Source organism: Onishia taeanensis (assembly GCF_003268885.1).
GTDB classification, from domain to species: Bacteria; Pseudomonadota; Gammaproteobacteria; order Pseudomonadales; family Halomonadaceae; genus Onishia; species Onishia taeanensis_A.
Window position 1 is genome coordinate 384961 of the sequence record NZ_QLSX01000002.1, and the last position, 57671, is coordinate 442631.

Here is a 57671-nt window from a genome sequence, read left to right on the forward strand (position 1 = left end):
CATCGCCTCGAAGAACTCGAGGTTAGTCTTGGTATCCTTTAGACGATCGATCAGGAACTCGGTGGCCGCCACATCATCCATCGGATTGAGCAGCTTGCGCAGGATCCACATGCGCTGCATTTCATCCTCGGAGGCGATCAGATCTTCGCGGCGGGTGCCCGAGCGACGAATGTTCATCGCCGGATAGACCCGTTTCTCGGCCAGCTTGCGATCAAGATGGGCCTCCATGTTACCGGTACCCTTGAACTCCTCGAAGATCACTTCGTCCATCTTGGAGCCCGTGTCGACCAGCGCCGTGGCGAGAATGGTCAGGCTGCCGCCTTCCTCGATGTTGCGCGCCGCACCGAAGAAGCGCTTGGGCTTTTCGAGAGCATGGGCGTCGACACCACCGGTCAGCACCTTGCCGGAGGACGGCACCACGGTGTTGTAGGCACGGGCCAGACGGGTGATGGAGTCGAGCAGGATCACCACGTCCTTCTTGTGCTCGACCAGGCGCTTGGCCTTCTCGATCACCATCTCGGCGACCTGTACGTGGCGGGCCGGCGGCTCGTCGAAGGTCGAGGCCACGACTTCGCCACGCACGGTGCGTGACATTTCGGTCACCTCTTCCGGACGCTCGTCGATCAGCAGCACGATCAGGTGACACTCGGGATTGTTGCGAGTGATCGAGGTCGCGATGTTCTGCAGCATCAGCGTCTTGCCCGCCTTGGGAGGCGAGACGATCAGGCCGCGCTGGCCCTTGCCGATGGGCGCCGTCAGGTCGATGATGCGCGACGTCAGATCCTCGGTCGAACCGTTGCCGATCTCCATCACCATGCGTTCCTGAGGGAACAGCGGGGTCAGGTTCTCGAACAGGATCTTGTGCTTGGCGTTTTCCGGCCGGTCGAAGTTGATCTCGTTGACCTTCAACAGGGCGAAATAACGCTCACCTTCCTTGGGTGGACGAATCTTGCCGGCAATCGAGTCGCCCTTGCGCAGGTTGAAGCGACGGATCTGGGACGGCGAGACGTAGATGTCATCGGGACCGGCGAGATAGGAAGAGTCGGCGCTGCGCAGAAAGCCGAAGCCATCCTGGAGAATCTCCAGTACACCATCGCCGTAGATGTCCTCGCCGCTCTTGGCGTGCTTCTTGAGGATGGCGAAAATGATGTCCTGCTTGCGCGAGCGGGCCAGATTATCGATGCCCATTTCTTGGGCGATATCCAGCAGTTCCGGCACGGTCTTTTGCTTGAGTTCGGTAAGATTCATCGGTTTGATCAGAAATAGCTCGTGTCAGCGTGGCAACGAAGCCGGAAAACGACAGGAGGCGGTGACGATGCGCCGCGTGGTGCGTTCAGAGCCCTGGGACATCCACTCTCGAGATATGATCAGCCGACCGCTGCTTGCGGGGAAGCCATGGACGATATCGAACTAAGAGGGAAGCGCTGTTCATGTAGCCGTATTCGTATCGCCTGAATAGCTAGTCATGATGGCGAAGCGTCATCGTAAGGAATCAGCGGGCTGACTGACGACTTGGAGTCTGACCGCGGCGTGAGATGCCGTTTAGCGGTCACCGTGAAGCAGTCGGGAAGTATTCGGAACAGGCGAACGACTCGATGGTAGTCAAGCGAATCGGCAAACGCAAGCCCCAGTAGCGCTTCGCCGCGATGGCGGCGATTGACAACCCCCAGGGCGGGCCGCAACCTTGGGGCCAAGTGACATCAGGGGATCTTTCATGATCAACCATCCGGGCTTCAGCGACACGCCTGACGACGCACCAGCGCCGCAGCGCCTGGCAGCCATCGATCTGGGCTCCAACAGCTTCCATCTCCTGGTCGCCAATAACGTCAGCGGCCAGCTGCAGGTCGTGGCCAAGCTCGGTGAGAAGGTCCAACTGGGCGCCGGCCTCGATGACGAAGGCGCCCTGACCGAAGACGCCATGCAGCGCGCGCTGGACTGCCTGGCCCGCTTCGCCCCTTTTCTCGAAGAAACGCCCAACGCTCAGCTCAGAGTGGTAGGCACTAACGCGCTTCGCGCGGCGACCAACAGCCAGGTGCTGATCGAGCGCGCCGAGGCACTGCTCGGCCATGAGATCGAGATCATCGCCGGACGCGAGGAAGCCCGCCTGATTTATCTGGGCGCGGCCCATGCCCTGGCCGAAGTTCACGGCAGGCGCCTGATCGTCGACATCGGCGGCGGCTCCACGGAGCTCATCATCGGTGAGAACTTCGAACCCCTGGCGCTCGAAAGCCTGGAAATGGGCTGCGTGACCTTCACCAAGCGCTTCTTCGCCGATGGCGATATCTCCGAAAAACGCTTTCGCAAGGCAGAACTCGCCGCCCTTTCGGAGCTGGCCAACATCCGCCGCCCCTTCGAGGAGCTCGGCTGGGCCGACCCGGTGGGCTCCAGCGGCACCATCAAGGCCGCTGCGTCGGTGCTGGCCGCCAGTGGCCAGGCGCCCGATGGCATCATCGACCGCAAGGGCCTGGCCACCCTACGCAAGCGTCTGATCAAGATGAAGCGGCTCGACAAGGTCGCCATGGACGGCCTCAAGGAAGACCGCGCCAGCGTCTTCCCCGCAGGCATCGCGGTATTGTCGGCGGTCTTCGAGGCCTTCGGCCTCGAACAGATGCGCTATTCCGACGGCGCCCTGCGCGAGGGCGTGCTCTACGACATGATCGGACGCAACACCGCCGAGGACTCTCGCCTGCAAACCCTAGAAGGATTGCGTCGCCGCTACCAGATTGATCCGCGCCAAGCCGATCAGGTTGCCGCCAGCGCCCGGCAGTGCCTGACACAGGTGGGGACTGCTTGGCAGCTTAGCGCTAGCAACGCCCAGTTCCTCGACTGGGCGGCCCAACTGCACGAGATCGGCCTTGTCATCTCGCACAGCCAGTTCCATCGCCACGGCGCCTACCTGCTGGCCAACTCCGACCTCGCCGGGCTGTCACGCCCCGAGCAGCAGGCCCTGGCCTTCCTGGTGCGCGCCCACCGGCGCAAGTTTCCGCTCAAGGAACTCGATGCTCTGCCCGCCGCGGTGCGACCGACGCTTGGGCGCCTGGCCCGACTGCTGCGGCTAGCGGTGATCCTCAACCACTCCCGCCCAGAGCACCCGCCGACGGCCTTCCGCCTCGACGCCGATGGCGAACAGCTATCGCTGTCGCTGAGTGATGAACTCGCCGAGCAGGCGCTGCTGGTCAATGACCTAGAACAGGAAAAGGAATATCAGCGCGCCGCCGGTTTTACGCTGGCGATCGAAACGCTGGACACCGCCACCGTTTCGGCGCGCTAGTCGATGCCGGCACCGTCTTCGGCACAAGAGCCCTCAGCGCCCTCTTCGGCACAAGAGCCCTCAGCGCCCTCTTCGGCATAAGGGCCCTCAGCGCCACAAACCCGATCTTCGGCCCAGTAGCCCGCTGAACAGGCCAGCACGGCCTCCTCTAGCGGATCGAAGACCGCCGCCACCACCTCGCCGTCCCACACCACCAGCAGGGCCTGTCGCCGCCAGGGCGGCAGGCCCGCTTCCTGCAAGAGCCGCTTGAGGTCCCGCCGGCCGCGTCCGGCCAGCCGCAATACCTCGCCGCCCTGACGCGCACGCACCCGGTAGCCACCCCTCTTTCCAGAACGACCGCCCTCAAGGCGCCTCTCAAGCTGCATCGAACGCCACCCTAGCGGCGTTTCAAGTACCGCCCGGCCATCCCAGGCGACCTGCCAGTCTGCCGGCAGGTCGGCCAAAGGGCGCTGCAGATAGAGCCCCTCACGCCAGCACCGCGCCTCTGCGCCTGGCCAGGCTACCTGGACCTGGGCATCGCTTCGGGCATGGAGCTGCTCATCGAGAGCCGACAGGCGCGCTGTCGGGGGTGTAGGCAACCCAAGACACTGGCAGGCGTAGCGGATCAGCAGGCGCCGACGCGGTGCACTCAAGGCCTTGAGGGCCGGTAGCGCCAGCCGGCCGGGGTCGCCGCCGCAGGCGGTCAGATCAAGCGCCGCCAGCTCACCCAGGAGCCCGTCCGCCTCACCGGCAAGCGCCGCACTGCGGGCCAAGCTCGCCTCGGCGCGGGGCCAGCGAGACTCGAGCAGCGGCAGCACACGGTGACGCAGAAAGTTACGATCAAGCATCTCGTCGACGTTGCTTGGATCCTCGACCCAGCCAAGCCCAATCGCCTCGGCTTCACGCTCTATGCGCGTCCGGGGCAACTCCCGCAGGGGGCGGACGACACGACTGCCTGCCCAGTCACGCTCCCTCGGCATGCCAGCCAGCCCGCGCATCCCACTGCCGCGCAGGGCGGCCAGCAGCCAGGTCTCGGCCTGATCGCGACGATGCTGGGCAAGCCACAGGGTGTCACCCGCGCTCAGCCGGGCGGCGAAGGCGGCGTAGCGAGCCTCCCGGGCGGCGCCCTCGAGCCCGCGACCGGCCGTGACGTCGACACTCACCCGCTCGATGAACAGCGGCACGCCAAGACGGTCGCAGAGCCGGTGACAGTGGCGAATAAACTCAGCTGATGCCGCCTGCAGGCCGTGGTCGACGTGCAAGGCATACAGCGGGCGGGGATGACGGTGAGCCGCCCGGGCGGCGAGCGTCAGCAGCAGGCTCGAGTCGAGCCCGCCGGAGAGCGCCACCCAAACGCGACGCCCCGGCGGGGTCTCCGCCAGGGCGTCGTCGATCAACCTTTGCACATCCTCGATCATAAGGATTCCACCGCGCTGACGGGGCCGATTCTAGCGCAGCTAGACACCTGGCCGGGATAGAGGCGCCGCGAGCGCAGCAGCCTCTGACCGATCAGGCCGGGGCGCCGTAGCTCATCAGGCGCTGATAGCGGCGCTCGAGCAGGGCGTCGGTACCCAGGCCCTGCAAGCGATCGAGGCTCTCGAGCAGCGAGGTCTTGATACGCTCAGAGGTCACCGTCGGATGGCGGTGGGCACCGCCCAGCGGCTCATTGATCAGGGTATCGACGAAACCAAGCTCCTGCAGACGCTCGGCGGTGATGCCCATGGCGTGGGCCGCTTCCGAGGCACGCTCGGCACTCTTCCACAGGATCGAGGCGCAGCCTTCAGGCGAGATGACCGAGTAGGTAGAGTACTGCAGCATCTGCAGCTCGTCGCAGACGCCGATGGCGAGAGCGCCACCGGAGCCGCCCTCGCCCACCACGGTAGAGATGATCGGGGTCTTGAGCCGCGACATCACCGCGAGGTTGTAGGCGATGGCCTCGGACTGGCCGCGTTCCTCGGCATCGATGCCCGGGTAGGCGCCGGGGGTGTCGATGAAGGTCAGCACCGGCATCTTGAAGCGCTCGGCCATCTCCATCAGGCGGCATGCCTTGCGGTAGCCCTCGGGGCGCGGCATGCCGAAGTTGCGGCGCACCTTCTCCTTGACGTCGCGACCCTTCTGATGGCCGATGACCATCACCGGCTTGTCGTCGAGGCGCGCCACGCCGCCGACCAGTGCCGCATCATCGGCGAAATGACGATCGCCGTGGAGCTCGTCGAAGTCGGTAAAGACGTGCTCGAGATAGTCGAGAGTGTAGGGGCGCTGCGGATGACGCGAGAGCTGGGATACCTGCCAGGCGGTGAGATCCTTGAAGATCGACTCGGTGAGCTTCTTGCTCTTCTCCTGGAGCTTGGCCACTTCTTCGTTGATGTTGATCTTGCTGTCATTGCCGACCAGCCGCAGTTCCTCGATCTTCGCCTGCAACTCGGCAATGGGCTGTTCGAAATCCAGATAATTGGGGTTCATAGGCTTCAGCTTGTTAGCAATCGGGGCAGCCTGGAGGCCACGGCTGTCGCGGGAACGTTCAAAAGGAACTATTGAAATATAGCTGCTCATTATCGCAGCTTGTCAGCCCGGCGCAAGGCACCTCCTCGCCTTGCGCCGACGGCGGCGCCTGCCAGGCGAGTCAGCGTCGGTACTTGAGGCGCACGCCGTCCTGGCCCTGCACGTCGCGCAGGGCGATCATCAGCTCGTCGGAGGGGGCCACCTTCCAGTCCTCGGCCAGCTCCAGCCAGCCGGAGGCCTCGGCATTGCGGTACTTGAGGCGCACCGGCAGGCCATTGGCATCGCGGTAAGGCATCAGGCTGTCCCGCAGGCTATCGACCAGCCGCCCGTTGACCTGGGCGCCATCGACGGCGAGCTCAACGGCCTGCCCGAAGCGGGCGCGGGCCTCGACCATCGGCGTGACGTCCTTGCCGCGCAGGCGCAGGCCGCCGGAATAATCATCGCTCGAGACTTCGCCCTCGACGATCATCACCTGATCGGCCTCCAGTCGGCCCCGCAGGCGCTCGTAGAGCTCGCCAAACAGAGAGGCCTCGATACGCCCGGTGCGGTCATCCAGGGTCACGAAGGCCATGGTGTCGCCGCGCTTGGACTTCATGGTGCGCATCGCCACCACCAGGCCGGCCACGCGCTGGGGCTCACGGGACGGCCGGAGTTCGCTGATACGGGTCGAGACGAAGCGCGCAAGCTCCTGCTCGTACTCATCGATCGGGTGCCCGGTAAGGTAGAGCCCCAGCGTGTCCTTCTCGCCGGCCAGCCGTTCCTTGTCGCTCCAGTCGCGCACGGCGCTGTAATCGGCATAGACGTCGCCCGCTTCCGGTTCGCTGAAGGCTTCGCCGAACATGTCCATCATGCCCTGGTTCTGGTTGGCCAGGTTCTGGGAGGCGGCCTTCAAGGCCGCTTCCATGGAGGCGGTGAGCACCGCACGAGCCGCGCCCAGGTTATCCAGCGCCCCGGAGCGGATCAGCGCCTCGAGGGTGCGCTTGTTCATGCGTTTGGGGTCGACCCGACGGCAGAAGTCGAATAGATCGCTGAAGGCGCCGCCCTCGTTGCGGGCCTCGACGATGGCACCGATCGGGCCCTCGCCGACGCCGCGGATGGCGCCGAGGCCGTAGACGACCCGGCCTTCGGCATCGACGGTGAACTTGTAGCCGCCGACATTGACGTCCGGCGGAGTCACGGTCAGCCCCTGGTGGCGACACTCCTCGATCAGCGGTACCACCTTGTCGAGGTTGTCCATTTCGGTGGACATCACCGCGGCCATGAAGGGCCCCGGATAGTGCGCCTTGAGCCAGGCGGTCTGATAGGAGACCAGGGCGTAGGCCGCGGAGTGCGACTTGTTGAAGCCGTAACCGGCGAACTTCTCCACCAGGTCGAAGATGTTGCCGGCGAGATCCTTGTCGATGCCGTTGTCCGCACAGCCTTCCATGAAGCCCGCGCGCTGCTTGGCCATCTCCTCGGGCTTCTTCTTGCCCATGGCACGGCGCAGCATGTCGGCCTGGCCCAGGGAATAGCCGGCCATCACCTGGGCAATCTGCATCACCTGTTCCTGGTAGAGGATGATGCCATAGGTGGGCCCGAGTACCGGCTTGAGCAGCTCGTGCTGATAGTCCGGGTGCGGATAGGATATCTCGGCCCGGCCATGCTTGCGGTTGATGAAGTCATCCACCATCCCCGACTGCAGCGGGCCGGGGCGGAACAGCGCCACCAGGGCGATCATGTCCTCGAGGGAGTCCGGCAGCAGGCGCTTGATCAGTTCCTTCATGCCCCGGGATTCGAGCTGGAAGACCGCCGTGGTCTCGGCCTTCTTAAGCATGTCGAAGGTCGGCACGTCGTCCAGCGGAATGGTGTCGATGTTCAGCGGGCCCTGCCCTTCCACGGCTCGCACCTTGTCGACCATCTCCAACGCCCAGTCGATGATGGTCAGGGTACGCAGGCCCAGGAAGTCGAACTTGACCAGCCCGGCTTCCTCGATGTCGTTCTTGTCGAACTGCACCACCAGGCCGTTGCCATCCTCATCGCATAGCAGCGGCGAGAAGTCGGTGAGTTTGGTCGGGGCGATCACCACACCGCCGGCGTGCTTGCCGGTACCGCGGGTGATGCCTTCGAGCCGCTGGGCCATCTCCCAGATCTCGGCGGCCTCCTCGTCGGCCTCGAGGTACTCGCGCAGCGGCTCCTCCTGCTCATGCGCCTTCTCGAGGGTCATGCCGACCTCGAAGGGAATCAGCTTGGAGAGCTTGTCGCCCAGCGAGTAGGGCTTGCCCTGGGCGCGGGCCACGTCGCGCACCACCGCCTTGGCGGCCATGGTGCCGAAGGTGACGATCTGCGAAACGGCATCGCGGCCGTAGCGTTCGGCCACGTACTCGATCACCCGGTCGCGCTTCTCCATGCAGAAATCGACGTCAAAGTCGGGCATCGAGACACGCTCAGGGTTCAGGAAGCGCTCGAACAGCAGGTCGTACTGAATGGGATCGAGATCGGTGATCTTCTGGGCATAGGCCACCAGCGAGCCGGCACCGGAACCACGGCCTGGCCCCACCGGCACGTTGTTGTCCTTGGCCCACTGAATGAAGTCCATGACGATCAGGAAGTAGCCGGGGAAGCCCATCTGCAGAATGATGTTGAGCTCGAAATCGAGCCGCTCCCGGTAGCGCTGATCGATGGGCGCCCAGTCGGCGCCGTCGCGAGGATAGCGGTCCCGCGGATAGAGCGACTCCAGCCGTTCGGTAAGGCCATCATGGGAGACCTTGCGGAAGAAATCTTCCTGGGTCATGCCCTCGGGAATTTCGAACTCGGGCAGGAAGATCTCGCCCAGGCGCACATCGACATTGCAGCGCGCAGCGATCATCACGCTGTTCTCGAGCGCCTCGGGGATGTCCGCGAACAGCTCGGCCATCTCCTTAGGCGTCTTAAGGTACTGCTCCTCGCTGTAGCGACGCTCGCGGCGCGGGTCATCCAGCGCCTTGCCCTCACCGATGGCAACCCGCGTCTCATGAGCCCAGAAGTCCTCGCGGGCCAGGAAGCGCACGTCGTTGGTGGCGACCACCGGGGTGTTGGTCTCGCCGGCCAGCGCAACCGAGAGGTGCAGGCACTCTTCCTCGAAGGGCCGCGAAGTGCGATTGAGCTCGAGGTAGAAGCGTCCCGGAAAGTGTTGATTCCACTCCTCGAGCAGCGAGCGGGCCGTATCGCCGTGTTCGCTGAGCAGATGGCGACCAATCTCGCCGTCGCGACCGCCGGAAAGCGCGATCAGCCCTTCGCTCTGCGCAAATATCCAGGCCTTGTCGAGAATCGCCTTACCCTGACGCTGACCTTCCATCCACCCTTTCGAGATCAATTCCGTGAGGTTGCGATAGCCGTCGCTGTCCATGGCCAGCAGGGTCAGCCGGTAGGGGTGCGCCTCGTCATGAGGATTATGAAGCCATAGGTCGGCGCCGATGATTGGCTTGAGCCCGGCGCCCTGAGCCGCCCGATAGCCCTTCACCAGGCCGAACAGGTTGGCCTCGTCGGTCATCGCCAGGGCTGGCATGCCCGCCTGAGACGTCTGCTTGACCAGCGGCTTGAGGCGCACCAGGCCGTCGACGAGGGAATACTCGGTATGCACGCGAAGGTGAACGAAAGAAGGGGTCATGGCGAACTCGTGGCTTGGCTAGTTCAAGGGCGGTGTCGAGGACGGTATCAAGAGCGGTGTCGAGGGTAGCGTCGACGGGCGATATAGGGACACCGGACCGACGCGCAATGGCTGAAACAGCAGCGGCCGTCGGCTAGAGAAGGTCGAGCTGCTTCTTGACCGGCGCGAAGGAGCGGCGGTGCTCGGGCAACGGCCCCAGGCGTTCCAGTGCTGCCAGGTGCTCCTTGGTCGGGTAGCCCTTGTGGCGGGCGAAGCCGTAGTCAGGATGCCGGGCATCCAGGGCCACCATCTGGGCATCCCGAGCCACCTTGGCCAGTATCGAGGCGGCGGCGATGGCCGGATGGCGGGCATCGCCCTTGACCACGGGCTGGCCGGGAAGATGATGCCCCGGCAGGCGGTTGCCGTCTACCAGCAGGTATTCGGCTTCTGGCGCCAGGCCATCGATGGCGCGGCGCATCGCCAGGTGGGTGGCATGGTAGATGTTGAGTCGATCGACTTCCAGCGGCGAGGCTTCGGCCACGCAGAAGGCCAGGGCCCTGTCGCGAATCTCGGTGTCCAGAGCCTCTCGACGCCGCGCGGTCAGCGTCTTGGAATCGTTCAGGCCCTCGATGGGTCGGGCCGGATCGAGGATCACCGCCGCCGCGACGACCGCGCCGACCAGCGGACCGCGACCGACCTCATCGACACCGGCCAGCCGCTCGCCCTGATAGTCGATATGCGGCGGGGGCAGGAATTTGGCACTCATGACGTCTTTCCCGAACCGGAGCCCGAACCGACTCCCGAACCAGTGCCCGAACCGGATGACGCATCATCCTGATCCTGGCCCTGCTCCAGGTGAATGACGGCCGCCTCGGGTGCCACACTCGCCGGTAGCGCCCGCCCCGCGATCAATGCCTCGACGGCTGCGGCAGCCCGTTCGCTGGCGCCGCGCTGCAATCCCGCGTGCATCGCCGCGAAGCGAGTCTCCAGCGCCTGACGCATGGAAGCGTCGTCCAGCATGTCCGTCAGCTGTTCGGCTATCACCTCAGGGCTGGCGGCCTCCTGGATCAACTCCGGCACCAGCGCCTCGCGGGCGATCAGGTTGGGAAGCGAGATCCACTCGGTCTTGACCAGGCGCTTGGCGAGCCAGTGGGTGGCCGGCGCCATCTTGTAGGCCACCAGCATCGGGCGATGGCAGAGCATGGCTTCAAGCGCCGCGGTGCCCGAGGCCAGCAGCACGACATCTGCCGCAACCATCGCCTCCCGGGCCTGGCCGTCGAGCAGCGTGACGCGCCCCGCCAGGGTCGGGTAGCCGGCCAACAGCGCTTCGAGCTCTTCCCGCCGGGCCGGGGTCGCCGCGGGAATCACCACCTGAAGATCGGGGCGCGCCTGACACATCCGCTCCGCGGCCATGATAAAGGTCGCGCCCAGAAAACGGATCTCGTTGGCCCGGGAGCCGGGCAGCAGGGCCAACACCTCGGCGCCGTTGGCCAGCCCCAGGGACTGCCGAGTGCCGGCGCGGTCGTTGTGAAGCGGCAGCTCGTCGGCCAGCGGATGGCCAACGAAGGCCACCGGCACTCCGTGACGCTCGTAGAAGGCGGCCTCGAAAGGCAGGAAGGTGAGAATGGCATCCACCGACTTGGCGATCCCCTTCACCCGCCCCTGGCGCCAGGCCCACACGGAAGGGCTGACATAGTGGGCGGTGGTCAGACCTGACTCACGGAGCTGACGCTCGAGGCCCAGGGTGAAGTCAGGGGCATCGATGCCGATCATGATATCCGGGGCCCAGGCCAGGGCGTCGCGCTTCAGCGCCCGGCGCACCTTGATCAGCTCGGGCAGATGCTTCACCACCTCGACCAGCCCCATCACCGACAGGGTTTCCAGCGGGTAGCGGCTGTCGATGCCCTGAGCAAGCATACGCGGGCCGCCGATTCCACGGAACTCGACCTCGCCCAGGCGGGCGCGCAGCGCCTGCATCAGGCCCGAGCCGAGTATGTCGCCTGACAGCTCACCGGCGACCAGATAGACCCGCACCGGGCGCTGCTCCTGAGGGGCGTCTGACATGATCTAGCGCAGGATGCCGCGAGTGGAAATGCGGATAGAATCGGCGAAGACCTTGGTTTCGGGCAGCGCGTATTCGGCATCGATTTCGGCGAGCGCCTGCTCGACGGTCAGCCCCTTGCGATAGACCATCTTGTAGGACTCGGTAAGCGCCCTGATCGCCTCTCGGGAGACGCCGCGACGCTTGAGACCCACCAGGTTGAGACCATGCGGCTGAGCCGGGTTGCCATTGATCATCACATAGGCCGGCGTGTCCTTAGTGATGATCGAGCCGCCGCCTGCCATGGCTTGAGTGCCGAAATGGCAGAACTGGTGAATCGCCGACAGCCCGCCGATGATCGCGGAATCGCCCAGCGTGACGTGACCGGCCAGGGTCACCTGATTGGCCAGGATGCAGTCGTTGCCGACCACGCAGTCGTGGCCGACATGCACATAGGCCATGAACAGGTTACGGCTGCCGATGGTGGTCTCGCCGCGGTCCTGAACGGTACCGCGATGCAGGGTCACGCCCTCGCGAATGACGTTGTCGTCACCCATTACCAGGCGCGTGGGCTCGCCGGCGTACTTCTTGTCCTGGCAGTCCTCGCCGACCGATGCGAACTGGAAGATCCGCGTACGCTCACCGAGCACCGTCGGCCCTTTGACCACCACGTGCGGGCCAATCACGCTGCCGGCGCCGATGTCGACGTCGGGGCCAATCACGCTGAACGGGCCTACTTCGACGTCCTCGGCGAGGCGCGCCTTTGGATCAACGATAGCAGTGGGATGTATCAAGCGACCTTCCTCTCGGCACAGATGATCTCGGCCTCGCAGGCCACCTCGCCGTCAACGCTGGCGGTACATTGAAACTTCCAGATACCGCGCTTCGTGCGAATCACGTTGGCTTCGAGGCGCAGCTGGTCGCCGGGCATGACCGGGCGCTTGAAGCGCACGTTATCGCTGCCCACCAGATAGTAGACATAGCCGTCGGCGGGCAGCTTGTTGACGGTCTTGAAACCCAGGATCCCGCAGGCCTGAGCCAGCGCCTCGATGACCAGCACGCCCGGCATGATCGGGTGATGGGGGAAGTGACCATTGAAGAACGGCTCGTTGATGCTGACGTTCTTGTTGGCCACGATGCGCGCACCGTGCTCGAGCTCCATGACCCGGTCGACCAGCAGGAAGGGATAGCGGTGGGGGAGATACTCACGGATCTCGTTGATGTCCATTACCATCGATGCGACCTCTGAAATGACAAAATGCTCGACCGGAGGCGAGCATGCTGGGGCGGCAGGGCCGCCGCCATGATTAGGGTGGGCGGAGTATAGCGCTCGCCGAGGGCGACTCAACGCCTGGTTACTGCTTTTCCAGGCGGGTCACCCGCTTGGCGAGCTCATCCAGCTGCTTGAAGCGCACCGCATTCTTGCGCCACTGGGCGTTGCGCATCGAACCGGTACCGGAAGAGTAGACCCCGGGCTCTTGAATCGAATTGGTGACAAGGCTCATGCCGGTGACCTGCACCCCATCACAGAGGGTCAGGTGACCGGAAAGCCCGACGCCGCCACCGAGCATGCAGTGGCGGCCCACCTTGGTGGAACCGGCGATGCCCACGCAGCCGGCCAGGGCGCTATGATCGCCGATCTGCACATTATGAGCGATCTGCACCTGACTATCGATCTTGACGTCGTTGCCGATCACGGTGTCGCCGAGCGCGCCACGATCGATGCTGGAACAGCTGCCGACCTCGACATCGTCGCCCAGCACCACGCCGCCCAACTGGGCGATCTTGTGCCAGCGGCTGCCGTCGTGGGCGAAGCCGAAGCCATCACCACCGATCACGCAGTGACTATTGAGCACCACCCGCTCGCCGATCACCACGCCATGACAAACGCTGACATGCGCATGCAGACGCGAGCCGGCACCAATCACGCTGTCGGCCCCGACCACGCTGCCCGGGCCGATGACCACGTCATCGCCGATCACCGCGCCGTCCTCGATCACCACCTGCGGGCCGACCTCGACGTTGGCACCAAGCTTGGCGCTCTCGGCGACGACCGCCGAGGCGTGCACCCCCGGGCGATATCTCGCGGCCAGCGGATCGAACAGCCGTGATAGCTCGGCATACCCCAGATAGGGGTTCTCCAGGGCGAGGCAGGCCGTGGGGCTCTCCTCGGCATGATCCGGGTGCAGAAGCACCGCCGCCGCCCTCGTCTCAGGCAGATACTTCAGATAGGCCCGATTGGCGAGGAAGGTCAACTCGTGAGGACCGGCTTCGCTCAGCGTCGCCAACCCGCTCACGGTGCGCTGGCCATCGCCGATCACACGAGCTTTGAGGCGCTCGGCGAGCTCATCGAGGGTATAAGTGGGGTATTGGGCGATTGTCATGGACGCGGGTCATCGCGGACGGCACGCCAGGGCGCGCCGCCGGCCTCAGTTGGACGAATTGAGAATCTCGGTGACCTCGTCGGTCACGTCGAGGAGGTCGCCTTTGGCCTGGATGACCCCGTTGCGGTCCACCAGCACCTCGATGTCATGACGCTCGATGATCTGGTCCACGGCACGCTCGAGCCTGGGCTGAGCCTGCTGCATGAACTGCTGTTCGGACTGCTTGCGCGCCTGAACCACCTGGCGGCGAAGCTGCTGGAAGCGGCCGCCCTTTTCCTGAAGCTCCTGCACGGCCGCCTGGCGCTGCGACTCGGACATGGTCGCCCCATCGCGCTGCAGGCGCTGCTGAAGCTGCTGGACTTCCTGACCCAGGGCCTCGGCCTCTTGCTGCTGGCTGCCGATCTGATTTTGCAGCTCGCTCATCGACTGCTGGGCGTCATCGCTTTCCAGCAGGGCCTGACGCCAATCCAGCACGGCGATATCGGCGGCCAGGGCAGGTGTACTCATGGCCGCGAACAGGCCGAGGCACAGGGCTCCGGTCAACTTGCGCATCTTGTTAAACTCCTCGAGATCGGTGGTCTGGCATCCGTCCGCGAACCTAGAACGTCTGGCCCAGCGAGAACTGGAAGAACTGGGTGTCGTCGCCTTGCTCGTCGTTGAGCGGCTCGGCCACGCTGAAGGTCAGCGGCCCTACCGGCGTCAACCAGGAAAGGCCCAGGCCCACACTGTAACGTAGATCGGCCAGATCGACACCCGAGCTGCAACTCGAAGGCCTATCAGCGGGCTGTACGGCATAGCACTCGGTAAGGAAGGTGTTGCCGCCATCGAGGAACAGCGACGACTGCACGCTGCGCTGATCCTCAACGAAGGGCATCGGGAACAGCAGTTCCGCTGAACCGCTGACCAGCACGTTACCGCCCAGGGTCTGGTCGTCGCCATTGCCACGGGCCGTGGTGGCCGGACCAAGCGTGCTGCCAGTGAAGCCTCGCACCGAGCCCAAGCCGCCGGTCAGGAAGTTCTCGTAGAACGGATAGGGATCGTTACCCGGGGTATCGGCGTAGCCCAGGTTGGTGCCGAACTTCAATGACCAGGCATCGTTGAGGGCAAACAGCTGCTGACCCTTGTAGCGCACCTTGTAGTAGATGGCATCGCTGCCCGGTGCCGCCGTCTCGAGCGACACCCGCTGATAGTTGCCCGCCGTGGGCATGACGCCGCGGTTGAGCTTGTTGCGGGTCCAGCTGGCCGTCAGCTTGAGGCTCTGAGCATCTTCGCCCTGATCATCGACGTACTGGACGATCTCCGACGGCGTGTCGGTATAGGTCTGCACTTGCAGCTCTTCGATGCCGACCCCGAAGTTGAGGCGCGTGACCTCGTCGATCGGGTAGCCGAAGTTGATGCTGCCGCCTACCGAGTCGGTGGAGTAGGTCGAGATGTCGGAGTCTTCGTAGTCCGTCTCGCGGTAGAAGAGATTATACCCACGCGAGATGCCGTCCAGTGTCCAGTAGGGATCGGTAAAGCCAAAGTTGAGGCTGGTATAGGTATCGCCCTTCTGGGCACCGATATTGACCCGGTTGCCGGTACCCAGGAAGTTGTTCTGGGACAGCGAGGCGCCGTAGATGACGCCATCGCTCTGGGAGAAACCGATGCTCGCCGAGATCGAGCCGGAGGGCTGCTCCTCGACGTTGTAGGTCACATCCAGCTGGTCGGGCTCGCCGGCTACCGGGCGTGTCTCGACGTCGACCTGCTTGAAGAAGCCCAGACGTTCGAGGCGCTGACGCGACTGGCTGATCTGCTCGGTGGAGGCGGGCGCGCCCTCCATCTGAATCATCTCGCGCCGCAGCACCTCATCCATGGTGGTGGTGTTGCCGACGAAATCGACGCGGCGGACATAGGCGCGGCGACCGGGATCGACTTGGAAGGTGACGTCGACCCGTTCACCGTCGGCGGTGACCTCAGGCACACCTTCGACGCTGGCAAAAGCGTAGCCTTCGGCGCCGAGACGCGAACGCAGCGCCTCGGAGGAGGCAGTGATATCGCTGCGCGAGAAAATCTCGCCGGGCGTGGCCTCGACCAGGTTGCGAGCCTCGGAGGGAGGAATCTTCAGGTCACCGGCGAAGCTGATGTCGCCCAGGCGATACTGCTTGCCTTCCTCGACGTTGACGGTAACGAAGATGCGCGACTTGTCGGGGCTGATCGACACCTGGGTCGAGGTGATCGCGAAGTTGACGTAACCGCGGTCCAGGTACCATGAGCGCAGCCGCTCCAGATCACCGGAGAGCTGCTGGCGGGAATACTCATCGCTCGAGAACCAGCCGAAGAACCAGCTCGGGCGATCCTCGAGTTCGAAGACGTCGCGCAGGGTGTCATCATCGAAGGCCTGATTGCCGACCACGTTGATCTGGCGAATCTTGGCCACCGCGCCCTCGTCGATATCGACCTTGACGCGGACCCGGCTCGAGTCGATTTCCTCGACCTCGGCATCGATACGGGCGCTATAGCGGCCCTGGCCGTGATAGAGCTGCTCGAGCTCGCGCTGCATCTCGTCGAGCGTCGAGCGCTGCAGGGCCTGCCCCTCAGCCAGACCCGCATCGCGCAGGCCCTGACGCAGCTCCTCTTCGGAGATCTGGGAGTTGCCGGTAATCTCGAGGTCGGTGATGAAGGGCCGCTCGTCGACCTGCACCACCAGTACGTCGCCCTCGCGAGCCAGGCGCACGTCCTCGAAGAGGCCGGTAGCAAACAGTGTCTTGGCTGCCTCGGCCAGCTCGCGCTCGTCGACGGCGTCGCGGGCACTGACCGGGAAGGCATTGAAGACAGACGCCGCGGAGACCCGCTTGAGGCCCTCCACACGGATGTCGGAAACGGTAAACGCATCGGCCAGCGCCACCGGGGCGCCAGACAGCAACAGCGCCGCAACGCCTAGAATCTTGAGTTTCATGCAGTCGGTTCGCTCGCGTTGGTCTGCCCGCTTGTCAAACGAGCACCTTATACATTTGTTCGGTCCACTGGCAAGGCCAGACCCCGGCCGGCGTGGACCGCTCCCGGGCGGCTACCAGAGCCGCATCAGGTCGAAGTACATCGCCATCATCATCATGCTGCCCACTAGCGCCAGGCCGATCTTAAAGCCCACCGCCTGAACCTGCTCGGAAACGGGGCGTCCACGCACCGCCTCGATGAAGTAATAGACCAGATGCCCGCCGTCGAGCACCGGGATCGGCAACAGGTTGAGAATTCCCAGGCTGATCGACAGATAGGCAAGGAAACCTATGAAACTCTCGACGCCGGTACGCGCCGTTTCACCGGCGATGCGGGCGATGGTGATCGGCCCCGAGAGATTCGATGGCGAAATCAGCCCCACCAGCATCTTGCGCATCGCGTCCAGGGTCAACACTGACATCTCGGCGGTCTTGTTGAGCGACTGCCCGACCGCATCCAGAGGGCCGTAATGAATCTCGCGCTGGTATTTGGCCGGCCATTCGGCACTGGCCACGCCGGCACCGATATAGCCGATGGACTGGCCACCCTCGGGGGTGCTCGGACGCGGTGTCAGCGCCAGGGTCTGGCGTTCGCCGCCCCGTTCGATTTCAAGCGTCAACGGCTCGCCAGGGCTCGCGCGGACCCGGTCGACGAAGGCCATCCAATCATCGATCGGCGTGCCATCGACGCCGAGGATGCGATCGCCCGCCTGCAGGCCAGCGCTGGCCGCAGCCTCGCCATCCAGCACCTGGCCCAGCACCGCGGGCAGCGCCGGCCGCCAGGGCGTGAGGCCGAGGGTTGCCAGCGGCCGGGGCGGATCCTGGCCGACCAGCCAGTTCTCGACGGGCAGACGATGTTCGCGCGCCGCCGTGGCGCCTTCGGGGCGCGAGGTCATGCTGATCGCGCCGGTCTCGCCGATCGCCGCGACCAGCTTCAGGTTGATGTCGTCCCAGGAACGCACCGGCTCGCCCTGCACGGCGACGATTTCCTGCCCGGTAGACAGCCCGCCGCGGGCGGCCGCCGAGTCCGGCGCCACGTCGCCGACCACCGGTGCAACGGTGGTGATGCCGATCACGAACAGCAGCCAGTAGGCGATGATCGCCAGCAAGAAGTTGGCCAGCGGGCCGGCGGCAACGATCGCGATACGCGACCACACTCCCTGGCGGTTGAAGGCCAGGTGCGCCTCATCAGGATCAACCGGCGCCTCGCGCTCGTCGAGCATCTTGACGTAGCCGCCCAATGGAATAGCCGCCACGGCGAATTCGGTACCGTGGCGATCGACCCGCGACCATAGCGGTTTGCCGAAGCCCACCGAGAAGCGCAGCACCTTGACTCCGCAACGCCTGGCCACCCAGAAGTGGCCAAACTCATGAAAGGTGACCAGCAGTCCGAGAACCACGATCACCGCCAGCACGTCCTGTATCACGCTCATCGCAGTTTACTCCCGCCCATAGCGTTCCAGGTGATGACGGGCCGCCCGACGGCCCCGGTCATCCTCGGCGAGGATGCCTTCGAGTTCGTCGGCCGCCGACGGCGAACAGGCCGACAGCACAGCCTCGTTGAGCTCGGCAATGCCCGGGAAGGATAGCCGGCCTTCGAGAAAGGCGTCCACGGCCACCTCGTTGGCGGCATTGAGCAGCGCAGGCGCGCTCCCGCCGGCGGCCATCGCCTCACGGGCCAGCCGCAGGCAGGGAAAGGCCGCCTCATCGGGTGCCTCGAAGTCGAGCCTGGCGACCTGAAACAGGTCGAGCGGCGCGACGCCTGCCTCGATGCGCTCCGGCCAGGACAGGCCATAGGCGATCGGCGTGCGCATATCCGGATTGCCGAGCTGGGCGAGCACCGAGCCGTCTCGATAGGCCGCCATCGAATGGATCACGCTCTGTGGATGCACGACCACCTGAATCTGCTCGGGGCCGGCATCGAAGAGCCAGCAGGCCTCGATTAGCTCAAGCCCTTTGTTCATCAGGGTCGCACTGTCCACCGAAATCTTGCGCCCCATCGACCAGTTGGGATGGGCACAGGCCTGGTCGGGGGTGACCCGGGTCAGGGCATCCCCCGACCAGCCGAGGAAGGGCCCACCCGAAGCCGTCAGCAGCAGCTGGCTGACGCCGATGCGCTCCAGGCCGCCACGATGCTCGGGAGGTAGACACTGATAAATGGCATTATGTTCGGAATCGATCGGCAACAACACGGCGCCATGCCTGGCCACGGCATCCATGAACAGGCCACCGCTCATCACCAGGGCTTCCTTGTTGGCAAGCAACACCCGCTTGCCAGCGCGCACAGCGGCAAGCGTCGGCACAAGCCCTGCAGCACCGACGATGGCCGCCATCACCACATCGACCTCAGAAGCCTTAGCGACCTCAACCAGCGCTTCTTCACCGGCGCGCACTTCCGTAGGCAGCTGGGCCGCCGCCAGCCGCTCGCGCAGCCAGGCGGCATCGGCCTCGCTGCCAATCACTGCCTGGGCAGGGCGATGCGTCTGACACAGCGCCAGCAGGGCTTCCTTCGAGCGATGAGCGGTCAGCGCATGCACCTGATAGCGTTCCGGATGGCGGGCGACCACATCCAGAGTGCTGGTGCCGATGGAGCCGGTTGCGCCCAGCACGGTGACGCGCTGAGGGCGAGTGATGTTGGATACAGAAAGACTCATAGCCACACCCGCAGCAGGGCAAAGATGGGAATCGCCGCGGTCAGGCTATCGATGCGATCCAGCACGCCACCGTGACCGGGCAGCAGCACCCCGGAATCCTTGATGCCCCGGGTGCGCTTCAACATGCTCTCGAACAGATCACCAAGCACTGAGACCAGGGTCACCAGCACGGTGGCAAGCATCAGGCCCAGGGTCTCGCCAAGGCCAAGCGACAGCCAGACGGCATAGCCAAGGGCCAACGCCAAGGTGGCGACCACACCGCCCGCCACGCCTTCCCAGGTCTTGCCGGGACTGACGGCAGGCGCCAGCTTGCGCCGCCCGAAGGCTCGGCCTGCGAAGTAGGCCCCGGTGTCGGCAAGCCACACCAGCAGCAGCACGAAGAGCAGCCACTCGACGCCGCTGGCACGCAGACTGTTGAAGCCTACCCAGCAGGGCAGCAGGACCACCAGGCCCATGACCAGGCGACGACCGGGCGTCGCCCATTGTGCCCGACGCTCGGGGTAGTGAGTGATCCAGTAGAGGTTGGCAAGCCAGGCAGCCGCGCCGAGCCAAAGCAGGCCGTTGGCCTGACCACTGCCGCCCGCCCAAAGCAGCAACATGGCAAGCCCCAGGCCTGCAGTGGTCGCGAGACGGGCCGTCAGGCGCGACAGGCCGGCGAGATTGGTCCACTCCCAGGCGGCCAACAGCATGACCAGACCAATGAAGAGAGCGAAGGCGCCACCCTCGAACAGGAAGAGTCCGGCCAGTGCCAGCGGCACCAGGATAACGGCGGTCAGAATTCGTTGCTTAAGCACCCTGGGCCTCGACTTGCTCGTGCGTCATGCCGAAGCGACGCTGGCGACGCGCGAAGTCGGCGAAGGCCTCATCGAGCGCCTCGGCGCCGAAATCCGGCCACAGCAGAGGGGAAAAATGCAGCTCGGCATAGGCCAACTGCCACAGCAGGAAGTTGGACAGGCGCTGCTCACCGCTGGTACGGATGCATAGATCCACCTCCGGCGCATCGGCCAAGCAGACCTCGCGGCCCAGCGACTGCTCATCGACCTGTCCGGCCTCAAGCTCGCCTGCCGCCACACGGGCGGCGAGGCGCTGCGCGGCCTGGGCGATGTCCCAACGGCCGCCGTAGTTGGCGGCGATCACCAGATGCATGCCGCGGTTGTCGGCGGTCAGCGTCTCGGCACGGGCGATGTGCTTCTGGATAGACGCCGAGAAACCCTCGCGCTCACCGATGATGGTCAGCCGAATATCATGCTCGTGCAGCTTCTTGACCTCCCGCTTGAGGGCGATCAGGAACAGCTCCATCAAGGCGTTGACCTCGGCCGGCGGACGCTTCCAGTTCTCGCTGGAGAAGGCGAACAGGGTCAGCACCTCGACCCCGCGCTCCGCGGCGCGGCGGATCACCGCCCGCACCGACTCGACGCCCGCACGATGACCGCGCACCCCGGACAGGCCATGGGCCTTGGCCCAGCGGTTGTTGCCATCCATGATGATCGCCAGATGACGCGGGGTCGTCCGGCGATGCGATTCAGGGGACTGCGGTGATGTCATGGGGGCTCGCATAGCAGTAGAACGATAGGCGGGCGATGCGATGTCGCCCGCCAGGCCTCAGACCGTCATCAGGTCCTTTTCCTTGGCTTCCAACAGCTTGTCGATCTCAGCAATGTGCTTGTCGGTCAGCTTCTGGATGGCGTCCGTGCCGCCGTGCTCTTCATCTTCGGAGATTTCTTTCTCCTTGAGCAGCGCCTTGATGTCACCGTTGGCATCGCGACGCACGTTGCGCACCGCCACACGGGCGTTCTCGGCCTCGGAACGGGCCTGCTTGATGTAGCCCTTGCGGGTTTCCTCGGTCAACATCGGCATCGGCACGCGAATCACGCTGCCCGCCGTTGCCGGGTTGAGGCCCAGGTCCGCGGTCATGATGGCTTTCTCGACCTTGGGCACCATGGACTTTTCCCAGGGCACGACCGCCAGGGTACGCGCGTCCTCGACGTTGACGCTGGCGACCTGGTTAAGCGGCATCTGGGCGCCGTAATAATCCACGGTCACCGCATCAAGGATGCTGGGATGGGCACGGCCGGTGCGGATCTTGTTGAAGTTCGCATGCAGTGACTCGATGGTCTTGTCCATGCGGGCTTCAGCGTCTTTCTGGATATCGTTGATCACGGTTTCAACCTCTGTCTATCAGCGTGCCTTCCTTGCCGCCCATCACCAGATTGAGCAGGGCACCGGGCTTGTTCATGTTGAATACGCGGACCGGCATGTCATGGTCACGCACCAGGCAGATGGCGGTCAAATCCATCACCCCGAGCTTCTGATCCAGGCATTCATCGTAGGTCAGGCGCTCGTACTTCTGGGCGTCGGCATGCTTGACCGGGTCACGGTCGTAGACGCCGTCGACCTTGGTGGCCTTGATCACCACGTCGGCATCGATCTCGATGCCGCGCAGGCACGCCGCGGAATCGGTGGTGAAGAAGGGGTTACCGGTACCGGCGGAAAACAATACCACATCGCCCGATGTCAGGTAGCGGATGCCGGTGCGGCGATCGTAGTGCTCGACCACGCCGCTCATCGGAATCGCTGACATCACCCGCGAACGGATATTGGAGCGCTCCAGGGCATCCCGCATGGCCAGGGCGTTCATCACCGTTGCCAGCATGCCCATGTGATCGCCGGTCACCCGCTCCATGCCTGCCTCGTGCAGCGCGGCCCCGCGGAACAGGTTGCCGCCGCCGACCACGATGCCGACCTGAACGCCGATGCCGACCAACTGACCGATCTCCAGCGCCATGCGATCGAGCACCTGGGGATCGATGCCGAACTCGGCATCACCGGTCAGGGCCTCGCCGGACAGCTTAAGCAGAATACGCTTGTACTTGCTTTTCGCCGCGCGCTCAGGCTTGGCAGGGCGTTCGGGCGTAGCGGTGGAATCGGACATGAGGCGTCTCCTGATGACAGCGACAGGGGGAGGAAATCTTGGCGGCATTTCTATCCGCCGGATACGCGAAGGCGTGCGCTTGCGCGCACGCCATCACGAACTCACAGTACCAAGCCTTAGCTGCGGCCGGCCTGCTCCATTACTTCCTTGGCGAAGTCGACTTCTTCTTTCTCGATGCCTTCACCTACTTCGAAGCGAGTGAAGCTGACCACTTCACCACCGGCTGCCTTGACGAACTCGGCCACGGTCTGGTCCGGATTCTTGACGAAGGCTTGCTCGGTCAGGCTGTTCTCAGCCAGGTACTTCTTCAGACGGCCCTGGACCATCTTCTCGGCGATGTTTTCCGGCTTACCGGCCATATCCGGCTGTGCCAGGATGATCGCCTTTTCCTTGTCCAGCTGCTCCTGCGGCATGTTCTCCGGCAGGGCCACGACCGGGTTGATGGCCGCCACGTGCATGGACACGTCCTTGGCTGCCTCGGCAGTGCCGCCGGTCAGCACGGTCAGCGCGGCGATGCGACCACCGTGGACGTAGCCACCCACGGTGCCGCCAGCCGGCGCTTCGACCAGCTCGGCACGACGCACGCTGATGTTCTCGCCGATCTTCTGGACCAGCTGCTCGCGAGCGTTTTCCAGCTCACCTTCCATCAGGGCTGCGATGTCGGTGATCTTGCTGGCGAACGCCTGCTCGGCGACCTTGTCGGCGAAGGCGATGAAGTTGTCGTCACGAGCCACGAAATCGGTCTCGGAGTTGACTTCAAGCATCAGGCCGTAGCTGGCGTCATCGGCCAGCTTGATCACGATGGCGCCTTCGGCAGCGGTACGGCCTGCCTTCTTGGCGGCCTTGAGACCGGAGTTCTTGCGCAGGTTCTCGATGGCGGTTTCGATGTCGCCACCGGCTTCGGTGAGCGCCTTCTTGCACTCCATCATGCCGAGCCCGGTGCGCTCGCGCAGTTCTTTTACCTGAGACGCGCTGATAGCTGCCATGGTAATAACCTCTGAAATGATTCGACGTCGATAATCAAAGCGTTTCCGTCACCCGGGCGGGGGACGGAAAGAAGGGGGCCAAGCCCCCTCCTCTGTCTACCCTTGTGTTCGGCGAGCCAAGCCCACCGACCGGGCCGCCATCAGTATGGCAGCCCCGGATGACACCCTGGGGTAGACCAGCGTCATCACTCGGCGACTTGTTCGCCTTCGGTGACTTCAACGAACTCGTCGGGACGACCTTCCTTCGCCTTGGCGCAGGCGTTGGCGATGGCCTGGACGTAGATCTGGATGGCGCGGATGGAATCATCGTTGCCCGGGATCACGTAGTCGACGCCGTCCGGATTGGAGTTGGTATCGACCACCCCGATGACCGGAATGCCAAGCTTGTTGGCTTCGTTGATGGCGATACGCTCATGATCGACATCAACCACGAACAGCGCGTCCGGCAGGCCGCCCATTTCCTTGATACCGCCCACGCTGCGCTCGAGCTTGTCCTGCTCGCGGGTAGCCATCAGGACTTCTTTCTTGGTCAGCTTCTCGAAGGTGCCGTCTTCGTGCATCGACTCGAGTTCGCGCAGACGCTTGATGGACACGCGAATGGTCTTGTAGTTGGTCAGCATGCCGCCCAACCAGCGATGGTTGACGAAAGGCATGCCAACACGGTTGGCCTCTTCCTTGATCACCTTGGCCGCCGCACGTTTGGTGCCAACAAACAGGATCTTGTTGTTGGTCTCCGCCATCTTCTCGACCACGCTGATCGCTTCATTCAGCGCCGGCAGGGTGTGCTCGAGGTTGATGATGTGGATCTTGTTGCGAGCGCCGAAGATGAACTTGGACATCTTCGGGTTCCAGTACTTGGTCTGGTGACCGAAGTGAGCGCCTGCCTTGAGCAGGTCACGCATATTGACTTGTGTCATGGATGACTCCTGGACTATCGGGTTGGGCCTCCACGCACCCCATGGATCCGACCCTCGGACTGGCCGACGGCACCCGGGACCATGTGTCGGTGCATGTGTGTTTTTCAGGCTATTTAGCGCCTTACCGCTGGCCATGCGAATAACGCAACGTCACCATCGCGGGACAGGCTGTGTCGCCGGACGAATAGAGGAAGCGATGCACTCGGCACAACGCATTGCAGGAAAGCGCGCAGCTTTATACCATAGATCAATATCAAGATGAAGTCGCAAGCGCCTTGCCCGCCTCTATGTCCAGTGTATTACGCGGCCGCTCGCGAGCGCCCTCCCCCTTACGACCCGAGATTCCATGAACGTATCCATCAAGACCGCCGACGAAATCGTCAAGATGCGCGAAGCCGGTAAGCAGGCTGCACGCGTACTGGAAATGATCACGCCCCACGTCCAGGCCGGCGTCAGTACCGGTGAACTCGACCGCCTCTGCCATGACTTCATCGTCAACGAACTGGGCTCCGTGCCGGCACCGCTGAACTACCACGGTTTCCCCAAGTCGATCTGCACCTCGATCAACCACGTGGTCTGCCACGGCATCCCCGACGACGCCAAGAAGCTCAAGAAGGGTGATGTGATGAACATCGACATCACCGTCAAGACCGCCGACGGCTACCACGGCGACACCAGCAAGATGTTCATCGTCGGCGAAAGCATCCAGGGCGAGCGGCTGGCCCGCATCACCCAGGAATGCCTCTATCGCAGCATCGCCGAGGTCAAGCCCGGCGTCCGCCTGTCGCACCTGGCGCGCGTCATCCAGCAGCACGCCGAAGCCAACGGCTACAGCGTAGTACGTGACTTCTGCGGCCACGGCATCGGCGCGGTCTTCCACGAGGAGCCCCAGGTATTGCACTACGATGGCTATGCCCCCGAGGCTGACATCGCCCTCGAGGAAGGCATGTGCTTCACCATAGAACCGATGATCAACGTCGGCGATCACCGCACCAAGGTGCTGCGCGACAACTGGACCGCCGTGACCAAGGACAAGGGCCTGTCTGCCCAGTGGGAACATACCCTGCTGGTGACCGCCACTGGCGTCGAGGTGCTGACCGTCCGCGGCGAGGAAGACCTGAGCTTCCTTTCGAGCTGACATGCTGCTGCATCATTACCGCTTCCAGCCCGACGAGAGCCTCTTCGATGTCGCAGCCTTCTGCACGGAGCTAGAGGGCGAGCGGTCGCCGATTGCGCCCTTCAAGCAGGCGCTGCGCGAAATCCAGGAACGTCTGGACGAGCGCTTTCGCGCCGGCGCCGACATCCGCGACCTGGTGCATGGCCGCGCCTGGTGCCTCGACCGCCTGCTCGAGATCGCCTGGTCGCGCCATGCCTGGCCGGACAGCGGCGTCGCCCTGCTGGCCGTCGGCGGCTACGGCCGCGGCGAGCTGCATCCCTATTCGGATGTCGACCTGCTGCTGCTGCTCGAAGAGGACGACGATGCCCCCTACCGAGAGCCGCTGACCGACTTCATCACCTTCCTGTGGGACATCGGGCTGGAAATCGGTCACAGCGTGCGCTCGCTCAATGACTGCGAGCGCGAGGCCCGCGCCGACGTCACGGTGATCACCAACCTGCTCGAGACCCGCACCCTGGCAGGCGGTGAGCACCTTCGCGACGCGATGCGCGAGCGGCTCAGGACCGACCGGCTGTGGCCGGCAGACGCCTTCTTCGAGGCCAAGTGGCAGGAGCAGATCGCCCGCCACTACCGCTACAACAACTCCGAGTATCACCTCGAGCCAAACATCAAGAGCTCCCCCGGCGGACTGCGAGACATTCAGATGATCGGCTGGGTCGCCAAGCGCCAGTTCGGCGAGCTGCGCTACGAGGAGGTGGTCGACAACGGCTTCATGAACGATGCCGAGCTTCGCATCTTAAGCCAGGGCCAGGCCTTCCTGTGGCAGGTCCGCTATGCCTTGCACATGCTCACCGGGCGCGCCGAGGATCGCCTGCTGTTCGATCACCAGCGCACCATCGCCACCCTGTTCGGCTACCGCGACATCCCCGGCCGGCTGGCCGTCGAGCAGTTCATGAAGCGCTACTATCGCCACGTCACCGCCCTGGCGGGCCTCAACGACATGCTGCTGCAGCACTTCGACGAGGTCATCCTGCGCGCCGACGAGGTGCTCGAGACCCGCCCCCTCAATGACCGATTCGAGGTCAAGGGCGGCTACATCCAGGCCCGCGACGAGCGGATCTTCCGCTACCGCCCCGCGGCCATGCTCGAGCTGTTCCTGCTGATGGCTCAGCATCCGGAGATCGAAGGCGTGCGCGCCTCGACCATCCGCCTGATTCGCGACCATCGCCACCTGATGGACGACCTGTACCGCGACGACGTGCGCCACCAGAGCCTTTTCATGGAGCTGTTGCGCTCCAGCGGCAACGTCGCCCGCCAGCTAAGGCGCATGAACCGCTACGGGGTGCTCGGCAAGTACCTGCCGGAATTCGGCCAGGCCGTGGGCCTGATGCAGCACGACCTGTTCCACAGCTACACGGTCGACGCCCACACCCTGGGCCTGCTGAAGTTCGTGCAGCGCTTCCGCGAGCCGCGCTGCCGCGAGGAGTTCCCGGTCGCCGCAGCACTGGTGCACCAGTTACCCAAGCTCGAGCTTTTGTGGATCGCCGGGCTCTATCACGACATCGGCAAGGGGCGCGGCGGCGATCACTCCCTGCTCGGCGCCCGCGATGCCGAAGAATTCTGCGAGCGCCACGGCCTCTCGCCCCGGGATACCCGGCTGGTCAGCTGGCTGGTCAAGCATCACCTGCTGATGTCGAAGACGTCTCAGAAGCGCGACATCACCGACCCTGACGTGATCCGCGAGTTCGCCACTCAGATGCGCGACGAGGTCCACCTCGACTATCTGTACGTGCTGACTGTGGCCGACATCAATGCCACCAACCCGACCCTGTGGAACGGTTGGCGGGCCTCGCTGCTGCGTCAGCTGCACGCCGAGACCAAGCGCGCCCTGCGTCGCGGTCTTGAAAACCCGCTGGACCGTGACGACTGGGTGCGCGAAACCCGCGAGGAAGCGCGCAGCCTGCTGGCCAACGTCGGCATCGACCCCACGCGTTTCGAGCGCCTGTGGGAGTCGCTGGGCGAGGACTACTTCGTCCAGTACGCCCCCAGCGAGATCGTCTGGCAGACCCAGGGCATTCTCGACCATGACGGTTCGGACCTGCCGCTGATTCTTATCAGCGCCCCCACCGAGGACATGACCGAGGGCGGCACCAAGGTGTTCATCCACACTCGCTCGGTGGATGATCTGTTCGCCGCCACCGCCGCCGCCATGGAGCAGCTCGGGCTGTCGATCCACGATGCCCGCATCGCCACCTCGAGCAGCGACTGGACCCTCAACACCTTCATCGTGCTCGACGAAGACGGCCAGCCGATCCGCGATCGCGAACGGCTCGAGACCATGCGCCGTCATCTGGTCGAGGAACTCGACGACCCGGACGACTACCCGCAGATCGTCACCCGCCACACTCCCCGCCAGCTCAAGCACTTCAAGGTGCCGACCCGGGTGGTGATCGAGCAGGACCCGGCCAACGAGCGCACCATGCTCGAGCTTACGGCCCCTGACCGCCCCGGCCTGCTGGCCCGGGTCGGGCGCATCTTCATGGAGCAGGGCATCGCCCTCTCGGCAGCCAAGATCGCCACCCTCGGCGAGAAGGTCGAAGACGTCTTCTTCATCACCGACCGCAACGGCGCGCCGATCACCGACGCCGAACGCCAGCAGCGCCTGCGCGAGCGACTGGTCGAGGTGCTCGACGTCTAGGGGCAGCGCTCAACCCCCACCCAGGGCAAACCACCGACAGGCGCCAAGATTGAGGCGCCTCGCCGGCTTCCCTATAATCGCTGACCTGACTCGCTGAGCCCTGTCGACTCAACGCACTCGACGCGCAGCGATCAATCAGGGCCCATCCCGTCACCCCGACCACGACCACGCCCCGCGAGGCGCGCCAGGACAGCCATGAACCCCGATCTCGATGCGCTCAAGCCCTACCCCTTCGAGAAGCTTGCCGCCCTCAAGGCCAATGTCACGCCCCCCGCGGCGCTGTCGCATATCCCGCTGACCATCGGCGAGCCCCAGCATCCGCCCTTCGCCGCCGCGCTGGACACCCTGAGCGCTCACCGCGACGAGATGGCCCGCTACCCGGCCACCGCCGGCACGGCCGAACTGCGCCAGACGATCGCTAACTGGGCGACCCAGCGCTTCGGCCTCAACGCCGTCGGCGGCCTCGACCCGGACAGTCAGGTACTGCCGGTCAACGGCACCCGGGAGGCGATATTTGCCTTCGTGCAGGCAGCCATCGATCGCAGCCGCCCGGCAAAGGTCGCCGTGCCCAACCCTTTCTACCAGATCTACGAGGGTGCCACCCTGCTGGCCGGCGGCACCCCGCTGTACCTGGACTGCCAGGCAGAACACGGCTTCCGCCCGGATTTTGATGCGGTGCCGGCAGAGACCTGGCGCGACGTCCAGCTGGTGTTCCTGTGCTCGCCGGGCAATCCCACCGGGGCAGTCACGCCGCTTGAAGACTTCACGCGTCTGATCGAGCTTGCCGACGAGCATGACTTCATCATCGCCTCGGACGAGTGCTACTCCGAACTCTACCTCGACGAAGCCACGCCACCGCCAGGGCTGCTGGAGGCCTGCGCTCTGCTGGGCCGCCACGACTACCGTCGCTGCCTGGTCTTCCACTCGCTGTCCAAGCGCTCCAACCTGCCGGGGCTACGCTCGGGCTTCGTCGCCGGTGACGCCGGCCTGATCACGCCCTTCAAGCGCTATCGCACCTATCACGGCTGCGCCATGTCACTACCGCTGCAGCACGCCTCGATCACCGCCTGGAGCGATGAGGCCCACGTGCAGGCCAACCGCGACGCCTATCGCGAAAAATTCGCCGCCGTCACCGAGATTCTCGCCCCGGTGTTGAGCTTTCCGACGCCCGAGGCCAGCTTCTACCTGTGGCCGGCGGTACCGGGCGGCGACGATGAGGCCTTCACCCGAGCGCTCTTCGCCGAGGAGAACGTCAGCGTACTGCCGGGCAGCTATATGGGCCGCACCACCACCGGTGACGGCGAGGCCAGCGAGAGCGGCGTGAACCCCGGCGCCGGGCGCATCCGCCTGGCACTGGTCGCCGACGTCGATTCCACCGTCGAGGCTGCCCGCCGCCTGCGCCGCTTCACCGAACGCTGGCTGGCCGACATCTCCACGAATACGTCCCAGAATGCTTCCGCGACGAACGCTTCCACCGACACCAAGAGGTCCCAGGCATGATCACGCTCTATGGCATCAAGGCCTGCGACACCTGCCGCAAGGCGCGCAAAGCACTGGAAGCGCAGGGCCTGCCCTTCAAGGTGCATGACCTGCGCGATGACGGCCTGTCCGCGGCGCTGCTTGATCACCTGCTCGAGCGGGTGCCATTGATGACGCTACTCAACAAGCGCAGCACCACCTGGCGCCAGTTGAGCGATGCCGACAAGGACGGCCTGGACGCCACCTCGGCCCGCACACTGATGATGGAGCACCCGACCCTGCTCAAGCGCCCGCTGCTGGATACCGGCGAGCGCATCCGGGTCGGCTACCGAGACGGCGACTACGACAAACTGACCGCGATAAACTGACCGGCTGAAGGCAGCGACGTCAGTCACGATTTCTTCTTGTCCGAGGCCCCAGGCCTCGCTCACCTTCGATCAAAAGGACCCTCACCATGCTGAGCTTCGCACTCGGAATCGGTAACCAGAACACCCAAGGCGACTGGCTGGACGTTTACTACCCGGCGCCGCTGTTTGAGCCCGAGGCCAGTCTGGTCGAGGCAGCCCGCCAGGTCCTCGGCGCCCCCGCCGGCAACGTCGCGGTAAGCTTCCTGCCTGAGCACTGCGCCGACCTCGCCGAGGCGCTCAAGACCGCCGGTCACGCCGATCAGGCCGAACTGGCGGCGAGCCTCGCCGCGAGCCAGCGTCCGCTGGTCGCGACCTTCCTCGAGACCGACCAGGCCCCGGAAAGCGCCCCGGAGGTCTATCTTAAACTGCACCTGCTGTCCCACCGCCTGGTCAAGCCTCACGGCCTGGACCTGAGCGGTATGTTCGGCCTGCTGCGCAACGTCGCCTGGACCAACGAAGGCCCGATCGACATCGAGGAATTACCGGCTCGTCGCCTCAAGGCGCGCCTCGAGGGCCGCGCCCTGTCCGTCGACTGCGTCGACAAGTTCCCCAAGATGGCCGACTACGTGGTGCCGAGCGGCGTGCGCATCGGTGACACCGCCCGCGTGCGCCTGGGGGCCCACCTCGGCGAAGGCACCACCGTGATGCACGAAGGCTTCGTCAACTTCAATGCCGGCACCGAAGGGCCGGGCATGGTCGAAGGCCGCATCTCCGCCGGTGTGATGGTCGGTAAGGGCTCGGACCTGGGCGGTGGCTGCTCGACCATGGGCACCCTGTCCGGCGGTGGCAACATCATCATCAAGGTCGGCGAAGGCTGCCTGATCGGTGCCAATGCCGGCATCGGCATCCCGCTGGGCGACCGCTGCACCGTCGAGGCAGGCCTCTACCTCACCGCCGGCGCCAAGGTCGCGGTGCTGGATGACCAGGGCCAGGTAGCCGAGACCGTCGCCGCCCGGGCGCTGGCCGGTCAGAGCGACCTGCTGCTGCGCCGCAATTCGCAGACCGGTCGCATCGAGTGCCTGACCAACAAGAGTGCCGTCGCGCTCAACGAGGCGCTTCACGCCCACAACTGAGCCCTTTGCTGTGCCCGCCGTCGGCGGGCACTCTGCCCCTTCGCTTACCAGGATGACGCATGCCCGATACCGCCACGCCTTCTTCGACGCCTTCCGCGACACTCGACCTGGCCATCGACCTGATGGGGCGCGCCTCGGTGACTCCCGCTGACGTCGGCTGCCAGGCGCTGATGATCGAGCGCCTCGAACGCCTTGGCTTCCACATCGAGCGACTGCCGTTCGGCGACGTCGAGAACTTCTGGGCGGTGCGCGGCCACCAGGGCCCGGTGCTGGCCTTCGCCGGCCACACCGATGTGGTGCCGAGCGGCCCCGAGAGCCAGTGGGACCACCCGCCCTTCGCCCCTTTCATCGACGACGAGGGCATGCTCTTTGGCCGCGGCGCCGCCGACATGAAGGGCAGCCTGGCCGCCATGATCACCGCCGTGGAGCGCTTCGTCACCGAGCACCCGGACCATGACGGCAAGATCGCCTTCCTGATCACCTCAGACGAGGAAGGTCCGGCCGTGGACGGTACCAAGGCGGTGGTCGAGCACCTGCGCGAGACCCACGAGCGCCTGGATTACTGCATCGTCGGCGAGCCGTCTTCCACCGAGCGAGTCGGTGACGTGATCAAGAACGGGCGCCGTGGCTCGCTGGGCGCCGTGCTGCGCGTCAAGGGCGTGCAGGGCCATGTCGCCTACCCACACATGGCGCGCAACCCCATCCACGAGGCCGCCCCGGCACTGGACGCCCTGGCCCGGGAACACTGGGACGCGGGCAACGACTTCTTCCCGGCGACCAGCTTCCAGATCTCCAACATCCGGTCTGGCACTGGCGCCACCAACGTGATCCCGGGTGAGCTCGAGGTGGTGTTCAACTTCCGCTATTCCACCGAGCTGACCCATGAGGAACTGCGCCGTCGCACCGAGGCGATTCTCGACGCCCACGGCCTCGACTACCGCCTCGACTGGACGCTCAACGGCGAGCCCTTCCTGACCGCAGAAGGCCAGCTGGTCGAGGCTGCCGTGGCCGGCGTCGAGGGCGTTACCGGTGAGCGACCGACGCTCTCCACCGCCGGCGGCACCTCGGATGGACGCTTCATCGCCACCCTGGGTAGCCAGGTGGTCGAACTGGGACCGCGCAACGACACCATCCACAAGGTCAACGAGCGAGTGCGGGCCGCCGACCTGGACACCCTCAGCGACATCTACGAGGCCATCCTCACGCGGCTGTTCGCTCACGCCGACTGAGCCTGCCGCCCGCTACCGAGAGTCAAGCATGCAACGCTACCCGGATATCGAGATTTACCTGGCCAAGGCCCCCATCGAGGTCCTGGATGCCTGGCTGGCCGCCAGCCTGGACGCGCCGCCGCTGTCTCGTGCCGGCAAGCGCCAATGGCGCACCACCGGCCTGTTGGACGGTAAGAAAGTACCGGTGCTGCTGGTCGAGCAGGCCGCCGACGGCTTCTCAAGCCTGTGGTTCGACAGCGACGCCACCCCCTGGCCGCGAGATGCCGACTGCGCCCGGTCGGCCGCCACCGCCCTGGGCGTCGAAGTGCGCTGTTCGCTGGGAGGCTGGCAGCCTGGCGACGACCCGGACCGCTTCTGGCGAGTGCAGCCCGACGGCCAGGAAGACGCCATCACTTGGCCTGATTCTGGCAAATGAGGCTGGTAAATAAGGCGGGCCAGTAGCCGAAACGACAACGTCCCGCCTGGCAACCAGGGCGGGACGTTGAGTGTGGCGGTAAAGCTGGAAAAACATGCCGAGCAATGATCAGGCTAGGCGAAAGGGCGCCGAAGTAGCGGCGTTTACGTTAGTCAATGCGCACCTGACGTGTCCTTTCACCTGACGTGTCCTTTCAACAACGCATGATCGAGCACAGGCCGTTTCCTCACGTGATGACGGTCACGTCATCGGCCTGATAGCCGCGCTCGTTCTCGATCACGTGGTAGCGCACCTTCTGGCCCTCGGCCAGGGTCCGGTGCCCCTTGCCGCGGATAGCGCGGAAATGCACGAACACATCGTCCCCGCCATCGCGGGTGATGAAGCCGTATCCCTTGTTGACGTTGAACCACTTGACCTCGCCGATCTCCCGGTCGTCGTCCTCGACGTCGGCCAGATTGGCAAGAGTGGGCGTAAGCACATGGACCGCTACGGTCGCGATCAGGGTGACCAGAAAGACGGCGACGGCCGTGGCCAGATAGACGAGGGCGACGCCGCCCACTTCCAGGCTGGCGAACAGCTCGCGGGACAGATCCCCGCCGGTCAGATAGATGAACAGGGCGATCAGCAAAGGCGCAGGCGCAGCCAACAGCACGCTGATCAGACTACAACGAAGTAAGACCTTTTGATTCATGGACCTCGGTTTCTCTTGTGATGGCAATGGATGAAGGGGTCATGACAAAACCCCACCGGCGATAACGCTGGCGGGCACAGGCTGACAAGATGAGGCGGTCGCGATGAACGGCAACACGCCACAAGAGGATACTACCATGCAAGAACACGACTGGCTCGCCCGCCTGGAAGGCATCGAGAGCCGCATCGCCTACCAGGAACACTGGCTGGACACCCTGGACCAGGCGGTCGCCGCCCAGGAGACACGGCTTTCGGCGCTGGAGCGCATGAACGAGCTAATGCAGGCCAAACTGCGCCAGCAACAGCATGCCCTTAGCGATGCATCCGGCGAGCAGGCAAGCCTTGAAGACGAGCGCCCGCCACACTATTGATGCGCATGACTGATCGCTCAGTGCGGCCTGCGGGTCAAAAGCCCTGACCGCTTAAACGGGAAGGAGCAACAAGGGCAGGTAGCCCAGCCAGTCGATAAGGCCGCGGCGGGCAGAGAAGCAGGGCGCAAAAGATGATCGGAACGACCCACTCCTGCGCCCACGCGGCTTAGTCTTCCAGACCGTCCAGGTAGCGCTCGGCATCCAGCGCTGCCATGCAACCGCTACCCGCAGAGGTGATGGCCTGGCGATAGACGTGATCCATCACGTCCCCCGAGGCGAACACGCCCGGGATGCTGGTGGCGGTGGCGTTGCCCTCGAGCCCGGACTGCACCTTGATGTAGCCGCCAGCCATCTCCAGCTGGCCCTCGAAGATGCCGGTATTGGGGGTATGGCCGATGGCAATGAACACACCCGGCGCCACCAGTTCCTTGGTGCTGCCATCCAGCGTGGACTTGAGACGCGCGCCGGTCACCCCAGTGTTGTCGCCCAGCACCTCATCCAGGGTGTGGTTCCATACGACGGCCATGTTGCCGTTCTCGACCTTCTCGAACAGCTTGTCCTGCAGGATCTTCTCGGCGCGCAGGCTGTCGCGGCGGTGCACCAGGGTCACCTTGGCAGCGATGTTAGAAAGATACAGCGCCTCTTCCACGGCGGTGTTGCCACCGCCGATCACTACCACTTCCTGGTTGCGATAGAAGAAGCCGTCGCAGGTCGCGCAGGCCGACACGCCCTGGCCCATGAACTTCTGCTCGGATTCGAGGCCGAGATAGCGGGCGCTGGCACCAGTGGAGATAATCAGCGCATCGCAGGTGTAGGTCCCGCTGTCGCCCTTGAGGGTGTAGGGCTTCTCACGCAGCTCGACCTCGTTGATGTGATCGAACAGCACCTCGGTGTCAAAGCGCTCGGCATGGGCGCGCATGCGCTCCATCAGTTCAGGGCCCTGAACGCCCTCCGCATCGCCGGGCCAGTTGTCGACGTCGGTGGTCGTGGTCAGCTGGCCGCCGGCCTGCATGCCGGTAATCAGCAGCGGCTTCAGGTTGGCACGGGCCGCATAGACAGCGGCGGTGTAACCGGCAGGGCCGGAGCCCAGGATGATCAGGCGTTCGTGGCGCACTTCGCTCATGTCGGGTCCTCACAAAATGACGGCCGGTATCCGGCCGGAAACGCTCTCTGGCCTGGGTTCAATGAGGGTTCAACGAGGGGTCATTGAGCACACATGGAATCCAGGCCACAGCACGCTTGATGATCGGGTTAACTCGCACGGGAGTGTAGCATCCCGAGGCCAGTAGCCAGAGCCTCTCAAGGGGGTAGACAAGAGCCTCTGCGGGCGTCTCTACCACTGACGCATGGACAAAGGCATCAGCATGAAAAGACACCGGCTCAAAGCTCGGATACAAAAGAGGCGGCCCGCAGGCCGCCTCTTCATACACCTAAACGCTTACAGCGCTTCGGCGTGCGCGCCCAGGTACTTGGCCACGCCTTCGGCAGTGTCTTTCATGCCTTCTTCGCCTTCATCCCAGCCGGCCGGGCAGACTTCGCCGTGCTCGTTGTGATGCTTGAGCGCCTTGACCATGCGCAGCATCTCATCAACGTTGCGGCCCAGCGGCAGGTTGTTGACGACCTGGTGCTGAACGATGCCGTGTTCGTCGATCAGGAAGGAGGCACGCATGGCGACGCCAGCGTCCGGGTGCTCGATGCCGTAAGCCTGAGTGACTTCATGCTTGACGTCAGCAACGATCGGGAAGCCGACTTCGCCGATGCCGCCGGCATCCGGAGAGGTCTTGCGCCATGCATGGTGGGTGAACTGGGAATCGATGGAGACACCGATCACTTCAACGCCCAGATCCTTGAACGCCTGCAGACGGTTGTCGTGGGCGATGATCTCGGACGGGCACACGAAAGTGAAGTCGAGCGGCCAGAAGAACAGCACGCGCAGCTTGCCGTTGCTGTCGGACAGCTTGAAGTTGTCGACGATTTCACCGTTGCCCAGGACTGCGGCGGTTTCGAAGTCGGGGGCCTGACGACCTACCAGTACGCTCATGCAATTCTCCTTGCTGAAATGGATGATTAATCATCAATCGAGGTCCAGCCTAAGGCCGACCTCCTGAATCTGCCAAGTTGATAAGGCCAATGGCCAGTATAGCGTTTGTCTATACGATTTCGCTGTCGCGATAGCCAGGGCCCACACGATACCATCATCGCCACCATGCCCTGGCGCATTGACCGTTCAGGGTATTACGCCTGAAACGTGACGAACAGATGATGCCTAGACGACATCATCGTCACGGCCAAGGGTCACGCCCTCGACCTCACCGCTGAAGGCTGACACGGCAACCTGCACCTGAATCGGCGCGCAGCAGCGCGGACAATCTTCCCAGGTGGCATGGCTGCCCTGACTGGCATCGACAAGCAAGTCGAAGCCCGTATCACAGTAAGGGCAGTTCACCGCATGTGAATTCAACATTTCTTCATGCATGCTTCTCTCCGGACGGTGATCGCCACGCTCATACCCTCTACATGGGGCCGAGGGGGCGCTGTTTCAAGAAAGCATGCGACCATGATCTCCCTAAGACATCATGCTGCTTGCCTGTCACCTTTGCGTCGGTTCCCATAGGCTAGGCTTGAAAGCAGCCATCGTCGTAGCCATGTCCTGAACATGTCCCATGGATGGTCACATGCTGATGCCTGCATCATGACCTTTCGCTCGACACGAGGAGAAGACCATGAGCACCAACCCTGACTCGCTGGATACCCTTACGGTAGGCAACCAACGCTACCATTACTATAGCCTGCCCAAGGCCGCTTCCACCCTTGGCGATATCTCGCGGCTGCCCAAGACCCTCAAGGTATTGCTCGAAAACCAGCTGCGCTTCGCCGATGACGAGAGCGTCTCCACCGACGACCTCCAGGCCCTGGTCGACTGGCAGCAAAAGGCCCGCTCCTCGCGCGAGATCGGCTACCGCCCGGCCCGCGTGCTGATGCAGGACTTCACCGGCGTGCCCGGGGTGGTCGACCTGGCCTCGATGCGTGCCGCCGTGGCCAAGCTCGGCGAAGACCCCGAGCGCATCAACCCGCTGTCGCCGGTCGACCTGGTCATCGACCACTCGGTGATGGTCGACAAGTTCGGCAATCAGAGCGCCTTCAAGGACAACGTGGCCATCGAGATGGATCGCAACCGGGAGCGCTACGAGTTCCTGCGCTGGGGTCAGCAAGCCTTCGATAACTTCCGCGTAGTACCGCCGGGTACCGGCATCTGCCACCAGGTCAACCTCGAGTACCTTGGCAAGACGGTGTGGACCAAGGAAGAGGACGGCAAGACCTTCGCCTACCCGGACACGCTGGTGGGCACCGACTCCCACACCACCATGATCAACGGCCTGGGCGTGCTCGGCTGGGGCGTTGGCGGCATCGAGGCCGAAGCGGCGATGCTCGGCCAGCCGGTGTCGATGCTGATTCCCGAGGTGGTCGGCTTCAAGCTGACCGGCAAGCTCAAGGAAGGCATCACCGCCACCGATCTGGTGCTGACGGTCACCCAGATGCTGCGTGAGCGCGGCGTGGTCGGCAAGTTCGTCGAATTCTACGGCGACGGCCTGGACGACCTGCCGCTGGCCGACCGGGCCACCATCGCCAACATGGCACCGGAATACGGCGCCACCTGCGGCTTCTTCCCGGTCGACGACGAGACCCTCAACTACCTGCGCCTGACCGGCCGCGAGGATGAGCAGGTCGCACTGGTCGAGGCCTACAGCAAGGCCCAGGGCCTGTGGCGCGAGACCGGCGACGAGCCGATCTTCACCGACACTCTGGCGCTGGACATGGGCGAAGTCGAGGCCAGCCTGGCCGGGCCCAAGCGCCCCCAGGATCGCGTCGCCCTGAAGGACATGAAGACCACCTTCGAGAAGCTGCTGGCCGACAGCGCCGACAAGGCCTCGGAGGAAGAACAGGGCAAGTGGCAGTCCGAGGGCGGCCAGACCGCCGTCGGCATCGAGGACAGCTACGAGCACCCCACCAGCCAGGACATCGACCTCGACGGCAAGCGCTTCAGGCTCAATCCGGGCGCCGTGGTGATCGCCGCCATTACGTCCTGCACCAATACCTCAAACCCCAGCGTGATGATGGCCGCCGGCCTGCTGGCACGTAACGCCCTGGCCAAGGGGCTCAAGACCCAGCCCTGGGTCAAGACCTCGCTGGCCCCGGGTTCCAAGGTGGTCACCGACTACCTGGCCGCCGGCGGCGTCGATGATGACCTGGACGCGCTCGGCTTCAACCTGGTCGGCTATGGCTGCACCACCTGCATCGGCAACTCTGGTCCGCTGGCCGATCCCATCGAGAAGGCCATCAACGACAGCGACATGACCGTCGCCTCGGTGCTGTCGGGCAACCGCAACTTCGAGGGCCGCGTGCACCCGCTGGTCAAGACCAACTGGCTCGCTTCACCGCCCCTGGTGGTGGCCTATGCCCTGGCCGGTAACGTGCGCACGGATCTCTCCACGGAGCCGCTGGGCACCGGCAGCGACGGTCAGCCTGTCTACCTTTCCGATATCTGGCCCTCCCAGGCCGATATCGCCGAGGCGGTCGAGAAGGTCAAGACCGAGATGTATCGCAAGGAGTACGCCGAGGTCTTCGACGGGGACGAGGTCTGGAAAGCCATCGACGTGCCCCAGAGCGAGGTCTACGAGTGGTCCGATGCGTCCACCTACATCCAGCACCCGCCCTTCTTCGAAGGCATGGGCCGCACCCCTGACGCCATCGATGACGTCAAGGACGCGCGCGTGCTGGCCATGCTCGGCGACTCGGTGACCACCGACCACATCTCGCCGGCCGGTGCCATCAAGCCCGCCAGCCCCGCCGGGCGCTACCTGCAGGAGCACGGCGTCAAGCCCGCCGACTTCAACTCCTACGGCTCGCGGCGCGGTAACCACGAGGTGATGATGCGCGGCACCTTCGCCAACGTACGCATCCAGAACGAGATGCTCGACGGCGTGGTCGGCGGCGAGACCCGTCACGTGCCCTCCGGCGAACAGATGGCGATCTATGACGCCGCCATGCAGTATCAGCAGGAAGGCACCCCGCTGGTCGTGGTGGCCGGCAAGGAGTATGGCACCGGCTCCTCCCGCGACTGGGCCGCCAAGGGCACCCGCCTGCTGGGCGTGCGCGCCGTGCTGGCCGAGTCCTACGAGCGCATCCACCGCTCCAACCTGATCGGCATGGGCGTGGTGCCGCTACAGTTCCCCGAAGGCGAGACCCGCAAGTCGCTTGGCATGACCGGCGACGAGACGGTCTCCATCGAGGGGCTCGACAGCCTGAGCCCGGGCGGCCAGGTTCGGGTCACCATCAAGAGCGACAAGGGCGAGAAGCATATCGACGCCCTGTGCCGCATCGACACCGCCAACGAGCTCGAGTACTACCGCCATGGGGGCATCCTGCACTATGTGCTGCGCAAGATGATCGGTTCGGCCTGATTGGCCTGGGCTGATCAGCCACAGCCGGCGTTGATACCCACTCGACGCCACAAAGAAGGCCCCGCCGGCATATTGCCGGCGGGGCCTTTTCCGCTTGAGGCACCGGAAAACGCCGGTCGGCTACCGATGGGCGCCACCGCTCCCAACAGAAACGCCGCCGCCTCGCCCCAGAAACGACGACGCCGCGCCCTGTGATGGGGCGCGGCGTCGCGGTGCCGAAGCAGCAGGCGTCATCTTAATGCAGGCGCCTGCCGCCTGGTCATTCTCGCCTCAGAAAGCCCGGCGGCGATACTCACGGTAGCGCGGGTACCAGAAGTTGCGCTCGATCGCCGCCCACAGTACGTCGTCGTCGCACTCGAGTGCCTTGCCCTCGTGCTGCGCCATCTTCGCCACGTCAAAGGCGATGGACTGGCTGATCTCACGAATGTCCGACAGGGCCGGCAGCAGTGCGCCTTCGCCGTGCTGCACCATCGGCGCATGCTTGGCCAGGGCGTTGGAGGCCGCCATCAGCATCGCATCGGTGATGCGGCTCGCGCCGGAGGCGATGACCCCAAGGCCAATGCCCGGGAAGATATAGGCGTTATTGCACTGGGCGATGGGATAGGTCTCGCCATCGAGCTCAACCGGCTTGAAGGGACTGCCGGTGGCGACCAGCGCCTGACCATGGGTCCAGGCGAGGACCTCATCGGGAGTCGCCTCGACCTTCGAGGTGGGGTTGGACAGCGGCATCACCAGCGGCGCCTTACAGCCGGCGTGCAGTGCCTCGATCAGTTCCTGGTTGAACAGGCCACGCTGGCCGGACACACCGATCAGCACGGTGGGCTTGGCCTGCTTGACTACCCCGAGCAGGCTGGTGTCGGCAAAGTCCGCCGCATCATGGGCAAGCCGGCTCTGGAAGTCGTAGAGGCCGTCCATATCGCTGGTCAGGAGGCCATGACGATCGATCATCAGGATCCGCGACCGGGCCTCGGCTTCGGAGAGGCCGTCGGCACACATCGCCACCACCACCTGCTCGGCGATGCCGCACCCGGCGGAACCGGCACCGACGAAGGCCACCCGCTGCTCGGCCACGCTCTCTTTTTTGGCCTTGCAGGCGGCAAGCAGGGTGCCTACGCAAACCGCCGCGGTGCCCTGGATGTCGTCATTGAAGCAGCACAGCTCGTCGCGATAGCGTTCGAGCAGCGGCATGGCGTTGGTCTGCGCGAAGTCCTCGAACTGCAGCAGCACCTTGGGCCAGCGGCGCTTCACGGCGGCAATGAAGTCGGCCATGAAGGCGTTGTACTCGTCCTGGGAGACGCGCTTGTGGCGCCAGCCCATGTACATGGGGTCATCGAGCAGGGTCTGGTTGTTGGTGCCCACATCCAGGGTGATCGGCAGGGTATAGGCCGGGCTGATGCCGCCACAGGCGGTATACAGCGACAGCTTGCCGATGGGGATGCCCATGCCGCCGATGCCCTGGTCGCCAAGCCCCAGGATACGCTCGCCGTCGGTGGCCACGATCACCTTGACGTTGTCCTTGGTCGCGGAGCGCAGGATGTCGTCCATGTACTCCCGATCGGGATAGGAAATGAACAGGCCGCGATGGTTGCGATAGATGTTGGAGAACTCTTCGCAGGCCTCACCCACGGTCGGGGTGTAGATGATCGGCAGCATTTCCTCGAGATGTTCCTCGAGCAGGCGGAAGAACAGCGTCTCGTTATCGTCCTGGATGGCACGCAGGTAGATATGACGATCCAGGTCGGTCTGACATTGGCAGTACTGGCGGTAGGCCCGCGAGGCCTGCTCTTCGATGGACTCGACGTTCTGCGGCAGCAGGCCGATCAGGTTGAAGGCAATCCGCTCTTGCAGAGTGAAAGCGCTGCCCTTGTTGAGCAGCGGCATCTCGAGCAGCGACGGCCCGGCATAGGGCACGTAGAGAGGGCGCTTGGGAAATGTGGTCATCGTCTCATCCTTTGACTGGCAGTGGGCGAGCATCGCCGCCCGATGGTTGGGAGCTTGGCACGGGCCACCACAACGACTGGCCCCGGCCTTCCACCGGGGCAGGATGACGGAGGCCGCCAATGGCTTGCGCTCAGACGAAGCGGCCGAGGCCTGCCGCCTCACGCAGGCGATCCATGAAGGGCGCGGCCTCGGAGCGCGCCCGCTCGGCACCCTTGGCCAACACCTGTTCAATGTGCCCCGGATCCTCCATCAGCGCCTGATAGCGCTCACGGGGTTCACGCAGATGGGCATTCAGGTATTCGAAGACCCGATCCTTGGCCACGCCCCAGCCGATGCCGTTCTCGTACTCGCGGCGCAGGTCGGCGGTTTCCTCGGCGCTAGCGAAGGCCGAATAGATCTGGAACAGGGTGCAGGTATCCGGATCCTTGGGTTCGCCGGGCTCCAGGGAGTTGGTCTTGATCTTGCGCACCAGCTTCTGGAGTTTCTTCTCGGACACGAACAGCGGAATGGTGTTGTTGTAGCTCTTGGACATCTTGCGCCCGTCGAGACCGTTCAACACTTCCACCTTATCGTCGACCACCGCCTCGGGCTGGGTAAAGAACTGGCCCTTGTAGAGGTGATTGAAGCGACCGCCGATATCGCGGGCCATCTCGATATGCTGAATCTGATCGCGACCGACCGGCACCTTGTGGGCGTTGAACATCAAGATGTCGGCGGCCATCAGCACCGGATAGCCGAACAGCCCCATGGTGATACCCTTGTCCGGATCAGGGGAGCCAGCAGACTCGTTGTCGGCCACCGCGGCCTTGTAGGCGTGTGCCCGGTTCATCAGCCCCTTGGCGCAAACACAGGACAGCATCCAGGTCAGCTCGGGAATCTCGGGGATATCCGACTGGCGATAAAAGATGGCGTTATCGGTATCAAGCCCCAGCGCCAGCCAGGTGGCCGCGATTTCCAGCCGCGACTGCTCCACACGCTTGGGGTCCTGACACTTGATCAGGGCATGCAGGTCGGCGAGGAAGTAGAAGGACTGGACGTTGGGGTCCTGGCTTGCAGTGATGGCCGGCTTGATCGCCCCGACGTAGTTGCCGAGATGCGGCGTGCCGGTGGTCGTGATACCGGTGAGAACGCGTGTCTTGTTCATGAATTCGGACGGGTCCACTGAGTAAATGGCAAGTGTCCCCCAGTCTACCGCGCCGCCCCGATCAAGGCGAACAGGACGGCCCGTTGGGGACGGCCCCAACGGGCCGTCCTTCGCTAGTGTCGCACAGCCGCTCATGCGCCTCGCGCGGTGGATGCGCCTTAGCTCACCAGCGTCACCGCATCGATGCTTTCAAGGCCAAAGGCCTTGGCCACCGCCGGATAGGTCACCTGGCCTGCGTGGACATTGAGCCCAGCCAGGAAGTGCGGATCATCGGCCAGCGCCCGCTGCCAGCCCTTGTCGGCCAGCGCCATCACAAACGGCAGGGTGGCGTTGGTCAGCGCCTGGGTCGAGGTGCGGGCCACGGCGCCGGGCATGTTGGCCACGCAATAGTGCACCACGCCGTCGACCGCATAGGTCGGCGCGGCATGGGTGGTGGCATGACTGGTCTCGAAGCAGCCGCCCTGATCGATCGCCACGTCGACCAGCACGCTGCCGGGCTTCATCTCGGCAAGCTGGGCACGCGAGATCAACTTGGGCGCGGCGGCACCGGGCACCAGCACGGCACCGATGATCAGGTCGGACTCGCGCACCGCCTCATCCAGGGTGTCAGCGGTCGAATAGACGGCCTTGATGCGGCCCTGATAGCGGTGATCGAGCACCTCGAGACGCGCAAGGGACTTGTCGAGGATGGTCACCTCGGCGCCCAGACCCAGCGCCATGCGCGCCGCATTCTCACCGACCACGCCACCGCCGATCACCGTCACCTTGGCCGGGGCAACGCCTGGCACACCCGGCAGCAGAATGCCGGCACCGCCCTGGGCCTTCTCCAGGCTGTGGGCCCCCGCCTGCACCGCCATGCGACCGGCCACCGCGCTCATCGGTGCCAGCAGCGGCAGGCCACCGCCGGTCCCGGTGATGGTCTCGTAGGCAATGCAGGTGGCACCGCTCTGAATCAGCCCCTGCGTCAGCGTCTCCTCGGCGGCCAGGTGCAGATAGGTGAAGAGGATCTGGTCGGACGACAGCCGCTCGACCTCTTCCGGCTGAGGCTCCTTGACCTTGATGATCAGCTCGGCGTCCTGCCAAAGCGTCGCCACGTTGGCCTCGAGCGTCGCGCCGGCGGCTTCGTAATCGGCATCCGGGAAGCCAGCACCTTCCCCGGCACCCGCCTGCACCACCACCTGATGGCCGCGGCCGGTCAGCTCGCGCACACCCGAAGGCGTCAGCGCCACGCGGTATTCATGATTCTTGATTTCCTTCGGCACAGCGATCTTCATGGCACCTCCTTGAGGATAACGGGCGCGCCTGGGCGCAAGACGGGTCACCACAGACCCAGCACATGACAGCAGTACAGCACAGCGGCACAAGAGCACCCAAGGCCCGGGGAAAGTTTAGAAAAATCCCAAAGAAAAACGCCCGGCTGGCAACGAAAACCGTTGTCAGCCGGGCGCTAAAAAGCACATATCCCTGGACTATCTTTTCTGAACTATTCTTTCCGAACTATCCTTTCCGAATTACAGCCGCGATGCCGGATCAGTCGCGCCGATGCGTACCGCAGGCCCAGCAGGTCTCGAAGGCGCCCTCGAGGCGCTCGCCGCAGCCCGGACAGGTCCAGGCAGGGCGAGCCTCGACAGGCCCCTCGAGGGCCTCGCGCACCAGTATTTTGGCGCGGGCGGCGTTATGCGGCGCTACCCACACCTCGGGCTCGCACTCGCCAAGGGGCAGGTCCCCCGCTCCGCCGCCGAGGGTCAGGTTTCTGAGCTCGCTCGGTACCCCGGCGCTTTCCAGCACGTTGTGCACATGGCTGACCAGCAACGCGTTGGGGTAGGCGAAGACCCGCACCCAGGCACTCATCAGTCGCGGAACACTCGCACGCCGAGCGCCTTGAGATAGTCCGTCTCGGGAATCGACGGATGCACCGGATGATCGCTGCCCTGATGGCCCTGATAGATCACCTGGCCATGACGGTCCTGGTGACGCACCGCCCCGCGCACGCACTCGACGAGGCGCTCCGGCGCCAGGTGCATCGAGCAGGAGGCGCTCATCAGCAAGCCGTCACGGCCCAGCAGGCGCATGGCCTCACGGTTGAGGCGCGAGTAAGCCCGCTCACCGCTGGGAATATCCTTGCGCTTCTTGATGAAGGCGGGCGGGTCGAGGATAACCACGTCGAATTGCTCGCCATCGGCCTTGAGCGCGGCCATGGCCTCGAAGGCATCCCCCTCACCGACGGCTACCTGGTCGGTGAGGCCATTGAGCGCGGCGTTGGCGGCCACGTGCTCGAGCGCATCGCTTGAGGCATCCACGCACAGCACTTCGCTGGCACCGTGAGCCGCCGCCTGCACGCCCCAACCGCCGACATAGCTGAAGACGTCCAGCACGCGCTTGCCGGCCACCAGCTTGTTGAGCCAGGCGCGGTTGTCGCGGTGGTCATAGAACCAGCCGGTCTTCTGGCCGTCGAGCACCCGGGCAACGAAGCGCACGCCGTTTTCTTCGAGCAACACTTCCTCGGGCAGCTCGCCCTTGACCACTTCAACCTGGCGGTCGAGCTGCTCCTGACGACGCCCGGAGGAGTCGTTCTTGAAGACGATGGCCCGCGGCGACAGCACCTTGTCGAGGGCATCGATCACCTGCTCGGCCATACGCTCCATACCCAGGGTATTGAGCTGCACCACCAGCACGTCGTCGAAGCGGTCGACGATCAGCCCGGGCAGCAGGTCACCCTCGCCGTGCACCAGCCGGTAGAAAGGCTTGGCAAAGAGCCGCTGGCGCAGACCCAGGGCCTGCTTGAAGCGATGCACCAGCAGCGAGCGGTCGAGGCGCATTTCCGGGTCCCGGGACACCACCCGGGCACAGATCAAAGAGTGCGGATTGACGTAAGCGACCGCCATGGCGCGGCCATTATGGGCCTCGATCACCGCCTGGGCGCCCGGCTCAAAGGTCTTGAGTGGGGTCGCGTCGGTGTCGATCTCATTGGAGTACAGCCACAAATGGCCAGCCTTCAAGCGGCGGTCGGCGTTCTTCTTCAAGCGCAGGCGTTCGGTCACGGAGGTCTCCGTCAAACAGACAACAGGAAAGTGAGGACAGTCTACCCTGCCAAGCCCGGCAACGCGCGGGCCCAGCGGGTAGATCGAATCAGGTCTGGCAACTGGGGCAAAAGACACTGGCGCGCTGGCCAAGGGTGACCAGGCGAAGCTCCCTGCCGCAGCGCCGGCACGGCTCGCCGTCACGGCCGTAGACGTTGAGGCGCTGGGCGAAATAGCCCGGCTCCCCGGTGCCGCTGACGAAGTCGCGCAGGGTCGTGCCGCCCTGGGTGATAGCCGCCGACAGCACCTCGCGGATTGCTGCGGTAAGGCGCACATAGCGCTCGCGGGATATCTGGCCGGCGGCTCGGCGCGGATCGATGCCGGCAAGGAACAGTGCCTCGGCGGCGTAGATGTTGCCCACCCCCACCACCACGGCGTTATCCATCAGGAAGGGCTTCACGGCCAGGCGCCGCTTGCGCGAGCGCTCAAACAGTCGCTCATCATCGAAGGCCGGCGACAGCGGCTCCGGGCCCAGCCGAACGAGGCGTCGATCGCTTGTGACGTCACCCTCGAGCCAATCGAGGAAGCCGAAGCGGCGCGGATCGTGATAGCGCAGGATGGCGCCACCCTCCATCACCATATCGACATGATCATGCTTTTTCGGCGCATCGCCGAGGCGCGCGATGCGCAGGCTGCCGGACATGCCCAGATGCCAGAGCAGTGCCCGTCGTGTCTCGCCCTCGGCACGCGACGCTTCTCCGGCCGGCGCGCCATCGGTCGCCGCGCCATCGGTCGGCGACTCGATGGGCAGGATCAGGTACTTGGCACGGCGCGAAAGCGGCCCGATCCGCGAGCCCACCAGCGCGTTTTCGAGCCCCTCCGGCACCGGCAGGCGCAGGCGACGGTTGCGCACGATCACCTCGTGGATCTCGCGTCCCTCCAAATAGGGAGCGATGCCGCGACGCGTGGTCTCGACTTCGGGAAGTTCGGGCATGGCACAACGGTTCCGTGGAGCGGTGGACGTGGGGCGAATAGTGAGCGTCCAGAGACGCAAAAACCCGGCGTTAACCGGGTTTAGGCGACAGGCTTACGCCTGCGGCAGGAGCCATCAAGACTTACTTGATCTTGGCTTCCTTGTACATCACGTGCTTGCGGATCGTCGGGTCAAACTTTTTCATTTCCAGTTTGTCCGGGGTGTTCCGCTTGTTCTTGTCGGTGGTGTAGAAATGGCCGGTACCGGCGCTGGACACCATACGAATCTTATCGCGCATGACTCAGTTCTCCCTAGAAGGCTGCTTAGACGCGTTCGCCGCGCTTGCGGATATCGGACAGCACCGCTTCGATGCCTTTCTTGTCGATGATGCGCATACCCTTGGAGGAGAGGCGCAGCTTGATGAAGCGCTTCTCTGACTCCACCCAGAAACGGTGGGAATGCAGGTTCGGCAAGAAACGACGACGGGTCTTGCGCTGGGAGTGAGATACGTTGTTACCTGTTACCGGACGCTTGCCGGTAACCTGACATACATTGGACATGGGAGCCTCCAACCGCTTGGCGAGTTGTTCAAAACCTGTCGGGCAAACCGGGTAGGGCGAACGGCTGGCCACCGCCTCGATGCCCCCTTATTTAACCCAGGGAATTCTAAAGGGTGCATGTTATACCAGAGGCCGGCACGCGCGGCAAGCATCAATGGCACAACAACCTACCCCTGCACCCCCATGAGCGCTGGCGTGGACGTCAAGACGGGCTTCTTTGTTGGCACGACACCTACACGACAGACAGGTGCTGTGTGACCGGACGCGACGGCGACCACTCGGGCCCGCCACGCTCGGCGAGGTACTTTACCGCACCTTTCCCCGTAGCGAAACGGCCCAGGGACGAAACCGGTACGCACTACAGCCAGCCCCGCTCGGCGAAGGACACCACTTCGCCGTCACCGACCACGAAATGGTCGAGCACCCGAATCTCGAAGAGCTCCAGCGCCGCCTTGAGTCGCTGCGTGATGCGTCGATCGGCATCGCTGGGCTCGGCCACCCCGGAAGGGTGATTGTGCGCAAGGATGGTGGCCCCAGCCCCCAGCGCCAAGGCGCGCCGGGCCACTTCCCGGGGGTAGACCGAGGCACTGTCGAGCGTGCCGCGAAACAGTGATTCGAAGTGAATCACACGATGCTGGCTGTCGAGGAACATCACCGCGAACTCTTCATGTCCCAGGTGGCGCAGCTTGGAGGCCAGAAAAGCCCGCACCAGCGAAGGTGAGGTCAGGGCATCGCCCCGGGTGAGCTGGCTTGCCAAGTGGCGACGCGACATCTCAAGCACCGCCTGTAGCTGCACGAAGCTTGCATCGCCCAGCCCATGTTCGGCACAGAAACGTGCCCGGTCGGCCTCGAGCAGCGGTCGCAGCCCGCCGAAATTCAATAGTAGATCCCGCGCCAGATCCACCGCCGAGCGCCCCTTGACGCCCACCCGCAGAAAGATCGCCAGCAGCTCTGCATCGGACAGGGCCGCAGGCCCCAGCGTCAGCAACTTCTCCCGCGGGCGCTCACCCTCGGGCCAATCTCGAATCGCCATATGACGCCTCCCTGCGACCAGTTTACGATATCGCCATTCTCTCCTGCTGCTCTGGCGGCGACGAGCCGCCTCCCACCTAGAAAGACCCACCTAGACAGAAGCTCCGCGTAGATAGAAGACCCGCCTAGACAGAAGACCCAGCTATGTAAAAAGTATTAACAGAGGTACCCCAGCCCTGCCAGCCACCTTCCAAGCGCTCGCTTAACGCAGTGCGACAGTCGGCCCCGGGGCCAGGACGGGAAGACAGGGGAAAAGACGGGGAGCCGAGGTTAGGGCAAGCTCGGGGAAAAGGCCGGGCGCTACGCAAGAAATGCTGCGAGTGGTAAGGTAAGAGCTTCGCTCACTGCTCGGATACTGAGATGGAAACACCCTCCGGCAAGCGCATTCTGCTGGGCATCAGCGCCGGCATCGCCGCCTACAAGAGCGCCCACCTAGCCCGCCTGTTGAAGAAGGCGGGGCATGAGGTACGCGTGGTCATGACGGATGGCGCACAGGCCTTCATCACCCCGCTGACGCTGCAGGCCCTCACCGGCGAACCGGTGCGCACCTCACTGCTCGACCCCGAGGCCGAGGCCGGCATGGGGCACATCGAGCTGGCCCGCTGGGCAGAACTGATCCTGATCGCCCCGGCCACCGCCGATCTGATGGCGCGCCTCGTCCATGGTCATGCCGACGACCTGCTGACGACCCTGTGTCTTGCCAGCGACGCCGACAAGGCCATGGCCCCTGCCATGAACCAGGCCATGTGGCGCCACCCGGCCACGGCCCGCAACACCCGCCAGCTAGAGGCCGACGGCTGGCGGCTGCTGGGCCCGGATGCCGGCGACCAGGCCTGCGGCGATGTCGGGCCCGGGCGCATGCTTGAGCCAGAGGCCATCGTCGATGCGCTCTTTAGGGCGCCCGGCGCCCCTACCAAGACGCCCGATGCCGCGCCCTCCGTGGCGCCCGATACCTCGCCTGCCGGGGCGCGCCCGGCGCAGGGCCTGACGGTGACCATCACGGCAGGCCCGACGCGGGAGCCGCTGGACCCGGTGCGCTATCTGTCCAATCACAGCTCGGGAAAGATGGGCTATGCGCTGGCCGAGGCGGCCGCCGCGCTGGGCGCTGCCGTGCACCTGATCAGCGGCCCGGTGACCCTCGCGACCCCCAAGGGCGTTAACCGCATCGACGTGACCTCGGCCAACGAGATGGCCGAGGCCGCCCATCGCCTGGCGGCGCAAAGCGACGTCTTCATCGGCTGCGCGGCGGTGGCCGACTACCGTGCCGCCAGCGTCAGCGAGCACAAGATCAAGAAGACCGCGGAGAGTGACGAGCTGACGCTCACGCTGGTCAAGAACCCCGACATCATTGCCGAAGTGGCCAAGCACCGCGCTGGCGCACCCCGCCCCTTTGTGGTGGGTTTCGCCGCCGAGACCCGCGATGTCGAGGCCTACGCCCAGGACAAGCTGACCCGCAAGGGCCTCGACATGATCGTCGCCAACGACGTTTCCCTCGCCGGACTCGGCTTCGGCGCCGACCACAACGCCGCGCTGCTGCTGTGGCCGAGCGCCGATGAGGCCAGCAAGCCCCTCGGCCGCCGGGCACTGCCCGCCCAGAGCAAGGCCACGCTGGCCACGGCGATCCTCGACTGTCTGCTCGAACGCCTCGAACAGGCCGTCGCGGCAACACCCCCTATCGCTGCCACCCCGCCTTCACCACAGGACCCCCAATGACCGCGACTTCTCCCGCCCCGCGCCTGGCCGTCAAGATTCTCGACGAGCGCGTCCGCGATCACCTGCCCCACTATGCCACCGCCGGCAGCGCCGGCATGGACCTGCGCGCTTTGCTCGATGCCCCGCTGACCCTGGAACCGGGCGATTGCGAACTGGTGCGCACCGGGCTCGCCGTGCATATCGCCGACCCCGCGCTCGCCGGCATGATCCTTCCCCGCTCGGGCCTCGGCCACAAGCACGGCATCGTGCTTGGCAACCTGGTCGGGCTGATCGACTCCGACTATCAGGGCGAACTGATGATCTCGGTGTGGAATCGCGGCCAGACACGCTTCGTGCTCGAGCCCTTCGAGCGCCTGGCACAGTACGTGCTAGTACCCGTGGTACAGGCAGAACTCGAAGTCGTCGATGACTTCGACGCCGGCCTGTCCAACGATAGTCAGGATGGCTCTGGTCAACGGAGTTCTGGTCAACAGGGCACCGGTCAGCGTGGTACAGGCGGCTTCGGCAGCTCCGGGCGCCACTGAATAGCCGCTTCTTGCATTCGGGGCCCGGATGCCCCGCTTCCTACACCAGCCTCTAGCGAAGGAATGGCCTCATGACACAGGTACCCGCTTCGATCTTCCGCGCGTATGACATTCGCGGCATCGTCGATGACACCCTTACCGAAGCCGGCGTCGAGCAGATCGGGCGCGCCATCGGCAGCGAGGCCGCCGCACGCGGCGAATCCACCGTAGTGGTGGCCCGCGACGGTCGCCTCTCCGGCCCGCGCCTGGCGGCCGCCCTGATGCGTGGTCTGGCCGCCGCCGGCCAGGACGTCATCGACATCGGCATGGTGCCGACCCCGGTGCTCTACTACGCCACCCACGTGCTCGACGGCACCGCCTCCGGCGTGATGGTCACCGGCAGCCACAACCCGCCTGACTACAACGGCCTGAAGATCGTGCTCGCCGGCGAGACCTTGTCCGGCGAGGCCATCACCGCCCTGCACACTCGAATCGTCGAGAGTGACCTGACAAGCGGTCAAGGCAGCATCCGCGAGACCGACGTGCGCGAGCAGTACCTGGAGCGCATCCTTGGCGACGTCACCCCGGCTCGGCGGCTCAAGGCGGTGGTCGACTGCGGTAACGGCGTGGCCGGCGAGCTCGGCCCCCAGCTCATCGAGCGCCTCGGCATCGAAACCATTCCGCTGTTCGCCGAGATCGACGGCACCTTCCCCAACCACCACCCGGATCCGGGCAAGCCCGAGAACCTCACCGACCTGATTCGCACCGTCAAGGAAACCGGCGCCGACATCGGCCTGGCCTTCGACGGTGACGGCGACCGCCTAGGCGTAATCACCCCCGCAGGCGAGCTGATCTATCCGGACCGGCTGATGATGGCCTTCGCCGAGGACATGCTCGAGCGCAACCCAGGCGCGCGGGTGATCTTCGACGTCAAGTGCACCGGCAACCTGGCTCAGGTGATCGAAGCCGCCGGTGGCACCCCGGAAATGTGGCGCACCGGCCACTCGCTGATCAAGGCGCGCATGAAGGAGACCGGCGCCTTGCTGGCCGGTGAAATGAGCGGCCACATCTTCTTCCAAGAAAGGTGGTACGGCTTCGACGACGGCCTCTACGGCGCCGCCCGCCTGCTCGAGATCCTGGCCAAGCAGGATCAGAACGCCGACGACTTCTTCGCCCGCTTCCCACAGGACCTGGGCACGCCGGAGCTCAACATCACCGTCACCGACGAGACCAAGTTCGCCCTGGTCGAGCGTCTGGCTCGGGAGGCGGATTTCGGCGAGGACGGCGTCAAGACGACCCTCGACGGCATCCGCGTCGACTATCCTGATGGCTGGGGCCTGTGCCGCGCCTCCAACACCACACCGGTGCTGGTGCTGCGCTTCGAGGGCAAGAGCGAAGCGGCGCTTGAGCGTATCCAGGCACGCTTCGGCGATGCCCTCAAGCAAATCGATCCGAGCATCGCGCTGCCGTTCTGATCGCGGCGGGTCGATGGCTTTTGAAAACGACCTTTTAGGGTTAATGCCCAACCCTATCTTCTCGAGAGCGGCGCCACGCCACCGTCGCCGCTCGAACACGCCCCCGGCCATGATGGGGGCGACGCAACCAGAGACATTTCATGAGTGAACATACACGCGACCCCCGCCAGGTCGTCGAGGTCCTCTCCGAGGCCCTGCCCTACATCCAGCGTTTCTCCGGCAAGACCGTGGTGGTCAAGTACGGCGGCAACGCCATGACCGAGGACACCCTGATCGACTCCTTCGCCCGCGACATGGTGTTGATGAAGGAAGTCGGCATCAATCCGGTGGTGGTTCACGGCGGCGGCCCACAGATCGGCGAGCTGCTCGACAAGCTCAAGATCAAGTCGCGCTTCGTCAACGGCATGCGCGTCACCGACGCCGAGACCATGGACGTGGTCGAGATGGTGCTGGGCGGGCTGGTCAACAAGGGCATCGTCAACCTGATCAACCAGTGCGGCGGCAAGGCCATCGGCATGACCGGCAAGGACGGCGCCCAAATCCGCGCCCGCCAGCTCAAGGTCGAACAGAAGAGCCCGGAGATGACGGCGTCAGAGATCATCGACATCGGCCATGTCGGCGAGGTCGAGCACGTTTCCACCGAACTGATCGAGATGCTCACCGCCCGCGACTTCATTCCGGTGATCGCACCGATCGGCGTCGACGCGAACGGCCGCAGCTACAACATCAACGCCGACCTGGTGGCCGGCAAGGTCGCCGAGGCGCTGTCCGCCGAGAAGTTGATGCTGCTGACCAATGTGGCGGGACTGATGAACGCCGAGGGTGAAGTGCTCACCGGGCTCTCGACCCAGGACGTGGACGACCTGATCGCCGACGGCACCATCCATGGCGGCATGCTGCCGAAGATCCGCTGCGCCCTCGAGGCCGTCAAGGGCGGCGTGGCCAGCGCGCACATCATCGACGGTCGCGTCCCCCACGCCACCCTGCTGGAAATCTTCACCAAGGCCGGGGTCGGCACCCAAATTCTTGAAAGCGAGCACTGATCACGAGTCTCTCTTAACGGTTTGCCCCGCTTGCGGAGGCTCAGTAGGATGAGTTCAAGATCCCAAAATATTATTAGAAGAAGCTCATGACGCAGGAAACCAACAAACCCAACCGCCGCGAGCAGATCCTCCAGGCGCTGGCGCTGATGCTCGAGGAAGACAGCGGCAAGCGCATCACCATCGCCGCCCTGGCCCGCCAGGTCGGTGTCTCGGAGGCTGCGCTGTATCGCCACTTCCCGAGCAAGGCGCGCATGTTCGAGGGGCTGATCGAATTCATCGAGGAGAGCCTGTTCGAGCGCATCCGGCGCATCCTCGACGAGACCCCGGAAACCCTGCCGCGCTGCCAGCAGATTATCACCCTGCTGCTCGGTTTCGCCGAGAAGAACCCGGGCCTGTCCCGGCTGCTCGGCGGCGACGCCCTGACCGGCGAGACCGCGCGTCTGCGCCTGCGCATCCACCAGCTCTTCGAGCGCCTGGAAACTCAGCTCAAGCAGGTGCTGCGCGAGGCCGAGCTTAACGAGCGTTGCCGGCCGCGGGTCTCTGCCTCGGCCAGTGCCAACCTGCTGATGGTGCACGTGGAGGGCCAGATCTCCCAGTACGTCAGGAGCGACTTCAAGCGCCGCCCCACCGAGTTCTGGGACGACCAGTGGACGCTGCTTGCCGAGCGCCTGCTCGTCGACGTCCCGGATCTCGCCCGCGCCTGACAGCGGCCAATGTCACTGACGCGAAGAATGCTTACTCAGTGACCATGACCCAGAGGCAATGGCCCAGAAACACAAAACCCCCGATGCCAAGGCACCGGGGGTTTTCATGTCAGCGCATGTCGCCGACCGCACTCAGTCGGCGAGGCTTAAGCTTCGGATGACTAGGCCACCAAGGCGTCGCCGATCTGCTGCTTGATCTTCTTCATGGCATTTTTCTCGAGCTGACGGATACGCTCGGCGGAAACGCCATAGACATCTGCCAGATCGTGCAGGGTCGCCTTGGGCTCGTTTAGCCAACGACGCGTCAGGATGTCCTGAGAGCGCTCGTCGAGCTCGCCCAGCGCTTCGCGCAGGCGACGGGTGGAGTCTTGCTCCCAATCGCTGTCCTCGAGCTGAGTCGCCGGATCGTAGCGGCCGTCATCGAGGAAGTTTGCCGGCGCCTGGTAAGACGAGGACTCATCGTCATCGCTCGGCGACGCATCGAAGCCGGCGTCGTAGGACGACAGCCGCCCTTCCATGTCGCGCACCACATGCGGCTTGACGTCGAGGTCCTTAGCGATGGCATCGACCTCGTCATTGTTCAGCCAGGCCAGGCGCTTCTTGGCGCTGCGCAGGTTGAAGAACAGCTTGCGCTGAGCCTTGGTGGTGGCGATCTTGACGATGCGCCAGTTGCGCAGCACGAACTCATGGATCTCGGCCTTGATCCAGTGCACCGCGAAGGACACCAGACGCACGCCCTGATGCGGGTCGAAGCGCTTGACGGCTTTCATCAGTCCCACGTTGCCCTCCTGGATAAGGTCTGCCTGGGGCAGGCCGTAGCCGGAATAGCTGCGGGCAATATGTACCACGAAGCGCAGGTGCGACATGACCAGCCGACGGGCCGCCTCGAGATCGTTCTCATCATGAAGGCGGAAGGCCAGCTCGCGCTCTTCGTCGGCGGTCAACACGGCAATACCGTTGACCGCCTGAATGTACCCGTTCAGGTCATGGCCCGGGGAAAGATGGCCAGCAGGCAGAAGACTGGTGCTCATGCAGGATGTCTCCAAGTTTGCCCTCAGTATCGTGCGCACAAGAACATAAAGATGAATCGCTTGTGCGCGGGAGCGGACGTCATGATCAAGGCTAGGGGATAGAACCCAGATCATTAGATGACTAACGTTTCGCAAGTTTGACGTCCACCAGACCATAAAGTTCCGGTGAATGCCAGTCTATCGCCATGCGATATCCGCATCGCCACGCAGTGTAGCTTACCGGGGACGAATGTCAGCCAGATGGCGCGAAACCGCGATCCAGGCCCCCAGCAAACCAAGTAGTGTACTCGAAATCAATAGCGTTGCCGAACCTGCACCATCCAGCCCAGGCATTGTGAAGCTTGCCCCGTAACTCTCGGCCAGCGCCGTGGCCGGGGCACTCAGCCACTGCCTGCCAAGCGCCAGCAGCGCCCAGGCCAGCAGCCCGCCCCCCAGGCCATACCAGGCGCCGCTGTAGAGGAAGGGGCGGCGCACGAAACCGTGGGTGGCGCCGATCAGGGTCACCACTTCGATTTCCTGGCGGCGGCTCTCCACGGCCAGACGAATGGTGTTGCCCACTACCAGCAGCACGCCCAGGCCAAACAGCACGCCGAGCGCCAGCGTCACCCGCCGACCAAGCTCTGCGAGGCGCTTGAGGCGCTCGAGCCAGGCCAGGTCCACGCGCACCTCGTCGACGCCGCTGACCGCCTCCAGTTGGGTCGCCAGCGCGCGCATCGCCTCGGGCGACGCATCCTTGGGCGAGACCACCACGCTTGCCGGGAGCGGGTTGGTCTCCAGTCGCTCCAGGGCATCCTCGAGCCCCAGCGCCTGCTGGAATTCGGCCATGCCTTCGGCGGCGGTGATCAGCCGTACCGCCTCGACCGCCGGGGAGGCACCCAGCGCTTCAGCCACCCGCATCGCTTCGCGCTCATCGACGTCGCTTGCCAGATAGGCCGTCAGGGTCGCGCTCTCATCGAGCTCGGCATCCAGCAGCCTGGCGCCGTCCAGGGACAGCCAAAGGGCGGTCGGCAATATCAGGGCAATGGCGATCGCCAGCATGGTCAGCAGGCTGGCGACGGGAGTGCGAATCAGCCGGCCGGCACTGTCCAGGCACATGGCCCGATGGTGGCGAGCCCAGGCGCCGAGCCGGCTGCGCATCACGGGACGCTGGCTGCGGGCGCCGCGCTGCGAGGACGAACGAGCCGCTTTACCGCTCTCGCGTTCGCTCATGTGGCCTCCTGGTCGCCGATCAGACGTCCGTCCCGCAGGCGCAGCACACGATGGCGCAGCCGGGCGATGAGCGCCAGATCGTGGCTCGCAATCAGCACCGTGGTGCCAATGCGATTGAAATCTTCGAACAGCGTCATGATATCGGCGGAGAGCTGGGGGTCGAGGTTGCCGGTTGGCTCGTCGGCCAGCAGCAGCGCCGGCTTGTTGACCACCGCCCGGGCGATACCCACCCGCTGCTGCTCGCCGCCGGAAAGCTCGATGGGCAGCGCCTTCTCCCGATGCAAAAGCCCCACCTTATCCAGCGCCGCCCGGGTGCGACGCGCTATCTCACGGGGCTCGGCGCCCTGGATCTCAAGCGGCAGCGCCACGTTGGCGAAGACATCCCGGTCGAAGAGCAGCTGATGGTCCTGAAAGACCACGCCGATCTGGCGCCGGTAGAAGGGCACCTGGCTTGCGTGCAGGCCAGCGATGTCATGGCCGGCCACCCGCACCTTGCCACGGGACGGGCGCTCCAGGCGCATGATCAGGCGCAGCAGCGAGCTCTTGCCGGCCCCGGAGTGACCGGTCAGAAAGACCATCTCGCCACGCTGGACCCGGAAGTCGATATTGGCCAGGGCTTCGAAGCGCCCACCGTAGCGCTTGCCGACATGTTCGAAGGCGATCATCGATTAGCGTCTCACTCGCTGCGCGACGCATTGAAGAGAGCATCGACGAAATCACGGCCGGCAAAGGGCCGCAGGTCGTCGACCGTCTCGCCGACGCCGATATAGCGGATCGGCGTGCCGAGCTGCTTGGCCAGGGCGAAGATGATGCCGCCCTTGGCGGTGCCGTCGAGCTTGGTCAGGGTGATACCGGTGACCGGTACCGCCTCGTTGAAGGTGGCCGCCTGGGACAGCGCGTTCTGACCGGTGCCGGCGTCGAGCACCAGCATCACCTCATGGGGTGCGGCGGCGTCGAGCTTGCCCATCACCCGCTGCACCTTCTTGAGCTCCTCCATCAGATGGCCCTTGTTGTGCAGGCGCCCGGCAGTATCGGCGATCAGCACATCGATGCCCCGGGCCTTGGCCGCAGAGAGCGCATCGTAGATCACCGAAGCACTGTCGGCGCCGGTGTGCTGGGCAATCACCGGCACGCTGTTGCGATCGCCCCACACCTTGAGCTGCTCGACGGCGGCGGCACGGAAGGTATCGCCGGCGGCCAGCATCACGCTGCGCCCCTGGCCCTGGAAGCGCTTGGCCAGCTTGCCGATGGTGGTGGTCTTGCCAACGCCGTTGACCCCGACCATCAGGATGACGAAGGGCCCCTGCCCCTTCTCGGGCAGCACCAGGTCCTTGGCCACCGGTTCGAGCAGCGCGGCCAGCTCATCCTGCAGGGCGTCATAAAGCGCCTGGGGCTCCTTGAGCTCCTTGCGCGAGACCCGAGCAGTCAGGCGATCGATGATCTCAGTGGTCGCCTCGATGCCCACATCCGCCATCAGCAGCTGGGTCTCGAGGTCCTCCATCAGCTCGTCGTCGATCTGCTTCTTGCCGAGGAACAGATCGGCGACGCCCTCGCTCAGGTTGGCGCGAGTCTTGCCCAGGCCTTCCTTGATACGGGCGAACCAGCCTTTCTTCTTGCCCTTCTCTGACGAGTCCTTCTCTGGCGAATCCTTTTCTGACGAGTCCGCCTCCGGCTGACGGCCCTCCTGCGGCAGGGCAGACTGGTCGTCGCGGCCGTCGGCGCTCGGCTCGGGCGTCAGTTCCGCCTCCGCGGCGGCGACCGGACGCTCGTCACTCTCGAGCTCTTCTTTATCAGGCACTTTTTTATCAGGGCCTACTGAATCAGACTTTTTCGTACCAGACTCGGGGCTGACGTCCGGCGCCTGCTCAGCGGCCTGCTCAGGCGCAGCGTCCTGGCGCGGCGCAGCCGGCGCGTCGTCAGCAGCCTTATCGGCGGCATCCTCAGGCTCGGCCGGTGTCTCTGGCGGCGCCTCGCCAGACTGGGCCTGGGAGGGGGCTGCATCGGCGGGCCGCTCTTCGGTATCGGCGTTCGTCGCGGAAGCGTCATCGTCGACGTCTTCCGACGCGCCGGGGGTGACCTCTTGGTCCGGCGACGGCTCTTGCTGTGCCGGGTCCTGCTTCTTCTTGCGCTTGAAAAATCC

The 57671-nt window shown here is 64.7% G+C and carries 51 protein-coding genes (2 of these 51 only partly in view); 15 read left to right on the forward strand and 36 right to left on the reverse strand.

The annotated features are described in order from the left end of the window. Positions 1-1248 carry the 5' portion of a transcription termination factor Rho gene (rho, locus tag BCL93_RS04450; protein ID WP_092522964.1) on the reverse strand. The gene continues 12 nt to the left of window position 1, outside the view, so 1248 of the gene's 1260 nt are visible here — the first part of the coding sequence; it begins with the start codon at positions 1246-1248; the stop codon falls past the left edge of the window. Positions 1249-1714: 466 nt separating this feature from the next. Here rho and ppx point away from each other — a divergent pair, with 466 nt between their 5' ends. Further along, entirely contained in the window at positions 1715-3271 is a 1557-nt protein-coding gene (ppx, locus tag BCL93_RS04455; protein WP_112053897.1) for an exopolyphosphatase, read from the forward strand. On the opposite strand, the gene tilS is transcribed toward ppx, so the two are convergent. The 18 genes from tilS to rpsB form a co-directional block, all read right to left on the reverse strand. Further along, on the reverse strand, positions 3268-4668 hold the full coding sequence (gene tilS / locus BCL93_RS04460; RefSeq protein ID WP_112053898.1) for a tRNA lysidine(34) synthetase TilS: 1401 nt from the start codon (positions 4666-4668) through the stop codon (positions 3268-3270). The two genes, ppx and tilS, sit on opposite strands and share 4 nt — an antisense overlap. Positions 4669-4759: 91 nt before the next feature. After that, positions 4760-5713, reverse strand: a complete 954-nt coding sequence (gene accA / locus BCL93_RS04465) for an acetyl-CoA carboxylase carboxyl transferase subunit alpha (RefSeq protein WP_112053986.1) — start codon at positions 5711-5713, stop codon at positions 4760-4762. A 160-nt stretch (positions 5714-5873) separates the two neighbouring features. Continuing rightward, positions 5874-9377, reverse strand: a complete 3504-nt coding sequence (dnaE, locus tag BCL93_RS04470; RefSeq protein WP_112053899.1) for a DNA polymerase III subunit alpha — start codon at positions 9375-9377, stop codon at positions 5874-5876. Between the two features lie 133 nt (positions 9378-9510). Beyond that, positions 9511-10122 carry a ribonuclease HII gene (gene rnhB, locus BCL93_RS04475; RefSeq protein ID WP_112053900.1) on the reverse strand — a complete coding sequence of 204 codons (612 nt, stop codon included), beginning with the start codon at positions 10120-10122 and terminating at the stop codon, positions 9511-9513. Then, a complete protein-coding gene (gene lpxB, locus BCL93_RS04480; protein ID WP_112053901.1) occupies positions 10119-11420 on the reverse strand; it encodes a lipid-A-disaccharide synthase in 1302 nt (433 codons plus the stop codon). Before lpxB ends, rnhB begins: the two co-directional genes overlap by 4 nt. 3 nt (positions 11421-11423) lie before the next feature. Continuing rightward, a complete protein-coding gene (lpxA, locus tag BCL93_RS04485; RefSeq protein ID WP_112053902.1) occupies positions 11424-12191 on the reverse strand; it encodes an acyl-ACP--UDP-N-acetylglucosamine O-acyltransferase in 768 nt (255 codons plus the stop codon). Next, a complete protein-coding gene (fabZ, locus tag BCL93_RS04490) occupies positions 12188-12631 on the reverse strand; it encodes a 3-hydroxyacyl-ACP dehydratase FabZ (protein WP_112053903.1) in 444 nt (147 codons plus the stop codon). Before fabZ ends, lpxA begins: the two co-directional genes overlap by 4 nt. A 121-nt stretch (positions 12632-12752) precedes the next feature. Next, positions 12753-13781, reverse strand: a complete 1029-nt coding sequence (gene lpxD / locus BCL93_RS04495; protein WP_112053904.1) for a UDP-3-O-(3-hydroxymyristoyl)glucosamine N-acyltransferase — start codon at positions 13779-13781, stop codon at positions 12753-12755. A 45-nt stretch (positions 13782-13826) separates the two neighbouring features. Continuing rightward, the gene (locus BCL93_RS04500) at positions 13827-14333 is read right to left on the reverse strand and encodes an OmpH family outer membrane protein (RefSeq protein ID WP_112053905.1); all 507 of its coding nucleotides are present in this window, start codon (positions 14331-14333) and stop codon (positions 13827-13829) included. A 46-nt stretch (positions 14334-14379) separates the two neighbouring features. Beyond that, a complete protein-coding gene (gene bamA / locus BCL93_RS04505; RefSeq protein WP_112053906.1) occupies positions 14380-16716 on the reverse strand; it encodes an outer membrane protein assembly factor BamA in 2337 nt (778 codons plus the stop codon). Between the two features lie 111 nt (positions 16717-16827). Next, the gene (rseP, locus tag BCL93_RS04510; protein ID WP_112053907.1) at positions 16828-18186 is read right to left on the reverse strand and encodes a sigma E protease regulator RseP; all 1359 of its coding nucleotides are present in this window, start codon (positions 18184-18186) and stop codon (positions 16828-16830) included. A gap of 6 nt (positions 18187-18192) precedes the next feature. Further along, complete coding sequence (gene ispC, locus BCL93_RS04515; protein WP_112053908.1) at positions 18193-19407, reverse strand: 1-deoxy-D-xylulose-5-phosphate reductoisomerase; 1215 nt, start codon at positions 19405-19407, stop codon at positions 18193-18195. Further along, complete coding sequence (locus BCL93_RS04520; RefSeq protein WP_112053909.1) at positions 19404-20201, reverse strand: phosphatidate cytidylyltransferase; 798 nt, start codon at positions 20199-20201, stop codon at positions 19404-19406. Before BCL93_RS04520 ends, ispC begins: the two co-directional genes overlap by 4 nt. Continuing rightward, positions 20194-20952 carry a polyprenyl diphosphate synthase gene (gene uppS, locus BCL93_RS04525; protein WP_112053910.1) on the reverse strand — a complete coding sequence of 253 codons (759 nt, stop codon included), beginning with the start codon at positions 20950-20952 and terminating at the stop codon, positions 20194-20196. The genes BCL93_RS04520 and uppS overlap by 8 nt, the downstream gene beginning before the upstream one ends. A 57-nt stretch (positions 20953-21009) precedes the next feature. Beyond that, positions 21010-21567 carry a ribosome recycling factor gene (frr, locus tag BCL93_RS04530; RefSeq protein ID WP_112053911.1) on the reverse strand — a complete coding sequence of 186 codons (558 nt, stop codon included), beginning with the start codon at positions 21565-21567 and terminating at the stop codon, positions 21010-21012. A gap of 4 nt (positions 21568-21571) precedes the next feature. Then, positions 21572-22339, reverse strand: coding sequence for a UMP kinase (gene pyrH / locus BCL93_RS04535; RefSeq protein ID WP_112053912.1), 768 nt, complete (start codon positions 22337-22339; stop codon positions 21572-21574). A gap of 116 nt (positions 22340-22455) precedes the next feature. Beyond that, positions 22456-23325, reverse strand: a complete 870-nt coding sequence (tsf, locus tag BCL93_RS04540) for a translation elongation factor Ts (RefSeq protein ID WP_112053913.1) — start codon at positions 23323-23325, stop codon at positions 22456-22458. A gap of 185 nt (positions 23326-23510) precedes the next feature. After that, positions 23511-24242, reverse strand: coding sequence for a 30S ribosomal protein S2 (rpsB, locus tag BCL93_RS04545; protein WP_092522926.1), 732 nt, complete (start codon positions 24240-24242; stop codon positions 23511-23513). A gap of 346 nt (positions 24243-24588) precedes the next feature. Between rpsB and map the strand changes: the two genes are divergently transcribed. The 7 genes from map to BCL93_RS04580 all read left to right on the forward strand — a co-directional run bounded on the left by map (position 24589) and on the right by BCL93_RS04580 (position 32660). Further along, positions 24589-25380, forward strand: coding sequence for a type I methionyl aminopeptidase (map, locus tag BCL93_RS04550; RefSeq protein ID WP_112053914.1), 792 nt, complete (start codon positions 24589-24591; stop codon positions 25378-25380). A gap of 1 nt (position 25381) precedes the next feature. Further along, positions 25382-28057 carry a [protein-PII] uridylyltransferase gene (locus tag BCL93_RS04555; protein ID WP_112053915.1) on the forward strand — a complete coding sequence of 892 codons (2676 nt, stop codon included), beginning with the start codon at positions 25382-25384 and terminating at the stop codon, positions 28055-28057. A gap of 195 nt (positions 28058-28252) precedes the next feature. Further along, positions 28253-29557: a succinyldiaminopimelate transaminase gene (gene dapC, locus BCL93_RS04560; protein ID WP_112053916.1), complete on the forward strand. Its 1305-nt coding sequence runs from the start codon at positions 28253-28255 to the stop codon at positions 29555-29557. Beyond that, positions 29554-29904 carry an arsenate reductase gene (locus tag BCL93_RS04565; RefSeq protein ID WP_112053917.1) on the forward strand — a complete coding sequence of 117 codons (351 nt, stop codon included), beginning with the start codon at positions 29554-29556 and terminating at the stop codon, positions 29902-29904. Before dapC ends, BCL93_RS04565 begins: the two co-directional genes overlap by 4 nt. Positions 29905-29990: 86 nt before the next feature. After that, positions 29991-31016, forward strand: a complete 1026-nt coding sequence (gene dapD / locus BCL93_RS04570) for a 2,3,4,5-tetrahydropyridine-2,6-dicarboxylate N-succinyltransferase (protein ID WP_112053918.1) — start codon at positions 29991-29993, stop codon at positions 31014-31016. Between the two features lie 59 nt (positions 31017-31075). Continuing rightward, positions 31076-32245 (forward strand): succinyl-diaminopimelate desuccinylase, encoded by a 1170-nt coding sequence (dapE, locus tag BCL93_RS04575; protein ID WP_112053919.1) that lies wholly within the window; start codon positions 31076-31078, stop codon positions 32243-32245. 28 nt (positions 32246-32273) lie between these two features. After that, on the forward strand, positions 32274-32660 hold the full coding sequence (locus BCL93_RS04580; RefSeq protein WP_112053920.1) for a hypothetical protein: 387 nt from the start codon (positions 32274-32276) through the stop codon (positions 32658-32660). A 226-nt stretch (positions 32661-32886) separates the two neighbouring features. Here the strand turns inward: BCL93_RS04580 and BCL93_RS17615 are convergent, their stop codons facing one another. Beyond that, on the reverse strand, positions 32887-33351 hold the full coding sequence (locus tag BCL93_RS17615) for a cold-shock protein (RefSeq protein WP_112053921.1): 465 nt from the start codon (positions 33349-33351) through the stop codon (positions 32887-32889). A gap of 136 nt (positions 33352-33487) precedes the next feature. Between BCL93_RS17615 and BCL93_RS04590 the strand changes: the two genes are divergently transcribed. Next, a complete protein-coding gene (locus tag BCL93_RS04590; RefSeq protein ID WP_309251214.1) occupies positions 33488-33721 on the forward strand; it encodes a SlyX family protein in 234 nt (77 codons plus the stop codon). A gap of 166 nt (positions 33722-33887) precedes the next feature. On the opposite strand, the gene trxB is transcribed toward BCL93_RS04590, so the two are convergent. From trxB to BCL93_RS04605, 3 genes are all read right to left on the reverse strand, one after another. Further along, a complete protein-coding gene (trxB, locus tag BCL93_RS04595) occupies positions 33888-34844 on the reverse strand; it encodes a thioredoxin-disulfide reductase (RefSeq protein ID WP_112053923.1) in 957 nt (318 codons plus the stop codon). A gap of 315 nt (positions 34845-35159) precedes the next feature. Then, positions 35160-35762 (reverse strand): peroxiredoxin, encoded by a 603-nt coding sequence (locus BCL93_RS04600; protein ID WP_112053924.1) that lies wholly within the window; start codon positions 35760-35762, stop codon positions 35160-35162. Between the two features lie 225 nt (positions 35763-35987). Beyond that, a complete protein-coding gene (locus BCL93_RS04605; protein ID WP_112053925.1) occupies positions 35988-36197 on the reverse strand; it encodes a CPXCG motif-containing cysteine-rich protein in 210 nt (69 codons plus the stop codon). A gap of 247 nt (positions 36198-36444) precedes the next feature. Between BCL93_RS04605 and acnA the strand changes: the two genes are divergently transcribed. Beyond that, positions 36445-39183 carry an aconitate hydratase AcnA gene (gene acnA / locus BCL93_RS04610; protein ID WP_112053926.1) on the forward strand — a complete coding sequence of 913 codons (2739 nt, stop codon included), beginning with the start codon at positions 36445-36447 and terminating at the stop codon, positions 39181-39183. A gap of 270 nt (positions 39184-39453) precedes the next feature. Here acnA and BCL93_RS04615 read toward each other — a convergent pair whose 3' ends face one another. From BCL93_RS04615 to radC, 9 genes are all read right to left on the reverse strand, one after another. Further along, positions 39454-41124 carry an NAD-dependent malic enzyme gene (locus BCL93_RS04615; RefSeq protein ID WP_112053927.1) on the reverse strand — a complete coding sequence of 557 codons (1671 nt, stop codon included), beginning with the start codon at positions 41122-41124 and terminating at the stop codon, positions 39454-39456. A gap of 130 nt (positions 41125-41254) precedes the next feature. Next, complete coding sequence (trpS, locus tag BCL93_RS04620) at positions 41255-42268, reverse strand: tryptophan--tRNA ligase (RefSeq protein WP_112053928.1); 1014 nt, start codon at positions 42266-42268, stop codon at positions 41255-41257. 158 nt (positions 42269-42426) lie between these two features. Beyond that, on the reverse strand, positions 42427-43542 hold the full coding sequence (gene ald, locus BCL93_RS04625) for an alanine dehydrogenase (protein ID WP_112053929.1): 1116 nt from the start codon (positions 43540-43542) through the stop codon (positions 42427-42429). Positions 43543-43798: 256 nt separating this feature from the next. After that, a complete protein-coding gene (locus tag BCL93_RS04630) occupies positions 43799-44119 on the reverse strand; it encodes a DUF2007 domain-containing protein (RefSeq protein WP_112053930.1) in 321 nt (106 codons plus the stop codon). Beyond that, entirely contained in the window at positions 44119-45309 is a 1191-nt protein-coding gene (locus BCL93_RS04635; protein WP_112053931.1) for a class I SAM-dependent rRNA methyltransferase, read from the reverse strand. Before BCL93_RS04635 ends, BCL93_RS04630 begins: the two co-directional genes overlap by 1 nt. Positions 45310-45397: 88 nt before the next feature. Beyond that, entirely contained in the window at positions 45398-46282 is an 885-nt protein-coding gene (mutM, locus tag BCL93_RS04640; RefSeq protein ID WP_112053932.1) for a bifunctional DNA-formamidopyrimidine glycosylase/DNA-(apurinic or apyrimidinic site) lyase, read from the reverse strand. A gap of 121 nt (positions 46283-46403) precedes the next feature. Then, a complete protein-coding gene (gene rpmG, locus BCL93_RS04645; protein WP_092522892.1) occupies positions 46404-46559 on the reverse strand; it encodes a 50S ribosomal protein L33 in 156 nt (51 codons plus the stop codon). 25 nt (positions 46560-46584) lie between these two features. Next, a complete protein-coding gene (rpmB, locus tag BCL93_RS04650; protein WP_092522890.1) occupies positions 46585-46821 on the reverse strand; it encodes a 50S ribosomal protein L28 in 237 nt (78 codons plus the stop codon). Between the two features lie 358 nt (positions 46822-47179). Next, the gene (radC, locus tag BCL93_RS04655; RefSeq protein ID WP_112053933.1) at positions 47180-47854 is read right to left on the reverse strand and encodes a RadC family protein; all 675 of its coding nucleotides are present in this window, start codon (positions 47852-47854) and stop codon (positions 47180-47182) included. A gap of 359 nt (positions 47855-48213) precedes the next feature. On the opposite strand from radC, the gene coaBC reads away from it, so the two are divergent. The 5 genes from coaBC (at position 48214) to slmA (ending at position 53291) form a co-directional block, all read left to right on the forward strand. Continuing rightward, positions 48214-49566, forward strand: coding sequence for a bifunctional phosphopantothenoylcysteine decarboxylase/phosphopantothenate--cysteine ligase CoaBC (gene coaBC, locus BCL93_RS04660; protein ID WP_112053934.1), 1353 nt, complete (start codon positions 48214-48216; stop codon positions 49564-49566). Next, positions 49563-50090: a dUTP diphosphatase gene (gene dut / locus BCL93_RS04665; protein ID WP_112053935.1), complete on the forward strand. Its 528-nt coding sequence runs from the start codon at positions 49563-49565 to the stop codon at positions 50088-50090. The genes coaBC and dut overlap by 4 nt, the downstream gene beginning before the upstream one ends. Positions 50091-50161: 71 nt before the next feature. Then, complete coding sequence (locus BCL93_RS04670) at positions 50162-51544, forward strand: phosphomannomutase/phosphoglucomutase (RefSeq protein WP_112053936.1); 1383 nt, start codon at positions 50162-50164, stop codon at positions 51542-51544. A 140-nt stretch (positions 51545-51684) separates the two neighbouring features. Further along, entirely contained in the window at positions 51685-52587 is a 903-nt protein-coding gene (gene argB, locus BCL93_RS04675; protein WP_112053937.1) for an acetylglutamate kinase, read from the forward strand. Between the two features lie 86 nt (positions 52588-52673). Beyond that, positions 52674-53291 carry a nucleoid occlusion factor SlmA gene (gene slmA, locus BCL93_RS04680; RefSeq protein ID WP_112053938.1) on the forward strand — a complete coding sequence of 206 codons (618 nt, stop codon included), beginning with the start codon at positions 52674-52676 and terminating at the stop codon, positions 53289-53291. Positions 53292-53452: 161 nt separating this feature from the next. Here the strand turns inward: slmA and rpoH are convergent, their stop codons facing one another. The 4 genes from rpoH to ftsY form a co-directional block, all read right to left on the reverse strand. Next, a complete protein-coding gene (rpoH, locus tag BCL93_RS04685; protein WP_112053939.1) occupies positions 53453-54322 on the reverse strand; it encodes an RNA polymerase sigma factor RpoH in 870 nt (289 codons plus the stop codon). 216 nt (positions 54323-54538) lie between these two features. Beyond that, on the reverse strand, positions 54539-55531 hold the full coding sequence (gene ftsX / locus BCL93_RS04690) for a permease-like cell division protein FtsX (protein WP_112053940.1): 993 nt from the start codon (positions 55529-55531) through the stop codon (positions 54539-54541). Further along, on the reverse strand, positions 55528-56196 hold the full coding sequence (gene ftsE / locus BCL93_RS04695) for a cell division ATP-binding protein FtsE (protein WP_112053941.1): 669 nt from the start codon (positions 56194-56196) through the stop codon (positions 55528-55530). The genes ftsX and ftsE overlap by 4 nt, the downstream gene beginning before the upstream one ends. Positions 56197-56207: 11 nt before the next feature. Continuing rightward, a protein-coding gene (ftsY, locus tag BCL93_RS04700) for a signal recognition particle-docking protein FtsY (protein WP_112053942.1) crosses the window boundary here: on the reverse strand, positions 56208-57671 show its 3' portion. It continues 6 nt past the right edge of the window; the window shows 1464 of its 1470 coding nt (coding positions 7-1470); its start codon lies off the right edge, out of view — the gene reads right to left on this strand; the stop codon is at positions 56208-56210.

Excerpts from the sequence above, each read along its gene's own strand:
- ppx (WP_112053897.1), top strand. The coding sequence starts at position 1,715 with ATGATCAACCATCCGGGCTTCAGCGACACGCCTGACGACGCACCAGCG.
- tilS (WP_112053898.1), bottom strand. The coding sequence starts at position 4,668 with ATGATCGAGGATGTGCAAAGGTTGATCGACGACGCCCTGGCGGAGACC.
- accA (WP_112053986.1), bottom strand. The coding sequence starts at position 5,713 with ATGAACCCCAATTATCTGGATTTCGAACAGCCCATTGCCGAGTTGCAG.
- dnaE (WP_112053899.1), bottom strand. The coding sequence starts at position 9,377 with ATGACCCCTTCTTTCGTTCACCTTCGCGTGCATACCGAGTATTCCCTC.
- rnhB (WP_112053900.1), bottom strand. The coding sequence starts at position 10,122 with ATGAGTGCCAAATTCCTGCCCCCGCCGCATATCGACTATCAGGGCGAG.
- lpxB (WP_112053901.1), bottom strand. The coding sequence starts at position 11,420 with ATGTCAGACGCCCCTCAGGAGCAGCGCCCGGTGCGGGTCTATCTGGTC.
- fabZ (WP_112053903.1), bottom strand. The coding sequence starts at position 12,631 with ATGGTAATGGACATCAACGAGATCCGTGAGTATCTCCCCCACCGCTAT.
- lpxD (WP_112053904.1), bottom strand. The coding sequence starts at position 13,781 with ATGACAATCGCCCAATACCCCACTTATACCCTCGATGAGCTCGCCGAG.
- BCL93_RS04500 (WP_112053905.1), bottom strand. The coding sequence starts at position 14,333 with ATGCGCAAGTTGACCGGAGCCCTGTGCCTCGGCCTGTTCGCGGCCATG.
- bamA (WP_112053906.1), bottom strand. The coding sequence starts at position 16,716 with ATGAAACTCAAGATTCTAGGCGTTGCGGCGCTGTTGCTGTCTGGCGCC.
- rseP (WP_112053907.1), bottom strand. The coding sequence starts at position 18,186 with ATGAGCGTGATACAGGACGTGCTGGCGGTGATCGTGGTTCTCGGACTG.
- ispC (WP_112053908.1), bottom strand. The coding sequence starts at position 19,407 with ATGAGTCTTTCTGTATCCAACATCACTCGCCCTCAGCGCGTCACCGTG.
- uppS (WP_112053910.1), bottom strand. The coding sequence starts at position 20,952 with ATGACATCACCGCAGTCCCCTGAATCGCATCGCCGGACGACCCCGCGT.
- pyrH (WP_112053912.1), bottom strand. The coding sequence starts at position 22,339 with ATGTCCGATTCCACCGCTACGCCCGAACGCCCTGCCAAGCCTGAGCGC.
- tsf (WP_112053913.1), bottom strand. The coding sequence starts at position 23,325 with ATGGCAGCTATCAGCGCGTCTCAGGTAAAAGAACTGCGCGAGCGCACC.
- rpsB (WP_092522926.1), bottom strand. The coding sequence starts at position 24,242 with ATGACACAAGTCAATATGCGTGACCTGCTCAAGGCAGGCGCTCACTTC.
- map (WP_112053914.1), top strand. The coding sequence starts at position 24,589 with ATGAACGTATCCATCAAGACCGCCGACGAAATCGTCAAGATGCGCGAA.
- BCL93_RS04555 (WP_112053915.1), top strand. The coding sequence starts at position 25,382 with ATGCTGCTGCATCATTACCGCTTCCAGCCCGACGAGAGCCTCTTCGAT.
- dapC (WP_112053916.1), top strand. The coding sequence starts at position 28,253 with ATGAACCCCGATCTCGATGCGCTCAAGCCCTACCCCTTCGAGAAGCTT.
- BCL93_RS04565 (WP_112053917.1), top strand. The coding sequence starts at position 29,554 with ATGATCACGCTCTATGGCATCAAGGCCTGCGACACCTGCCGCAAGGCG.
- dapD (WP_112053918.1), top strand. The coding sequence starts at position 29,991 with ATGCTGAGCTTCGCACTCGGAATCGGTAACCAGAACACCCAAGGCGAC.
- dapE (WP_112053919.1), top strand. The coding sequence starts at position 31,076 with ATGCCCGATACCGCCACGCCTTCTTCGACGCCTTCCGCGACACTCGAC.
- BCL93_RS04580 (WP_112053920.1), top strand. The coding sequence starts at position 32,274 with ATGCAACGCTACCCGGATATCGAGATTTACCTGGCCAAGGCCCCCATC.
- BCL93_RS17615 (WP_112053921.1), bottom strand. The coding sequence starts at position 33,351 with ATGAATCAAAAGGTCTTACTTCGTTGTAGTCTGATCAGCGTGCTGTTG.
- BCL93_RS04590 (WP_309251214.1), top strand. The coding sequence starts at position 33,488 with ATGCAAGAACACGACTGGCTCGCCCGCCTGGAAGGCATCGAGAGCCGC.
- trxB (WP_112053923.1), bottom strand. The coding sequence starts at position 34,844 with ATGAGCGAAGTGCGCCACGAACGCCTGATCATCCTGGGCTCCGGCCCT.
- BCL93_RS04600 (WP_112053924.1), bottom strand. The coding sequence starts at position 35,762 with ATGAGCGTACTGGTAGGTCGTCAGGCCCCCGACTTCGAAACCGCCGCA.
- BCL93_RS04605 (WP_112053925.1), bottom strand. The coding sequence starts at position 36,197 with ATGCATGAAGAAATGTTGAATTCACATGCGGTGAACTGCCCTTACTGT.
- acnA (WP_112053926.1), top strand. The coding sequence starts at position 36,445 with ATGAGCACCAACCCTGACTCGCTGGATACCCTTACGGTAGGCAACCAA.
- BCL93_RS04615 (WP_112053927.1), bottom strand. The coding sequence starts at position 41,124 with ATGACCACATTTCCCAAGCGCCCTCTCTACGTGCCCTATGCCGGGCCG.
- trpS (WP_112053928.1), bottom strand. The coding sequence starts at position 42,268 with ATGAACAAGACACGCGTTCTCACCGGTATCACGACCACCGGCACGCCG.
- ald (WP_112053929.1), bottom strand. The coding sequence starts at position 43,542 with ATGAAGATCGCTGTGCCGAAGGAAATCAAGAATCATGAATACCGCGTG.
- BCL93_RS04630 (WP_112053930.1), bottom strand. The coding sequence starts at position 44,119 with ATGAGTGCCTGGGTGCGGGTCTTCGCCTACCCCAACGCGTTGCTGGTC.
- mutM (WP_112053932.1), bottom strand. The coding sequence starts at position 46,282 with ATGCCCGAACTTCCCGAAGTCGAGACCACGCGTCGCGGCATCGCTCCC.
- rpmG (WP_092522892.1), bottom strand. The coding sequence starts at position 46,559 with ATGCGCGATAAGATTCGTATGGTGTCCAGCGCCGGTACCGGCCATTTC.
- rpmB (WP_092522890.1), bottom strand. The coding sequence starts at position 46,821 with ATGTCCAATGTATGTCAGGTTACCGGCAAGCGTCCGGTAACAGGTAAC.
- radC (WP_112053933.1), bottom strand. The coding sequence starts at position 47,854 with ATGGCGATTCGAGATTGGCCCGAGGGTGAGCGCCCGCGGGAGAAGTTG.
- coaBC (WP_112053934.1), top strand. The coding sequence starts at position 48,214 with ATGGAAACACCCTCCGGCAAGCGCATTCTGCTGGGCATCAGCGCCGGC.
- dut (WP_112053935.1), top strand. The coding sequence starts at position 49,563 with ATGACCGCGACTTCTCCCGCCCCGCGCCTGGCCGTCAAGATTCTCGAC.
- BCL93_RS04670 (WP_112053936.1), top strand. The coding sequence starts at position 50,162 with ATGACACAGGTACCCGCTTCGATCTTCCGCGCGTATGACATTCGCGGC.
- argB (WP_112053937.1), top strand. The coding sequence starts at position 51,685 with ATGAGTGAACATACACGCGACCCCCGCCAGGTCGTCGAGGTCCTCTCC.
- slmA (WP_112053938.1), top strand. The coding sequence starts at position 52,674 with ATGACGCAGGAAACCAACAAACCCAACCGCCGCGAGCAGATCCTCCAG.
- rpoH (WP_112053939.1), bottom strand. The coding sequence starts at position 54,322 with ATGAGCACCAGTCTTCTGCCTGCTGGCCATCTTTCCCCGGGCCATGAC.
- ftsX (WP_112053940.1), bottom strand. The coding sequence starts at position 55,531 with ATGAGCGAACGCGAGAGCGGTAAAGCGGCTCGTTCGTCCTCGCAGCGC.
- ftsE (WP_112053941.1), bottom strand. The coding sequence starts at position 56,196 with ATGATCGCCTTCGAACATGTCGGCAAGCGCTACGGTGGGCGCTTCGAA.